Source organism: Rhizobium leucaenae USDA 9039, from assembly GCF_000426285.1.
Classification (GTDB): domain Bacteria; phylum Pseudomonadota; class Alphaproteobacteria; order Rhizobiales; family Rhizobiaceae; genus Rhizobium; species Rhizobium leucaenae.
The window spans coordinates 115,343-173,013 of sequence record NZ_AUFB01000011.1; the positions used below are offsets into that span (position 1 = coordinate 115,343).

At 59.4% G+C, this 57,671-nt stretch carries 52 protein-coding genes, 1 tRNA gene and 1 pseudogene (2 of these 54 running past the window's edge); 23 read left to right on the forward strand and 31 right to left on the reverse strand.

Annotated features, from left to right (window positions below; translation table 11 throughout):
- From K290_RS0117960 to K290_RS38385, 5 genes are all read right to left on the reverse strand, one after another.
- Positions 1-268: the beginning of a septal ring lytic transglycosylase RlpA family protein gene (locus tag K290_RS0117960; RefSeq protein WP_028753222.1), read on the reverse strand. It extends 908 nt beyond the left edge of the window; 268 of the gene's 1,176 nt are visible here — the first part of the coding sequence; its start codon is at positions 266-268; the stop codon falls past the left edge of the window.
- A 317-nt stretch (positions 269-585) separates the two neighbouring features.
- The gene (locus K290_RS0117965) at positions 586-1,458 is read right to left on the reverse strand and encodes a sigma-70 family RNA polymerase sigma factor (protein WP_028753223.1); all 873 of its coding nucleotides are present in this window, start codon (positions 1,456-1,458) and stop codon (positions 586-588) included.
- Positions 1,451-2,074: a flavodoxin family protein gene (locus K290_RS0117970; protein ID WP_028753224.1), complete on the reverse strand. Its 624-nt coding sequence runs from the start codon at positions 2,072-2,074 to the stop codon at positions 1,451-1,453. The genes K290_RS0117965 and K290_RS0117970 overlap by 8 nt, the downstream gene beginning before the upstream one ends.
- 193 nt (positions 2,075-2,267) lie before the next feature.
- Positions 2,268-2,357 (reverse strand) — tRNA-Ser (locus K290_RS0117975).
- A 469-nt stretch (positions 2,358-2,826) separates the two neighbouring features.
- On the reverse strand, positions 2,827-3,081 hold the full coding sequence (locus tag K290_RS38385; RefSeq protein ID WP_028753225.1) for a hypothetical protein: 255 nt from the start codon (positions 3,079-3,081) through the stop codon (positions 2,827-2,829).
- Positions 3,082-3,225: 144 nt separating this feature from the next.
- Between K290_RS38385 and K290_RS0117985 the strand changes: the two genes are divergently transcribed.
- The gene (locus tag K290_RS0117985; protein WP_028753226.1) at positions 3,226-3,822 is read left to right on the forward strand and encodes a DNA-3-methyladenine glycosylase; all 597 of its coding nucleotides are present in this window, start codon (positions 3,226-3,228) and stop codon (positions 3,820-3,822) included.
- A 71-nt stretch (positions 3,823-3,893) separates the two neighbouring features.
- Here K290_RS0117985 and K290_RS0117990 read toward each other — a convergent pair whose 3' ends face one another.
- The 5 genes from K290_RS0117990 to K290_RS0118010 all read right to left on the reverse strand — a co-directional run bounded on the left by K290_RS0117990 (position 3,894) and on the right by K290_RS0118010 (position 10,299).
- A complete protein-coding gene (locus K290_RS0117990; protein ID WP_028753227.1) occupies positions 3,894-5,435 on the reverse strand; it encodes a DHA2 family efflux MFS transporter permease subunit in 1,542 nt (513 codons plus the stop codon).
- A complete protein-coding gene (locus tag K290_RS0117995) occupies positions 5,428-6,666 on the reverse strand; it encodes an HlyD family secretion protein (protein WP_028753228.1) in 1,239 nt (412 codons plus the stop codon). Before K290_RS0117995 ends, K290_RS0117990 begins: the two co-directional genes overlap by 8 nt.
- A complete protein-coding gene (locus K290_RS0118000) occupies positions 6,659-7,123 on the reverse strand; it encodes a MarR family winged helix-turn-helix transcriptional regulator (RefSeq protein ID WP_028753229.1) in 465 nt (154 codons plus the stop codon). Before K290_RS0118000 ends, K290_RS0117995 begins: the two co-directional genes overlap by 8 nt.
- A 161-nt stretch (positions 7,124-7,284) precedes the next feature.
- On the reverse strand, positions 7,285-8,910 hold the full coding sequence (locus tag K290_RS34475; protein ID WP_051264121.1) for a glycosyltransferase family protein: 1,626 nt from the start codon (positions 8,908-8,910) through the stop codon (positions 7,285-7,287).
- 594 nt (positions 8,911-9,504) lie between these two features.
- Positions 9,505-10,299 carry a helix-turn-helix transcriptional regulator gene (locus K290_RS0118010; protein WP_028753230.1) on the reverse strand — a complete coding sequence of 265 codons (795 nt, stop codon included), beginning with the start codon at positions 10,297-10,299 and terminating at the stop codon, positions 9,505-9,507.
- Positions 10,300-11,338: 1,039 nt separating this feature from the next.
- Between K290_RS0118010 and K290_RS0118015 the strand changes: the two genes are divergently transcribed.
- From K290_RS0118015 to K290_RS0118035, 5 genes are all read left to right on the forward strand, one after another.
- Positions 11,339-12,262, forward strand: a complete 924-nt coding sequence (locus K290_RS0118015; RefSeq protein WP_037135697.1) for a hypothetical protein — start codon at positions 11,339-11,341, stop codon at positions 12,260-12,262.
- Positions 12,263-12,418: 156 nt separating this feature from the next.
- Entirely contained in the window at positions 12,419-14,452 is a 2,034-nt protein-coding gene (locus K290_RS0118020) for a hypothetical protein (RefSeq protein WP_028753232.1), read from the forward strand.
- A 24-nt stretch (positions 14,453-14,476) separates the two neighbouring features.
- Positions 14,477-16,789 carry a type I secretion system permease/ATPase gene (locus tag K290_RS0118025; protein ID WP_028753233.1) on the forward strand — a complete coding sequence of 771 codons (2,313 nt, stop codon included), beginning with the start codon at positions 14,477-14,479 and terminating at the stop codon, positions 16,787-16,789.
- A gap of 5 nt (positions 16,790-16,794) precedes the next feature.
- On the forward strand, positions 16,795-18,156 hold the full coding sequence (locus tag K290_RS0118030) for an HlyD family type I secretion periplasmic adaptor subunit (RefSeq protein WP_028753234.1): 1,362 nt from the start codon (positions 16,795-16,797) through the stop codon (positions 18,154-18,156).
- Positions 18,157-18,192: 36 nt separating this feature from the next.
- Entirely contained in the window at positions 18,193-18,684 is a 492-nt protein-coding gene (locus K290_RS0118035) for a hypothetical protein (RefSeq protein WP_028753235.1), read from the forward strand.
- A gap of 29 nt (positions 18,685-18,713) precedes the next feature.
- Here the strand turns inward: K290_RS0118035 and K290_RS0118040 are convergent, their stop codons facing one another.
- A complete protein-coding gene (locus tag K290_RS0118040) occupies positions 18,714-18,995 on the reverse strand; it encodes a hypothetical protein (protein ID WP_028753236.1) in 282 nt (93 codons plus the stop codon).
- 180 nt (positions 18,996-19,175) lie between these two features.
- Between K290_RS0118040 and K290_RS0118045 the strand changes: the two genes are divergently transcribed.
- The 5 genes from K290_RS0118045 to K290_RS0118065 are packed head-to-tail and all read left to right on the forward strand — an operon-like array spanning position 19,176 to position 24,664.
- Positions 19,176-21,068: a peptidylprolyl isomerase gene (locus K290_RS0118045; protein ID WP_028753237.1), complete on the forward strand. Its 1,893-nt coding sequence runs from the start codon at positions 19,176-19,178 to the stop codon at positions 21,066-21,068.
- Positions 21,069-21,093: 25 nt separating this feature from the next.
- Positions 21,094-22,110 carry an anthranilate phosphoribosyltransferase gene (gene trpD / locus K290_RS0118050; RefSeq protein WP_028753238.1) on the forward strand — a complete coding sequence of 339 codons (1,017 nt, stop codon included), beginning with the start codon at positions 21,094-21,096 and terminating at the stop codon, positions 22,108-22,110.
- Positions 22,111-22,122: 12 nt separating this feature from the next.
- A complete protein-coding gene (trpC, locus tag K290_RS0118055; RefSeq protein ID WP_028753239.1) occupies positions 22,123-22,938 on the forward strand; it encodes an indole-3-glycerol phosphate synthase TrpC in 816 nt (271 codons plus the stop codon).
- A 1-nt stretch (position 22,939) separates the two neighbouring features.
- Positions 22,940-23,434, forward strand: coding sequence for a cyclic pyranopterin monophosphate synthase MoaC (gene moaC, locus K290_RS0118060; RefSeq protein WP_028753240.1), 495 nt, complete (start codon positions 22,940-22,942; stop codon positions 23,432-23,434).
- A gap of 3 nt (positions 23,435-23,437) precedes the next feature.
- Positions 23,438-24,664, forward strand: coding sequence for a molybdopterin molybdotransferase MoeA (locus K290_RS0118065; protein WP_028753241.1), 1,227 nt, complete (start codon positions 23,438-23,440; stop codon positions 24,662-24,664).
- Between the two features lie 65 nt (positions 24,665-24,729).
- Here K290_RS0118065 and gnd read toward each other — a convergent pair whose 3' ends face one another.
- Positions 24,730-25,755 carry a phosphogluconate dehydrogenase (NAD(+)-dependent, decarboxylating) gene (gene gnd / locus K290_RS0118070; protein ID WP_028753242.1) on the reverse strand — a complete coding sequence of 342 codons (1,026 nt, stop codon included), beginning with the start codon at positions 25,753-25,755 and terminating at the stop codon, positions 24,730-24,732.
- Between the two features lie 394 nt (positions 25,756-26,149).
- On the opposite strand from gnd, the gene tehA reads away from it, so the two are divergent.
- Entirely contained in the window at positions 26,150-27,151 is a 1,002-nt protein-coding gene (gene tehA / locus K290_RS34480) for a dicarboxylate transporter/tellurite-resistance protein TehA (RefSeq protein ID WP_037135680.1), read from the forward strand.
- 64 nt (positions 27,152-27,215) lie between these two features.
- Positions 27,216-27,364: pseudogene (locus K290_RS39075) on the forward strand (VOC family protein); the annotation flags it as partial.
- 53 nt (positions 27,365-27,417) lie between these two features.
- Here K290_RS39075 and K290_RS0118090 read toward each other — a convergent pair.
- Entirely contained in the window at positions 27,418-28,551 is a 1,134-nt protein-coding gene (locus K290_RS0118090; RefSeq protein ID WP_028753245.1) for a citrate synthase, read from the reverse strand.
- An 84-nt stretch (positions 28,552-28,635) separates the two neighbouring features.
- On the opposite strand from K290_RS0118090, the gene K290_RS0118095 reads away from it, so the two are divergent.
- Positions 28,636-29,724 (forward strand): citrate synthase/methylcitrate synthase, encoded by a 1,089-nt coding sequence (locus tag K290_RS0118095; protein WP_028753246.1) that lies wholly within the window; start codon positions 28,636-28,638, stop codon positions 29,722-29,724.
- A 29-nt stretch (positions 29,725-29,753) separates the two neighbouring features.
- Here K290_RS0118095 and K290_RS0118100 read toward each other — a convergent pair whose 3' ends face one another.
- On the reverse strand, positions 29,754-30,629 hold the full coding sequence (locus K290_RS0118100; protein ID WP_172831021.1) for a LysR family transcriptional regulator: 876 nt from the start codon (positions 30,627-30,629) through the stop codon (positions 29,754-29,756).
- A 100-nt stretch (positions 30,630-30,729) separates the two neighbouring features.
- Between K290_RS0118100 and K290_RS0118105 the strand changes: the two genes are divergently transcribed.
- Both K290_RS0118105 and K290_RS34485 read left to right on the forward strand, forming a co-directional pair.
- Entirely contained in the window at positions 30,730-31,329 is a 600-nt protein-coding gene (locus K290_RS0118105) for a LysE family translocator (RefSeq protein ID WP_028753248.1), read from the forward strand.
- A gap of 253 nt (positions 31,330-31,582) precedes the next feature.
- Complete coding sequence (locus tag K290_RS34485) at positions 31,583-33,481, forward strand: TPR end-of-group domain-containing protein (protein ID WP_081670350.1); 1,899 nt, start codon at positions 31,583-31,585, stop codon at positions 33,479-33,481.
- Between the two features lie 111 nt (positions 33,482-33,592).
- Here the strand turns inward: K290_RS34485 and K290_RS0118115 are convergent, their stop codons facing one another.
- From K290_RS0118115 to K290_RS0118150, 8 genes are all read right to left on the reverse strand, one after another.
- Positions 33,593-35,452 carry a CHASE2 domain-containing protein gene (locus K290_RS0118115; protein ID WP_028753249.1) on the reverse strand — a complete coding sequence of 620 codons (1,860 nt, stop codon included), beginning with the start codon at positions 35,450-35,452 and terminating at the stop codon, positions 33,593-33,595.
- 13 nt (positions 35,453-35,465) lie between these two features.
- Entirely contained in the window at positions 35,466-35,993 is a 528-nt protein-coding gene (locus K290_RS0118120; protein WP_028753250.1) for a FecR domain-containing protein, read from the reverse strand.
- Between the two features lie 88 nt (positions 35,994-36,081).
- Positions 36,082-37,131, reverse strand: a complete 1,050-nt coding sequence (locus K290_RS0118125) for a HoxN/HupN/NixA family nickel/cobalt transporter (RefSeq protein WP_028753251.1) — start codon at positions 37,129-37,131, stop codon at positions 36,082-36,084.
- Positions 37,132-37,587: 456 nt separating this feature from the next.
- Positions 37,588-37,875 carry a ribbon-helix-helix domain-containing protein gene (locus K290_RS0118130; protein ID WP_051264125.1) on the reverse strand — a complete coding sequence of 96 codons (288 nt, stop codon included), beginning with the start codon at positions 37,873-37,875 and terminating at the stop codon, positions 37,588-37,590.
- Between the two features lie 64 nt (positions 37,876-37,939).
- A complete protein-coding gene (locus K290_RS0118135) occupies positions 37,940-39,568 on the reverse strand; it encodes a CTP synthase (protein ID WP_028753253.1) in 1,629 nt (542 codons plus the stop codon).
- A 143-nt stretch (positions 39,569-39,711) separates the two neighbouring features.
- A complete protein-coding gene (gene secG, locus K290_RS0118140) occupies positions 39,712-40,239 on the reverse strand; it encodes a preprotein translocase subunit SecG (protein ID WP_028753254.1) in 528 nt (175 codons plus the stop codon).
- A 115-nt stretch (positions 40,240-40,354) separates the two neighbouring features.
- Positions 40,355-41,125, reverse strand: coding sequence for a triose-phosphate isomerase (tpiA, locus tag K290_RS0118145; protein WP_028753255.1), 771 nt, complete (start codon positions 41,123-41,125; stop codon positions 40,355-40,357).
- A gap of 138 nt (positions 41,126-41,263) precedes the next feature.
- A complete protein-coding gene (locus tag K290_RS0118150; RefSeq protein WP_028753256.1) occupies positions 41,264-42,160 on the reverse strand; it encodes a phospholipase in 897 nt (298 codons plus the stop codon).
- A 200-nt stretch (positions 42,161-42,360) separates the two neighbouring features.
- Here K290_RS0118150 and parE point away from each other — a divergent pair, with 200 nt between their 5' ends.
- The 3 genes from parE (at position 42,361) to K290_RS0118165 (ending at position 47,029) form a co-directional block, all read left to right on the forward strand.
- Positions 42,361-44,424: a DNA topoisomerase IV subunit B gene (gene parE, locus K290_RS0118155; protein WP_028753257.1), complete on the forward strand. Its 2,064-nt coding sequence runs from the start codon at positions 42,361-42,363 to the stop codon at positions 44,422-44,424.
- A gap of 149 nt (positions 44,425-44,573) precedes the next feature.
- Entirely contained in the window at positions 44,574-45,710 is a 1,137-nt protein-coding gene (locus tag K290_RS0118160; RefSeq protein ID WP_028753258.1) for an esterase-like activity of phytase family protein, read from the forward strand.
- 140 nt (positions 45,711-45,850) lie between these two features.
- Positions 45,851-47,029 carry an AI-2E family transporter gene (locus K290_RS0118165; protein ID WP_028753259.1) on the forward strand — a complete coding sequence of 393 codons (1,179 nt, stop codon included), beginning with the start codon at positions 45,851-45,853 and terminating at the stop codon, positions 47,027-47,029.
- A gap of 8 nt (positions 47,030-47,037) precedes the next feature.
- On the opposite strand, the gene K290_RS0118170 is transcribed toward K290_RS0118165, so the two are convergent.
- From K290_RS0118170 to K290_RS0118185, 4 genes are all read right to left on the reverse strand, one after another.
- Positions 47,038-47,442, reverse strand: a complete 405-nt coding sequence (locus K290_RS0118170; RefSeq protein WP_051264126.1) for a GNAT family N-acetyltransferase — start codon at positions 47,440-47,442, stop codon at positions 47,038-47,040.
- 110 nt (positions 47,443-47,552) lie between these two features.
- Entirely contained in the window at positions 47,553-48,707 is a 1,155-nt protein-coding gene (locus tag K290_RS0118175; protein ID WP_028753261.1) for a DUF2336 domain-containing protein, read from the reverse strand.
- Positions 48,708-48,820: 113 nt separating this feature from the next.
- Positions 48,821-49,426, reverse strand: coding sequence for a flavin reductase family protein (locus K290_RS0118180; RefSeq protein WP_028753262.1), 606 nt, complete (start codon positions 49,424-49,426; stop codon positions 48,821-48,823).
- Complete coding sequence (locus K290_RS0118185) at positions 49,426-50,013, reverse strand: nitroreductase family protein (RefSeq protein WP_028753263.1); 588 nt, start codon at positions 50,011-50,013, stop codon at positions 49,426-49,428. Before K290_RS0118185 ends, K290_RS0118180 begins: the two co-directional genes overlap by 1 nt.
- 109 nt (positions 50,014-50,122) lie before the next feature.
- On the opposite strand from K290_RS0118185, the gene K290_RS0118190 reads away from it, so the two are divergent.
- A complete protein-coding gene (locus tag K290_RS0118190; protein WP_028753264.1) occupies positions 50,123-51,250 on the forward strand; it encodes a hypothetical protein in 1,128 nt (375 codons plus the stop codon).
- A gap of 37 nt (positions 51,251-51,287) precedes the next feature.
- Here K290_RS0118190 and K290_RS0118195 read toward each other — a convergent pair whose 3' ends face one another.
- From K290_RS0118195 to K290_RS0118215, 5 genes are all read right to left on the reverse strand, one after another.
- Positions 51,288-52,127: a lysophospholipid acyltransferase family protein gene (locus K290_RS0118195; RefSeq protein WP_028753265.1), complete on the reverse strand. Its 840-nt coding sequence runs from the start codon at positions 52,125-52,127 to the stop codon at positions 51,288-51,290.
- Positions 52,128-52,273: 146 nt separating this feature from the next.
- Positions 52,274-54,262 (reverse strand): threonine--tRNA ligase, encoded by a 1,989-nt coding sequence (gene thrS, locus K290_RS0118200; protein WP_028753266.1) that lies wholly within the window; start codon positions 54,260-54,262, stop codon positions 52,274-52,276.
- A 125-nt stretch (positions 54,263-54,387) separates the two neighbouring features.
- The gene (locus K290_RS0118205) at positions 54,388-54,918 is read right to left on the reverse strand and encodes a DUF1697 domain-containing protein (RefSeq protein ID WP_028753267.1); all 531 of its coding nucleotides are present in this window, start codon (positions 54,916-54,918) and stop codon (positions 54,388-54,390) included.
- A 4-nt stretch (positions 54,919-54,922) separates the two neighbouring features.
- Positions 54,923-55,351, reverse strand: coding sequence for a membrane protein insertion efficiency factor YidD (yidD, locus tag K290_RS0118210; protein WP_028753268.1), 429 nt, complete (start codon positions 55,349-55,351; stop codon positions 54,923-54,925).
- A gap of 15 nt (positions 55,352-55,366) precedes the next feature.
- Positions 55,367-55,828: an iron-sulfur cluster assembly scaffold protein gene (locus K290_RS0118215; RefSeq protein ID WP_051264122.1), complete on the reverse strand. Its 462-nt coding sequence runs from the start codon at positions 55,826-55,828 to the stop codon at positions 55,367-55,369.
- A gap of 292 nt (positions 55,829-56,120) precedes the next feature.
- Between K290_RS0118215 and folE the strand changes: the two genes are divergently transcribed.
- The 3 genes from folE to K290_RS0118230 all read left to right on the forward strand — a co-directional run.
- A complete protein-coding gene (folE, locus tag K290_RS0118220) occupies positions 56,121-56,744 on the forward strand; it encodes a GTP cyclohydrolase I FolE (protein WP_028753270.1) in 624 nt (207 codons plus the stop codon).
- Between the two features lie 25 nt (positions 56,745-56,769).
- On the forward strand, positions 56,770-57,219 hold the full coding sequence (gene hisI, locus K290_RS0118225) for a phosphoribosyl-AMP cyclohydrolase (protein ID WP_028753271.1): 450 nt from the start codon (positions 56,770-56,772) through the stop codon (positions 57,217-57,219).
- A gap of 105 nt (positions 57,220-57,324) precedes the next feature.
- Positions 57,325-57,671, forward strand: partial view of a patatin-like phospholipase family protein gene (locus K290_RS0118230; protein WP_028753272.1) — the 5' portion only. It continues 613 nt past the right edge of the window; 347 of the gene's 960 nt are visible here — the first part of the coding sequence; the start codon lies at positions 57,325-57,327; its stop codon lies off the right edge, out of view.

Here is a 57,671-nt window from a genome sequence, read left to right on the forward strand (position 1 = left end):
CTTCCTTAGGGTAATACCACTTGCCCTTGACCTCGTAGGGATTGCCGACCATGAACCGGCCGCCGCCCTTCGGGATCGGTCCGTTGAAGGCAACGCGCGGGCTCGCCTTAACGCCGTATTCTTTTTCGGAGAAATATTCCTTGCCGTGCTGACGCTTCGTTGCAACCTGCTGAGAGGTTCCGCAGGCGGTAACGGTGGCGCACATCAGAGAGAGAGCAAACCAACGCATACCCGTGGCGTATGTCACCGCACGATTATCGAATTTCATCTGTCCCACGCCGTTAATCAAATCACTATGGCAAGGCATGCACCGGCATATCCCTCAACCGGTATCCTGCTACGCCTCAATCACCTAACGGTACTTTAATCATGATTGCATGTTGTCGAATTTGCGATCGGATTTGAGCGGAAACGGATATTTCTGAAGATTATGGTTAATGAATGGCTAAAATGCGCGAGCTTGAAGCAGTCGCGACAAGTGTATGCCAGATCACACGACGGCTTGCTTTGGTTCCGGATCAGTTCGAGCAGTTCTTTCCGGTTCCTGTATCAAGATGCACCAGTATTTCGCCGTCGTGGATATCGCTAACGAGGCATGGCGCTGATGATGTGCTGCAGCTTGTCCGGATTTCGCGTGCAATAGATGGCAATCGCCTTTTCCTGCTCGATGTGAAGCGCGGTCGTCTGCACGACGTTGTCGCCTTCTATCGTTACGAAACCTGGCAAGCCATCGATGACGGCATAGTGGATCAGTCGTGAGGGCTGAGCGCGGAAAACTCGCGCCAACTGCTCATGGAGAAGCATGACGGCCGCGAGTCCGATGTGTGGCCGCCGCGACGTCGGTACCTTGCCGCCGCCATCCGCATAGACAACGACATCTTCGGATAGCAAGGCGCAAAGTGCGGCCATGTCTCCCGTTCTCGACGCCGTGAAGAAGGCAGTGGCAAACTTGAGCCCTTGCTCTCTGCCGACGGCAAAACGCGGCCGGGCCTCGGCGACATGCGCCCTCGCCCGGCTTGCAAGCTTGCGGCAAGCAGTGGCTTCGCGACCGATCGCCGAGGAGATGTCGTCGAAATCCATGCCGAACACATCATGCAGGAGAAAGGCGGCGCGTTCGAGAGGCGAAAGACGCTCCAGCGCCAGCATCAGGGGCAACGTTATGTCATCGGCAGCATCGCCATCCTCCGGATCGAAGATCGGTTCGGGCAGCCAGGACCCCACATAGGACTCGCGGCGCCGGCGCGCCGATTTCAGCTCGTTCAGACAAAGCCTGGTGACGATGGTCCGAAGGAATGCCGCCGGTTCGCGAACGGAGGCATGATCGGTTCCAAGCCAGCGCAGCCAGGCATTCTGCACGATATCTTCCGCGTCCGCGACAGAGCCGAGCAGCCTATAGGCAAGCCGGACGAGGCGCGGGCGCAGTTCGGAAAAGATCGGATCGGAAGGCGCTTCAGTCATGGGCGGCAAGAGCGTATTGCAGCGGCGCGGCTTGGCGGCCACGAACGAACTGCAGCGTCGTCAACGCCACACGCCGCCCGAGGTGGCGCGCCGTGGCGAGATCCGATGCCGGCGGCGTGGTCTTCGGACCTTCATCCGTGTTCGCTTGTGCCGCCGCACCTAGCCAGAAGCCGAGACGATTCATGTCCTCTTCGGAGCCGGTTGAAGAGCAATTCGCCGGCGGTAGATCAAGACCAACCCAATGCATTCCGTGCTGTGCCGCAAAGATCATCATCTGAATCAACGTCGAAAGCTTGTCACCGGATCGTGATCCCGAGGTAGTGAACCCGGCCGCGATCTTGTCCTTCCACAGATAGCCCCTGGCGAGAACCGCATGTGATGTTGCCTCCTGGAACGCTTTGAACGGTGCGGAAACCGCGCCCATATAGGTCGGCGACCCAAAGATGATCGCCTGCGCCGCATTGAGATCATTCCAGTGGCGCTCCACCTTGTCCACACTCAGCAGAAGCGCCTCCACGCCCTCGACCTGCTCAACCCCCACCCTTACGGCTTCGGCCTGACGGCCCGTATGCCCGTAGCCGCTGTGATAGACGATTGCGATACGCTGCCGGATCATTGTTTTCTCCTTCGAAACTGGTGTTGCCGAGGAGATGACAAGGCAAGACGGCTGAGTGTGACATGCCTTGGCGTTTTTTGATGATAGTTGGCCTTTGCCATCTCTCAGAAGACGCAAGATCGGCACGAGGTTGTCACCCATGTCTTAGGTACAATCTGTTACCTATGTCTCCGGTATGGACACACTGAGCCTTTGGCGGAAGAGGTGGGATTCGAACCCACGGTACGGTTTCCCGCACGCCGGTTTTCAAGACCGGTTCCTTAAACCACTCGGACACTCTTCCATTTGTCTGATATCAAAGGATTTTTCTCTCTAATATCAAGTGCGATAGCCGTGGTTTCTACGCACTTTGCAACTGCTTCAGTTTCCGACTTGCGCTTATAGCGACTTGCAGCGCCGCGTCAACTTGTTCGGCGGCATCTGGCTGCATTGCCGGCATAATATGCAAATGGAGATTCCAGGAACATCGATGGCGCCAATCGGTTCGGATGAGTACAATGCTCTACCCGGGTGGATTTACCGGATGGGCATTACGCGCCAGAGCTAACTATATGTTCCTCGAAGACAAGCGACTGGGCCCACGCCCGGAGCCAGAACCAAACTCTCCTCGAAGGCGACGCCTTTCGTCGCGTGAACAAACCGTTCTCATCATCGCAGTTTGTTATAGCCTGGTCGCTCTGTTCCTTGCGCCTACAGGGGGAGCGACAATCTTGCAGTTTGCGGGTGCCCTCTTTGCCCATTGAAGACCGCCGCTATGCTCTCGGCTCGCCGCCGGGCGCATAGTGAGATTTCTGCCTGAAGGGAAAGACGCTGCCGCAGCGGCAGCGGATCATGTATTTCGCCGGATCGTTCGATTTGCGTTCGTCGGAAAAGCCCGCCGGCATTTCGTCCACGAGAAAGCCAGGGTGCTGACGGCGAGGATTGTCATCCTCCGAGACTTCGGCGAAGCCGCTATTGCCGCAACGAGAGCATTCGAGCTTTCTTGAATATCGATCCCGCGCCGCCATTTTCTTCCAGTCCGAGTCTCACACGTCCCTTCCCTATCAGAGAACATTTCGTTTCTGAACCCGCTTGGAGAAATGATACAGATCGATGCGGTGAAACTTCATCCGTTTTCGCCATCGAATAACCAATGGAAGCCGCCCTCGCCTATGACGCCCCACGACCAGCCCTTATCGATCGGCCCCAAGCCTCTGACGGGCTCTGCCCTCACGGCCTTCTTCTCCCGCGATGCGGTTATCGTTGCCTCCGAGCTGATCGGCACTCGCCTCACGGTCGCCGGCGTCGGCGGCCGCATCGTCGAGACCGAGGCCTATCGGCCCGATGACGAAGCATCCCATAGCTTTCGCGGGCCGACGGCGCGCACGGCGGCGATGTTCGGTCCGGCGGGGCGTGTCTACATCTACCGGTCCTATGGCATTCACTGGTGCCTGAATTTCGTCTGCGCAGGTGCCAGCGCCGTGCTCCTGCGGGCGCTGGAGCCGGAGAGCGGCATCGAGGATATGGTCCGGCGGCGCGGTATTGCCGACGTCGTCGATCTCTGCAATGGCCCGGGAAAGCTTACGCAGGCCCTGGACGTGGATATCAGCCTGAATGGGCTGGCGCTGGATGCGGCACCCTTCGAGTTCGCCCTCGCCGAACGGATACCGGTGGTCACCGGCAAGCGGATCGGGATTACGAAAAACGTCGAGCCGCTATGGCGCTTCGGCGCTGCCGGCTCGCGCTTCGTCAGCCGCCGCTTTCCCTAAAACAAAAAAGACCGCCGGGGTGGTGCCCGGCGGTCATGCTGCCGCGCAGTGAAACTGGAAAGACTGCGCGGTTACTCCATTGCGATGCTGTGGTCGACGGCCGGCGGCGCCTTGGGCTTGCGCAGCAGCACAAGCAGCGGCATGGCGAAGATCGACATCAGCATCAGCAGTTTAAAATCGTCCATGTAGGCGATGATCGTGGCCTGCGTGGTGATCATGCCGTCCAGCGCAGCGCGACCGGCCATCGTAACCGGGCTGACCGCCTGAGCCACGGTCGCGTCGAAAGCGTGGTTGAACGGCGTCACATAGGCGGCGATCGTCGAATGGTTGACCTGAGTATTCTCGGTGATCAGCGCCGAGACGACGGAGATGCCGACGCTCGAGCCGATGTTACGCGCAAGATTGTAGAGACCTGTTCCCTCGCCGCGCATCTGAGCCGGCAGCGTCGCAAAGGCGATGGTCGTCAGCGGCACGAAGAGGAAGCCGAGGCCCGCCCCTTGAACGAAGCCCACTGAAATCAGCGTCCACTGCGAGACATCAGGCGTCCAGCCGGTCATGTCGTACATTGCCCAGGCGGTCAAGGCGAGGCCGAAGAACAGCAGCCAGCGCGTATCGACTTTGCCGATCAGCCGCCCGACCACGAACATGCACACCATGGTGCCGAGACCGCGCGGACCCATGACGATGCCGGCGGTGACGACCGGGTAGCCCATCAACGTCTGCAAGTAGGGTGTCATCAGCGCCAGTGAGGCCAGATAGGTAACGCCGACCACGAAGATGAACAGCATGCTGACCGCGAAATTCTGGTCCAGGAACAATCGCGGGTTCACGAAGGACCGTTCCGCCGTGAACGTATGCACCAGGAAGAGATAGAAGGCGGCGGCGCAAACCAGGGCCTCGATGATGATTTCGCCTGAATAGAACCAGTCGAGCTGCTCGCCGCGATCCAGGAAAAGCTGCAGCGCGCCGATAGTGATCGACAGCATGCTGAAGCCGAAGAGATCGAGTTTGGCGAGCGCGTCGAACTTGGTTTCCGTCACATAGACGACGATGCCGGCAAAGGCGAGCGCGCCGATCGGCACGTTGATATAAAACACCCATCGCCAGCTCATATTGTCCGTCAGCCAGCCGCCGATGACCGGTCCCAGCACCGGGCCGACCATGACCGAAACGCCGAACAATGCCATGGCCTTGCCGCGCTCTTCGACATTGTAGATGTCAAGAAGAATGCCCTGCGACAACGGCACGAGCGATGCGCCGAACAGGCCCTGCAACAGGCGGAAGCCGACGATTTGGTTCAGCGACTGCGCCAGCCCGCAGAGAACGGAAGCGACGACGAAACCGGCGATCGCCACCAGCAGCACGCGCTTGCGGCCGAACTTTGCCGACAGGAAACCGGACGGCGGCGTCATGATTGCAGCGGCAACGATATAAGAGGTCAGAACCCAGTTGATCTGATCGGCGCTCGCCGAAACGTCACCTTGAATATGAGGCAGAGCGACATTGGCAATGGTGGTGTCCAGTGCCTGCATGATGACCGCCAGGATGACGCAGGCGGTGATCGCACCGCGATTGGCGATCGGGCCGGAATGGGAAGCCGCGGCGTTACTCATTGTCCTGACCGTGAGATCGACCCAGCAGGCTTGCGACGAAGTCCGGCAGGCCCCGGGCGTGGCCTGTGTCCACATCGGCGACGACGCTCATGCCGACGCGCAGCGGCGGCTTGCCCTGCATATCGTCGATGTTGATGATCATCGGGATTCGCTGCACGACCTTGACCCAATTGCCGGTGGTATTCTGCGCCGGCAGCAGCGAGAAGCTCGAGCCCGAGGCTGGTGAGATGCTGGCAACGGTGCCCTTCCAGGTAACGCCGGGATAGGCATCGACCGAGATGGAGACCTTCTGGCCGGGCCGGACGTGCGTGAGTTCGGTTTCTTTCGGGCTGGCATTGATCCACATGTGAGTGGTGGAGACCAGCGAGAAGCCCTGCTGCGCGGCCGTCAAATAGGCGCCGACCTGGAGCGACGGAACATTGGCGGTGATGCCGTCGAAGGGGGCGCGCACGACGGTGTCATCGAGCTCGCGCTGCGCATTGTCGACGGCGGCCTTGGCTTGCAGGTAGACCGGATTTTGCTCGACGGGCTGGTCGGCATTGCCGCCGAGCTGCGCGAGTGTGGTTGCTGCCTGCGCCTCTGCGACCGAGACCTTCTGCTGCGCCGCCTCGAGATTGTGTTTGGCCTGGTCATAGGCCGCCTTCGAGGCGACCGAGCTGTTGATCAGGTTCTGCTGGCGGTCAAACTCGGTCTGGAAATAGGGAATATCGGCCTGCGCCTGAGCGATCTCCGCCAGCGATTGCTTATAGCTCGCCTGCAGGTTCAGGATTTGGTTGCGGGCAGCGCCGAGCTGTGCCTCAGCGCCCTCCAGGGCAATACGGAAGGAATCGGGCTTCAGGCGAAAGAGCACCTGCCCCTTCTTCACCACCTCGTTTTCATGCACGTCCACCGAAATCACGGTACCGGAAACATCGGTGGAAACACCCACCATATCGGCCTGAATATAGGCATTGTCTGTGGACATGATCTGCCCGCCGGTAACGTAGTAATAGCCGCCGATGACAAGGGCGACCGGTAGCAGCGCAAAGAGAGTCGGCCGCGTCAGGCTGCGGCGCTTGCGCGGCTTTTCGGGCGGAGCAACTGGCGCGGTAGCGCCGGCCGCCGCAGGTGCCGGAGCCGGATTGGAAGACGGCGCTTCGGCAACCGCGGCCTGGTTCTGCCCGATTGCGCTTTGTTCGTTGGCGGAGTTTGCGTTTGCGGGTACGCGTAACGAAGGGGATGCGTCAGCCATAATTTGTCTCTTTGTCGTCCACCGTGGCGCGGCAGGCCTGGACCAGGTTCGATTTCATAAGGGTGAGCAACTGATAAAGATGCTCATGATCTTCGACCGAGGCCCCGTCCAGGGCCTCCTTGCGCGTTCTGTCACCTATGCTGCGCATGGTGTCGAGCAGCGGCCGAGCTTCTTCGCGCAGGTAAAGCAGCCAGCTTCGGCGATCGCTCGGATGCTGACGGCGCTCGACCAAGCCGCGTTCAGCCAGCTTGTCTAGTATCCGTACTAGCGTGATCGGCTCAATTTCCAGCATCTCGGCGAGACCCGCCTGGTGGATCCCTTCGTTGTTCGAGAGATAGGCGAGCGTTTGCCATTGCGAGCGCGTCAATCCCATATCTTTGGCGCGCTGCTCGAACCGCTTTCGAAGAAGCCGGGCAACGTCATGCAGGAGAAAGCCGAGAGTGGGTGTCGTATTCATGATATAAGAAGCCTGCTATTCATAAGCAACCTTATAATGCCTGTTACGTATAGTAAGTGACCACGCGATACAAGGGGCCAAGGCTCGATGTTGCGCAGATCGTCAAAAATGTCGCAGGGAGTGTCGCAAAGATGTCGCAGTGGTGCGGGCGTTAGGCACGACTAACGGGAAAGGGTGTTTTCCGTTGCATGTCGCGCGATGATCAGACCGATCAGCGCGGCGTAGATCAATGTGGTGATCGCAGCAAAGAAAAAGAGGCCTTCGGCAGCTTCTCGGTCCAAAGCAAAGGCCATCGCCACCGCGGAAGCGAGGTTAAGCACAATATAAGGTGCCAAGACACGGAGCGGTAGCGCATGCTCCGATCCCGTCCCCTTGGGAATGACGCCGACTTCGCCTGAATTTATGTGACGGTCGCGAATCGCGGCTGCGCAGCCGATGAGCGACCAGGGCCAGCGCAGGAGCAGAAATGCCGCGCTCTCCCAGCTTACGAACCTGCCATTGGCGGGTCGGAACGTGCCGGTGGCGCGCCAGATGAAGGCCAGTGCCATCCATGCGGCGACGATCGGCAGAAAATGCAGCAGGAAAGCGGGATAGTTGACGTCGACAAAGCTGTGACCCGTCAGAAGCGTCACGATAGGCAGCATGAAGACGGCAGCCAAACTCGAGGAAAACAGCGGATAGCAAAGCTCGGAGAATAGGAACTGGAATTTCAACCATCCGGGCAGGTTAGGCATGTAGCCCGGCGCATATCGCAGCAGGGTCGTCATCCGGCTGCGCGACCGGTCAAATTCCTGCATCACGAGACCGGTGAAAGTGGCCGGGCCATCGCCATGGGCGATTGCATCCAGCGCATGTACCCCGCGCCAGCCGCCGGCATTCATCGCCAGCGTCGTCGCAAGACCTTCCGCCGGTTCTCGTCTAGGCCCACCGATTTCTTTCAAAGCCGCCGTGCGTACAGCATAATGCGTATCGACGCAGAGCGGTGCCCAGCCATTATTATAGCCCGACTGCACCAACCCCTGAGCGCCGGCTTCGGCAAAAAGCCTACCCCTCACCACCCAGTTTGATGCAGCGTTGGCATCACAGATGCTAGGCGCCGACACGTAGCCGATGCCGGGATCGCGGAAGGGCCGAATTATTTCACGGAGATAGGTCTTTTCCGGCACATGGCCGGCATCGAGGTGCACGACGAAATCATATCTTTCGTAGCCGAAGTGCTCGTGGAAGGACGTGAGGCTGTCTTGCTTGCAACGCGGCATAGAATCGCGAGCGCCAGCCCCGGCACTCTCGCGCGTCATGGACGTGAAGACGCCGTGCTCCATGCACCATTTCATCATTTCCAGGCTGGGTTTCTCTTCCGCCAACCAGACATCGAAATCACAGCCTGTTTGATCGAGCATTGCCCGCAATGTCGTCTGCACGAGGAAAGGAGATTCGGATGACGCTCTCGTAACGACAACGGCAACCCGTCCTGCGGGCAATGGTCCGCCGGCGTGCGGCATCCGCCGCGCATCATGGATGATAATGATGAAATAGGCCGGCAGGCCAGTGATCATGGCAAGAACCAGCGTTACCAGCAGATAGGAAGGCCAGCCGATGACGTGGTCGCTGCGCAGCCACCACAGCCAGAAGAAGGTCATGGTTGCCGTCCAGATGGTGATGCCGATCAGGTTGGCAAAACGCATCCTGCCTTCGAATATACGCTCCGTTGCCGGACCGATATCGGCTGGACCGACGGAAGGCCGACGCGTCGCGTGGACACCGATTGCCGCGGGGATCTTTCCCATGACGTCACCTTCAGAGCGAAAGAGAGGATGGCGGTGATCCGCCGCCGACACGAGCCGTTTCAGCTTGACGCAGGGGGATGGATGGCAACCCTTTTGAGGAGAAAGGATCGCCATCCGTGGGAAAAAATCTACGCACTACACCTCCCCTCCCTTATCAACTAACGGCACCAGTAGGCCGCATGCTGTACTTAAAAGGCTTTGAATGAGATGAGTAACGAAAATTTATTTTCAGTAATAATATGTGTTAAACTCCGATTTTTACCAGTTTCGAATCGGATGTTAACTTGCTTATTAAGGTAATGATAAAACGACTTTACGCTACGTCAACGGAAATCTGATGGATGATTAGGTAAACTATACTAAATAGCTATTTGATTGGCGAGATTTGGTTGGGTCCTGCATGGAACCTAGTTTTCTTTCAGGAACGGCCTAAGGGGTGGGATCAACGCAACGAGAGGGAGATGGGCGAGACGTCGTCGGCCTTGTTCAGGCCGCGGCTCGGGCGATATGATATCCAGCCCGGAAGCAGCGAAGACGAAAACGGCCGCCCACGATGTCGCGAACGGCCGTCCCCTCTCAATTCCTATATGTGGATCAGTTTCGCCACCGACGCGACGGATCACGATCCAGCCCGTTGTCCGAATTGAAGAAGCGTGAGGCCGCTTCCGTGCGATTGCGGACATTCATTTTCTTGTAGATGTTACGGACGTGAACTTTGACCGTATTTTCGGACAGGCTGAGCTGGTCCGCTATGATCTTGTTCTGTGTCCCCTTGCAAATGAGATCCAAGATTTGGACCTCGCGCGTGGTCAGTGCCTGCAGACTGCCGCTGCGCATGGCAATAGCATCCTCGTAGGGTCTATGGCCATTCGTAAAACGCGTCTGTGCCTGATAGAGCGGCTGACTAAGATGCGGCCCGTCCCCGGAGAGCCGGCGCAAAAGCGCCGAGGGGAAGTGTTCGCCACCTTTCATCAACAGATCGATCGCTGCCATGAACACATCGAGGCGGAGATTGAGCGGCAGAACGCCGTGTATATTCCGTCCTTCGACAAGTCTGGCCACGTATGGATCATGCAGATCGATCGTTTCGACGACCAGCCCGATCGATATTCCGGGCGAATTCGCCCTTATTGCATGCAAAGTATCCTGCATTTCTTCGGATTGAAGATGGTACAGCAGGATCAGTTTGACGCCCTCAAGAAGCTTGCCTTGAAGCGCTTTCGGGTCCGTAATGCTAACAATGTCGTATGCTGAAAATCTGGTGCCTAACGTCTGCACCAGGCATTCAGAAAAGAGATCGGCATCCGCCAGTACGACGATAGTCTCTCTCAAGTTTATGATATTATGATTGTCCTCAGCATCCCCTGTTCTTACGCTTGCGATGTACATTTGTGCATCCCCCAAAGCTCGCAGCCATGTGTTGTTAACCCGCTTTTTGCCGGAATTTTTTTATGAGCACGGTGCCCTGATAGGACTGTTTATGCAGTCTTCTTAATTAATGTAAAACTATATTAATCCATGCGACCATAATTGGAAATTGCCCAAACGGGTTAGTTTTGCCGCGAAAGCGTTAAAAATTATCACAAATGTGGGAATTTGGCCAAATTGGGTGCCGTATTTGTGCTCAGTTTTGCACATTTCCGGACATTTCGGTCTAATCAACTAGCCTAAGGTGGAGGTCACCCTTCGACCGCCAACGGCCCAATCGACCGAAATGGGTAGGCCGACTCGATGTGCTGGAGCTTGGCTCAAAGGATAGTAAGCGTCGATATACTTTTTATTACAATTTGAAATTTCATAGGCATGAATCTTTTTTGCAACGGCTGGGAACTTAGTTTGATTTTTGAAATATATTACTTCGACACCCTATGGCAATTCGTGATCGCTTAAGTCAGACGGATTAAGACTGCACGCATGGCCGATCGCGCTCGGAAGCGCCGACATAGCGGATGGCGGCTCACGAGATTTCAAAAAGCCAAGTGACAACAGCACTTTAAACGTTGTGCGCTCATCGGGCGAAATCCAATTTGTGAAGCTGAAACAGGGCGGTAGCCCGAATTGGTATCTATGAGCTTGCGTTGTTTTCGGTCAAAGTCCAACCGTTCCGCACCAACCGCGGAGCTTGGGGAAAATGGCATTCCGGTCCTTTGTCTCGCGTCCCGGACAACCTCCTCCTCCCCTACTTCTAGAGACAACAGAAAGCAGAAGGCGTTGACGCTCTAACCCGAGCGCCAGGGCGGATTTGCGTACTTTGTTTTGCGTGACCGCAAATCCCAATGGGCCAGGTCTGAACCAACAGGCCGGTTTTGACGGTAGCATGTAGTGCGTACACTGCCGCAACGTTAACAGAGTTGGGGCCGCCCCGAGCAGATCCCGTTTAGATGAGAGGGATTCCCGAGACGGCCTCCTTATTTGGAGGAAATGTATGATGTCTCCTGATTTTGATATCGCCAACATCAGCGCCGATGACGACCTGAAAGTCGGCGCGTTGGCGGATGGTCTCGCGACCAGCGCCGTCAATTCGACGGAAGTGGATGACGGTTCGACTGGCCTTGTCGGCGTCGCCAATACCAACAACAGCAACAATACCAACACCACAGATACCGATCTCGACGTCAAAAACAACGGCGACAATCGCGACAACACCAACAATGGCGACAATCGCGATAACAGCTATGATGAGAACCACGACAACAAGGTAATCACCAAGACCGACACCGACGTCCACACCGAAGCTAACAACAACGGTGACAACCGCGACAACAGCTACGATTACAAGGCCATCACCAAGACCGATACCGACGTCCACACCGAAGCCAACAACAACGGTGACAATCGCGACAACTACTCCTACAGCGACTCCAGTACCCATTCCAACTATGATTTTGGAACGATCAGCGATGTCCACGATGTCGGCAATCTCGGCGTCGCCGGCCATGATCTTACCTTCAATCTCGGGGATGATTACTCCTTCAATCTCAATATCGATGGCGTGCTCAACAATGCGCTGGGCGGCGGCAATGATACCGGCTTTAGTCTGGTTCAAGCCAACAATCTCGCTGATCAGGATCAGGCCTATGATGTGCGGATGCAAAACCAAGGTGCGAGCATCGACCTGACCGCTGAAGGTGGCCATTCTCATGCCGATGGCCTCGATCTCGACCCGACCTTCAATTGGAACGGCGTGCCGAGCGTGGGCCACGACATGTCGGGTACGGCGACAGCGGATTCTACCGCTATCATCTCCAATTCCGGCTTCCATCAGGAAGTGGTCCAGGGCGCTAATCTGCTCACCAACACGGCCGATATCGCCGTTGGCGGCGATCATCACGTGACCACTGGCGACACCTGATTTCGAAGCGAGAGCCACGCCGTTTTGTGCGCCGGCCGGTCGTCCGGCCGGCGCACTTACGTGGCTTGAACCTGGATTTCCCTGAAATGACAGCCGGCGGTAAGCGACGGCATCGATTCGGACAGACCAGGCGTTTCCGAAAATGGGAGGCTCGTCATGCACGCGGAAAAAATCTCGGAGATCATCGCCCACTTTATCGGGCTCTTCGACACGCAGATCGAGGATCTGCGTCTGCGGCTGAGCTACACGGACGGAACATTCCCCGAGGAGAAACCGGCGGAGCAGATGGATCCCGCCCCGGTGAAGGACGACTTTGCTTCCGGGCTGACGATGGTCGACTACGCTCCGAACGTGAAATTCCTCGATTCGCCCTATTACTTCCGCGTTGGCTACGCACACCTTCATGACGATCCTTATCACGCGCGCCTAAGGGGTCCTGAAGGCCCCGCCCCGGTGGAAATCCCCGTCATTCACCGTCCCGCCGACATCGAATTCCAGCCTGCAGCTATGCCAACCAAACTCGAGGTCTACATGGGTCCAGGTTCGGAGACCGCCCATGTGGTGCAGGCCAATGTCTTGCGCGACGACGATGTGCTCGACATGACGAATTCTTCGCATCATCTCATTCGCGATGTCTCCGACGTTTACGACTGGCTGGGTCAAGCGACCGTGAAAGCCGAGGCATTGTCACCCCTTGACTCCCTCCAGCGCACGGAGAGCACCGAGGGCATGATCAAGCTCAATGACGATCTGCACGCTTTTGCCAAAAGCATCGAAGACAGCGGCGGCACCTACATTCAGGACCCCGACGGCAGCCATTACCTGGCGATTGCCGGCAATGAGCTCGACGGCATCTTCGTCAACGGTGTGCAGGTCACCAGCGCCCCATACCTGGAAGATTCCATGCCGGATCGCGGCCCTGCCGCGCAAAAATCGGAGATCGAAGGAACGGACGGAGCTGTTCATCAAACAGGACAGGGTCCGAACTCCCTCAATATCGAGGCCGGCAGCAATATTGTCGCAAACCTCGTCAACATCGTCGACACGAATGTCATCTCGCACGTCATGGCCGTCATGGGCGATTATCATTCCATCGACGCGATTTCACAGAGCTATATCTACAGCGACAACGATAAAGTTGATGGCATCTTAGGCAATGACGATCAGTCTTCGCAAAGCGCCTTGACGATCGGCAGGAACATCGCCGTTTTCCAGCACAGCGAGTTTCAGACGACCGCGTCACCCGAACACAGCGACGACGGCAATCCGGCTTTCCCGAGCTTCTGGCGTGTCAGCGTCATCGAAGGCGACGTCTCGTTCCTGCATTGGACGGAACAGTACAATTTCCTTTCCGACAACGACACGATGCGGGTGACGACCACCGGTGCCGAGACGACGCTGCTGACCGGCGGCAACACGCTGGTCGACCTCGCCTCCTATTTCGGGCTCGGCATGCAGTACGATCTGATGATCGTCGGTGGCCACGCCTTTGACATCAATTCGATCAGCCAGATCTCGGTGCTCTACGACAACGACGTCGTATCGACCACACAAGCCGGCGAACATGTTCAGACCGGCGGCAATCTGCTCTGGAATCTCGCCTCGATCAACAATGTCGGCCTATCGGATCGTTTCACGACGATGCCTGATTTCGTCAACGACACGGTGAAGAATATCCAGGATCACACGAGCGAGATACCGGACGGCCTTGCCCACGACCCGAACTTCGCCGGTCAGGAGGCGCTGAACGTTCTCTACATCACCGGCAACTTCTTCGACGTCAACGTTGTCAAGCAGATCAACGTCGTTGGCGATTCCGATATCGTACACCAGGTGGCGAACGACGTTGTGGCGAACAATCAGAACGCCACCGTGTCGATCGACACGGGCAGCAATGCCCTGGTCAACATCGCCAGCATTACCGATTACGATAGCGTCGGTCACACCACCTATCTCGCCGGCAATCTTTATTCCGATACCGTCCTCATCCAGGGCGGGCTGGTCGATCATGATCAGACCAATCAGACCAATGCAACCGCGACCCAGCAGAGCCAACCGCTGGCCAATGAAGCGATCGCTTTCCTTGGCGATCACGATCCACAGCCCACGCAGAATGAAACCATCGATCTCGGCCACGACATGTCCTGGCACAATGGCACTGTCGGCGACGTCATGCAGACCATGACGTAGCCGGAGAAGTAGGGAACGCCTCTGATGAACCAGATTTCAAAGCTCAGCATGACGGAAAGCCGGACATTGCGCCTGACGTCGCTGGCGTCCGGCGAGGATGAGCGGACGGCCGAGCGGGATACTGCCTCCTATATGGCGGCCATCGAGGACGCCGTGGATAGCCTGAAACGGTTGCGGCGCGAACCCAAAGCTGCCGTTGTTGCATCCCCTCCTCCACAGACGTCGATACCGGACGTGACAACCGAGGCTGTCACGGAAACCGAAGCCGTTGCCGCCCCTGCCGAGTTTTCCGTTGTACCGGAGGTTGATGAAGTATCCGCCACTCCCACGAGCGAGCTGGAGATGCGGCGGATACCGCCCGCTCCGGACGTCGATCCGGCGCCCGTCATCGAACCGGCACCCCGCGCGCCGGAGGCAGAAATGCCAAAGTCCGACATGAAGGTGAGCCAAGTTCAGCCATTGGCTCGGACGATCGACAACGACACGGGTCCGGTGCGTGAGAACGAGCGCCGCTCGGTTGCCGGCGGCGGCGGTCACGGTGGCAACGGCGAAACCGGCAAAGGCGGCGGCGGAGGAGGCAATGACGGTAGCATCTTCCACAAACGCAGCGCCCAGCCGATCAATTTCGCCGCCAGCCTGCGCAAAGGCATTTCAGTCGTTCAGCGCAATATGCTGATCGTCATGATCTTCACCTTGGCCATTAACATTCTGGTATTGGCAATCCCGATCTATCTGTTCCAGATTTCCGACCGCGTTCTGACGAGCCGCTCGATCGATACGCTGGTCATGCTGACCATTGCCGTCGTCGGCGCCATCCTCCTGCAGGTCATCATGGATTCCGTCCGCCGTTTCATCCTGATGCGCACGGCCGTCGAACTGGAAGTGCAGCTCGGCGCGCCGATCCTGAGTGCGGCGGCCCGTGCATCCCTGAACGGCAACGGCCGCGACTACCAGACGCTTGCCGATCTGCAGCTACTCCGGTCCTTTTTGACCTCGGGCACGCTGCTTGCCTTCCTCGACGCGCCATTGATGCCGCTCTTTGTCGTCGTCGTCTATCTCGTGCATCCGAATCTCGGCTTAATCGTCATGACGTGCTGCGCCGTTCTGTTTCTGATCGCCTACCTCAATCAGAAGATGACGGCGAAACAGTTTGCCGAAGCCAACGCTTTCGTCAGCCGCGCCAATTTCCATCTCGATTCGATGGCGCGTAATTCGCAGATCATCAATGCCCTGGCGATGATCCCCGAAGCTGTGAAGATGTGGGGCCGCGAGACTGCGGGATCGTTGAAATCGCAGGTGGCGGCCCAGGATCGCAATATCGTCTTTTCGGGCCTCACCAAGGCTTGCCGCCTGATCACCCAGGTGACCCTGCTCGGCTGGGGTGCGCATCTGTCGCTCTCGGGTCAGTTGACGGGCGGCATGGTCATCGCAGCCTCCATCATCTCCGGCCGCGCCCTTGCGCCCGTCGAAGGGGCAATCGAGGGCTGGAACCAGTTCAATCATTCCCGTGCTGCCTACGGCCGCATCAAGCAGCTACTGTTGAATTCGCCGCTGAATTTCCCGCGGCTGCGTCTGCCCAATCCGGAAGGACGGCTCGATGTGGAGCGCATTCTCTTCGTGCCGCCGCCGCAGAAGCGGGTCGTTTTGAACGGCATCTCCTTTTCGTTGAAAAAGGGAGAATCGCTTGCCGTCATCGGCAATTCCGGCTCCGGCAAGACGACGCTCGGAAAGATGCTCGTGGGCTCGATCCTGCCAACCTCGGGCAATGTGCGGCTCGATCTTATGGATCTGCGGAACTGGGACCAGCGGCAATTCGGCGAGAGCATCGGCTACCTGCCGCAGGACGTGCAGCTCTTTCCGGGCACGATCAAGGCCAATATCTGCCGCATGCGTGACGACGTCGAAGACCGGCTGATCTATGAGGCTGCCGTGCTTGCCGATGTGCATGAGTTGATCGCCAGCTTTCCGCAAGGCTATGAAACGGTCGTCGCTGCCGATGGCGCGCCGCTTTCCGGCGGGCAGAAGCAGCGCATTGCGCTCGCCCGCGCCTTCTTCGGCAATCCGAAATTTGTCGTTCTCGACGAGCCGAATTCCAATCTCGACACTGCCGGCGAGGCAGCGCTCGCCCGCGCGCTCATTCATGCCAAGAAACAGGGCATTACCACTGTAACGATCACCCAACGCCCTGCCCTGCTGCAATGCGTCGACAAAATTCTGGTTCTGAAGGATGGGTCGGTGGCGCTGTTCGGTGAGCGCACCGAGGTGCTGAGAACGCTGAGCAACAAGCCCAACAACAACGAGATCGGCAATCGGCCGGCGGCAAGGATCGAAGGATGAGCGCCATGTTCGGGAGAAACAAGGGCAAAAAGAATGAGGACAATGAAACAGGCCAAATCGAATGGTACAGCGAAGTGCCGCGGTCCATCAGGCTCTACAGCGTCTCGGGTCTGGCAATCCTCTTCGCCTCTTTCGGCGGTTTCGGCTATTGGGCAGCGACCGCGCCGATCGCCTCGGCCGTCATCGCTCAAGGCAGCTTCGTCGCCACCGGCAACAACAAGATCATTCAGCATCTCGAGGGCGGCATCATCAAGGAGCTGATGGTGAGCGAAGGCCAGGTCGTGCAGGAAGGAGACATCCTGCTCACTCTCGATCCGACGGCGGCCCTCGCCAATGATCGGGCGCTGAAACTGAGACGGCTGCGGCTGGAAACGGTGGTGGCCCGCCTGAGAGCAGAAGCCCAGGGCAATGAAGAGTTCAAAATCCCCGATATCGTCACGGCGGAGGCCGACGATCCCGATGTGACCGCGCTCATCCAAAGCCAGGTTGTGGTCTTTCACAGTAAACAATCCAAACTGCAGGAACAGCTCAATCTCATCGAAAAGAACATCCGCTCGCTCGAATATCGCACCCAGGGATATCAGGGCCAGCGGGAAGCCTTCGTGACGCAGCTCAAACTTTTGACCGATGAACAGGAGTCGAAAGAAAAGCTTGCGAATATCGGCGTCGTCAGACGTTCCGACCTCCTGGCTGTGCAGCGCGCGGTCGCCGACGCCATGGGCGACCTTGCCCGTATCGACGCAGAGCTGAATGAGAACGAAGCGCAGGTGGCCAAGTACCGCCAGGAGGCGATCATTGCCATCAATGCCAACAAGCAGGCGGCGCTCGACGCGTTGGAAACGGCCGAATCCGATCTGGACAGCGTGCGTGAGCAGGTGCGCGAGGCCGCGGGCGTGCTCGACCGCACCGTCATCCGCTCACCGGTCGCCGGCACGGTCATCCGCTCCTACTATCATACCGCCGGCGGTGTCATCACGACGGGCAAGCCGATCATGGAGATATTGCCGAACAACGTGCCGTTGATCATCGAGGCACAGGTGCTGCGCACCTCGATCGACCAGTTGCGTGAAGGCGAATCCGCCTCCATCCGCCTGTCGTCTCTCAACCGGCGTACGACGCCGGTCCTGAACGGCAAGGTATTCTACGTTTCGGCCGACTCGATCGAGGACAATTCCGGTTCGACGCAGCGCGATGTCTACGTTGTTCGCGTCCAGATCCCGAGTGACGAGATCAAACGCATTCCGGGCTTCAAGCCTGTACCAGGCATGCCTGCGGATGTTTTGATCAAGACGTCCGAACGCACTTTTTTCGAATATCTCTCCAAGCCGGTGGTCGACAGCATGTCGCGCGCCTTCAGGGAGCGATGAACAAGTTCGCATTTTGGCTGAGCATAGGACCGCGCCATGCCTGCAATGTCCGATATTCTGCTTCGCGTCGGCCGCTTGAACTATGTCTGGACGAATACGGAAAGTCTGCTGATCTATATCATTGCGCATCTGCTGAAGGTGGAGAAGGATGCGGCCATCATCGTCTTTCTGACGCTGAACACGACGCGCGCGCGCATCGATTTGGTCGAGCGTCTGGCGAAACTATCCTCAACGCCTGCCGAAGACAGCCGCGCGATCCTGGCGATGATGGGGCGCCTGAAGCGCGAATCAAAGATGCGCAACAAATACAATCACTGCATCTATTCCTTCGACGAAAACGGCGACATTTCCAGCACACAGCTCATGCGTCTGGTGGAGGACGACCGGCACGTCAAATATGGCAAGGTCGAGCAACTGGATTTGCGCGAAATTGAAAGGCTGGAGAGCTCGATCAAGGAGATTGTCGAGATAAGCAAGGCTCTCTGGGCTTTCATCCATGCCAGCCCGCTTTTTCATGACGAGCTCTAGGATGCGAAGCCGCGATCCCTCGTTATGATCTATCGACGGCTGAGAAGACCAACCAGATAACCGATGCCCGCTGCCGCCGCGACCATGAAGATAGGTTCCTGGCGGACTCTTTCGCGCAGTTGATCGGTTATTTCCTGAGCCTCCTCAGTGACGACTGACTTTGCGCCCTGCCCGACCGCGGCCATGCTGCGCGAGAGTTTCGTCAGATCCTCCCGAAGCGCGGCGATCTGCAAGTTAAGGTCTTCGACGGCGGTTTCAGCCTGTGCCTGTGCTGCAGCAGATTGGGCGGAAGCGGTTTTCGTCTCGGCCATCGTCGGCTCCTCTGTTTACCTCAGCCCCTCAACGTCAATCCCTGGCAAAGGTTCCGGGCCTGCAGATCAAGTCAGGCGATTTCCTTGGTGGCTCTTCAATTCCGGTTCGGATTGTTCTAAGGAACTCCGATTGCTTCGCCCGTGGGCGAAGACGGTATTCATGACGAGGTTTGCCTTCCGATGTTCGATGTGTTGAGAAAAATCGCCCAGACCTGGGTTGCCAAGGGCTTGATGCTTATTCTGGCGGCGGCCTTCGGCGTATGGGGGGTCGAGCGTTCGCTCATCACCGGCAGTGGCAGCAATACCGTTGTGACGGTCGGCGATCAGCAGATCGGCACCAATGAGTTCCGCCTCGCCTATCGTCGCCAGATCCAGGCGATCAGTCAGCAATTGCGCATGCAGATCACGCCGGAGCAGGCCCGGGCCTTTGGCATCGGACAGCAGACGGTCGCGCAGCTTGTTGCCGGCGCTTCGCTCGATCAGCTTGCCGCCGATATGAACCTCGGCCTGTCACAGGATCGCCTCGCCCAGCTTATCGGCGACGATCCGGCATTCAAGGCCCCGAATGGCGCCTTTGATCGGCAGAAATTCGAGAACCTGCTACGCAACAGCAGCATCAATCCCGACGACTACATCAAGGAGCGCAGCAAGGTAGCGATCCGCAGTCAGATCGTCGAAGCGGTCTCCAACGGCTTTACCGCGCCGAAGGTCCTGGTCGATGCGGTCAAGCAATATCATGATGAAAACCGCAGCATCGATTATCTGCTTTTGACCAACGCCAATATCGACCCCATCAAAGCTCCGGCGGAGGACGTGCTGTCGAAATGGTTCGAAGGCGTCAAGTCGAAGTACCGTGCGCCCGAATACCGCAAGTTTGCCTATGTGAAGCTGCAGGCCGATGATGTCGCCAATCCTTCGAGCGTGACCGACGATGCGGTTCGCGCCGAGTTCGAGAAGCGCAAGGACAGCTTCACGACGCCGGCAACGCGCACGATCGAGCAGCTCACCTTTCCCAATAAGGACCTCGCCAACGCCGCCGCGGACGCGCTGAAGACGGGCTCGACATTCGACCAGTTGGTGACCGATCAGGGGAAGAAGCCTTCCGACGTGCTGCTCGGCACCTTCACCAAGGAACAGGTTCCGGATCAAACGATCGCCCAAGCCGCCTTTGCGGTGACCAAGGAAGGCGGCACCACGCCCGTCATCGACGGTTCGTTCGGCCCGGTGATCTTGCGCGTGACCAATGTCAAGGCGGAGACCGCGAAGAGCTTCGATGAGGTCAAGGAAGACATCCGCAAGCAGATTGCACTCAACAATGCCGCCGATGAAATCACCAGCGCCCACGATAAGTTCGAAGATTTGCGCGGCTCCGGTGCGTCGCTGCAGGAGGCAGCGCAGCAACTCAATCTGAAGATGGTGACTGTCGATTCGGTCGACGCCACCGGCCTCGACCAAAGTGGCAACGAGGTCAAGGACCTCCCTGCCAAGCAGCAGTTGCTGGCTGAAGTCTTCAAGGCCGATCAGGGAAGCAATGCTGCACCTGTGACCATCGGCAACGATGGCTACGTCTGGTACGATGTCCTGAGTATCAAGCCTGATCGCGATCGTCCGCTTTCCGAGGTGCATGACAAGGCCGTTGCCGACTGGACTGCCGAGCAGCAGAAGGTGGCGCTCGCGGCCAAGGCGGCCGAACTGAAGCAGGAAGCGCAGAAGGGCAAGTCGCTTGCCGACATCGCCGCGCCGCTTGGCATCGCAGTCGAAAACAAGTCTAATGTGGCCCGCACAACGGACGATCCCGTTCTTGGTCGAGGTGGCGTCGCTGCCGCCTTCTCAGGCCCGGTCGACACTGTCGCCAATGCGGTCGGCGCCGACGATACGACGCAGATCCTCCTGAAGGTCACCGAGGTCAACGACAATCCGACGACGGATGCGCTGAGCAATGCCGATCAGCAGGCTGCTCAGATTGCCAACGCCGCCGGCGACGACATTCTCGACCAGATGGTCAGCGACCTGCAGTCCAAGTACAGCGTCACGGTCAACCAGAGCCTCGCCGAACAGGCGATGTCTCGCTAGGCCCGGTCGGGAGGATCGATAGCCGATGGCTGAATTGAAACCTTTCCTCGCCAAGGTCGCCAACCGCGAGGCGCTGACACGGGATGAAGCCCGTCAGGCATTCGATATTCTGATGTCGGGCGAAGCCACGCCTTCGCAGATTGGCGCTTTCCTGATGGCGCTGCGCGTGCGCGGCGAGACGGTCGATGAACTCGTCGGTGCCGTCACGACGATGCGCGCTAAGATGCTGCCGGTGGAAGCACCGGCGGATGCGATCGATATCGTCGGCACCGGCGGTGACGGTGTCGGCACCTACAATATCTCCACGCTCGCTGCCCTGATCGTGGCGGGTGCTGGCGTACCCGTCGCCAAGCACGGCAACCGCGCTCAAAGTTCCAAGGCTGGCACGGCCGATACGCAGTCGGTTCTCGGCATTAAACTCGATGTTGGCCCCGAAACGATTGCTCGCTGCATTCGCGAAGCCGGCATCGGCTTCATGTTCGCGCAATTGCATCATTCCTCGATGCGCCATGTCGGGCCTTCGCGCGTCGAGCTTGGCACGCGCACGATCTTCAACCTGTTGGGGCCACTTTCCAATCCGGCAGGCGCACGCCGCCAACTGCTCGGCGTCTTCGCGCCGCAATGGATCGTGCCCCTTGCCGAGGTGCTGAAGGATCTGAATGCCGAAAGCGTCTGGGTCGTGCACGGCAATGGTATCGACGAGATCACCACCACCGGCACGACGCAGGTGGCGGCGCTTGAAGACGGCAAGGTCCGCACCTTCGAACTGACGCCTGCCGACTTCGGCCTGCCGCATGCTTCGCTTGCAGACCTCAAGGGCGGCGACGGCGTCTTCAATGCGGCAGCGCTTCGCGAGGTGCTCAGCGGCGCGAAGAACGCCTATCGCGATATTTCGCTCGCCAATGCCGCGGCATCCCTGGTGATTGCGGGCAAGGCGGAAACGCTTCATGATGGCATGAAGCTCGCAGCTCAGTCGCTCGACAGCGGCGCGACCGCCGCTGCGCTGGAAAAGCTGATCGCCGTCTCCAATGCCGAAGAATAGGATTAGGACGTCATGACCGATATCCTCCGGAAGATCGAAGCCTATAAGCGCGAAGAGATCGCCGCCGCCAAGGCCAAGGTTTCGCTTGCCGACCTCAAGGCGATGCAGGCCGGCCAGTCCGCGCCACGCGGCTTCCATAAGGCATTGGTCGCCAAAAGCGAAGCCGGTGTTTTCGGTCTGATCGCCGAGATCAAGAAGGCGAGCCCGTCGAAGGGACTCATTCGCCCCGATTTCGATCCGCCCGCCTTGGCCAAGGCCTATGAGATGGGCGGTGCTGCCTGTCTCTCGGTGCTGACGGACAGCCCGAGTTTCCAAGGCGCACCGGAATTCCTGACCGCCGCCCGCGCCGCCTGCTCCCTGCCGGCATTGCGCAAGGATTTCATGTTCGAAACCTATCAGGTGCACGAAGCCCGCGCCTGGGGCGCCGACTGTATTCTCCTGATCATGGCCTCTCTTTCCGACAGCGACGCCGAGCGCCTCCAGGACGCAGCCTTCGGCCTCGGCATGGATGTGCTGGTCGAGGTGCATGACGCGGCGGAAATGGAGCGGGCATTGAAACTGTCTTCACCGCTCGTCGGCATCAACAACCGCAATCTGCGCACCTTCGAAGTCAGCCTGACGGTCAGCGAAACCCTCTCCGCCATGGTTCCTAAAGGCCGACTACTGGTCGGCGAAAGCGGTATTTTCAGCCATGCCGACTGCAAGCGTCTTGAGACTGTGGGTATCACTACTTTCCTGGTCGGCGAGAGCCTGATGCGCAAGGACGACGTGGCGGCCGCAACGCATGCGTTGCTCACCGGCGAAACCGACGTTCTGGCGGCCGAGTGAAATGAGCGCGGACAAAGCCGTTCTCACCCATATCGGCGCTTCCGGCGAAGCGCATATGGTCGATGTCGGCGGCAAAGCCGAAACGGTCCGCATCGCCACCGCCGAAGGCCATGTGAAAATGAAGCAGGAGACGCTGGCGCTGATCCGCGAAGGCAATGCCAAGAAAGGCGATGTCATCGGCACGGCGAGGCTGGCCGGCATCATGGCCGCCAAGCAGACCCCCAATCTGATACCGCTCTGCCATCCGCTGATGCTAACCAAGGTCACGGTCGATATTGCCGAAGACGCTGCCCTGCCCGGCTTGCGCGTGACCGCCACCACAAAGCTCACCGGCCGCACCGGCGTCGAGATGGAGGCGCTGACGGCAGTTTCCGTTGCTTGCCTGACGATCTACGACATGGCCAAGGCTGCTGACCGCACGATGGAAATCGGCGGTATCAAGCTATTGGAGAAGTCCGGGGGCAAATCCGGCGACTTCCGTCACCCGGAGGCCTGACGCATGAGCCTTTTACCCGTCGCCGACGCTCAAGAGCGCCTGTTGAATAGCGCAACCCCGCTCCATCGCATCGAAAGCGTAGCGCTCGACATGGCCGAAGGCCGGGTTCTCGCCAGGGATCTGACCGCACGCCTGACACAGCCGCCCTTCGATGCCTCGGCGATGGATGGCTATGCCCTGCGTTTCGAGGATGCCGCCGAACCGGGGGCCGAGTTGACGATGATCGGTGCTTCGGCCGCAGGTCACGCCTTCGAGGGTCTGGTCGGCAAGGGCGAAGCGGTGCGCATTTTCACCGGTGCGCCGGTTCCGCGCGGAGCCGATGCGGTGTTGCTGCAGGAAGACGCGGAACGGCTGGAAGACGATCGCATCCGCACGACCTATCCTCTGCGCAAGGGGCAGCATATCCGCCCGCGCGGCCAGGATTTTGTTGAAGGTGAAACGGTGCTTCCGGCGGGTACGGTGATGGATTTCTCACGGCTGACGGTTGCCGCCGCCATGAATTACCCTGCACTCGATGTTTATCGCCGCCCGCTGGTGGCGATCCTTGCGACGGGCGACGAGCTGGTGACGCCCGGCAGCGAGCCCGGTCCCTCGCAGATCATCGCATCCAACACATTCGGTATTGCCGCACTTGCCCGCAGCGCCGGCGCGCATGTGCTCGATCTCGGCATTGTCCCCGATGACAAGGCCGAAATCACCGCCGCGATCGGTCGCGCGCAAGTGGCGAAGGCTGATATCATCGTCACGCTCGGGGGCGCCTCGGTCGGCGATCATGATCTGGTGCAGGCCACCATGGTTGAGGCCGGCATGCAGCTCGATTTCTGGCGCATTGCCATGCGTCCCGGCAAGCCGCTGATGGTCGGCAGTCTTGGCGAAACCCATGTTCTTGGACTGCCCGGTAATCCGGTTTCCAGTCTCGTCTGCGGCCTTCTGTTCCTTGAGCCGCTGATCCGCAAGCTCGCCTCGTTGCCGCCGGTGAAGCGTGAAGCCATGGCGCGAACTGCCGTAACGCTAGCCGCCAACGATCAGCGCCAGGATTATATCCGCGCAACGCTGACAAAATCAGCAGATGGCGGCTGGCTCGCCGAGCCCTTTTCCAAGCAGGATTCCTCAATGATGAAGGTCTTTTCCCGCTCGGACTGCCTCATTGTCCGGCCGGCGCGCACCCCCGAGGTTGCTCCGGGCTCGCCCTGCCCGGTTCTGTTGTTGCGCCCTGAGTTGCTGAGCTAAGCGGATATGAAAATGCCGGGCAGTTGATCCGCCCGGCGTGAATTTCGTCAAATCTGAAGAGGGAATTACTTCGCCGGCTTTTCGTGGTGGCCGCCGAAGCCTGCGCGCATTGCCGACAGCACCTTGTTGGCATAGTCGTCATTGCCGCGCGAGGCGAACCGGCCATAGAGCGCGGCGCTAAGCACCGGTGTCGGAACGCCCTCGTCGATTGCAGCCGAAATCGTCCATCGGCCCTCGCCTGAATCCGATACGCGGCCGGCATATTGCGAGAGGGCCGCATCGCCATGCAGCGCGTCGGCCGTGAGATCGAGCAGCCAAGAGGTGATGACACTGCCGCGGCGCCAGACTTCGCTGATCTCGGCGATGTCGAGGTTGTATTGATAATATTGCGGATGCGACAGCGGCGCGGTTTCGGCGTCGGCTTCGGTGGTCTGCAGGCCGACATTGGCATGACGCAGCACGTTGAAGCCCTCGGCATAAGCAGCCATCAGGCCGTATTCGATGCCGTTATGGACCATCTTGACGAAATGGCCGGCGCCGGACGGGCCGCAATGCAGATAGCCCTGCTCGGCGGTGCTGACGCTTGCGGCCGCTTCGGAGCGCATCTTCGATGGAGCGACATCGCCCACGCCCGGTGCGAGCGTTGCGAAGATCGGCGATAGATGCTGCACCGTCGCCTTTTCGCCGCCGATCATCAGGCAATAACCGCGCTGCAGGCCGAAAACGCCGCCGCTCGTGCCGACGTCGACATAGTGGATGCCTTTCGGCTTCAGCTCTTCGGAGCGGCGGATGTCGTCATGATAATAGGAGTTGCCGCCATCGATGACGATATCGCCGTCCTCGAGCAGCGGAACGATCTTGGCGAGCTCCTTGTCGACGATCGCAGCCGGCAGCATGAGCCAGACGGCGCGGGGACGGGAGAGCTTCGATACGAAATCTTCGAGCGAGGTGCTGCCGGTGGCGCCGAGCTGTTCAAGCTCCGAGATGCTTTCCGGACGCGCATCGAAAACGACGGCGCTGTGGCCGTCCTTCATCAGGCGCTGCACCATGTTGCTGCCCATACGGCCGAGGCCAATCATTCCGATTTGCATGTGTCAGTCTCCTGGGAGGGGTTTAATCGGTTTGAAAACTCCATAAAGACATTTCGTAATATTTGCCAATGAACAAATGGCGGCGCAAGCTATGCAGGCGGATAGGAGCCGGCAGAAAATGCCCCGCTCACGCATCTGTGATATTGCCGCCGCTGCCCCTGCCTTCGTCGTTCTACGGCTGACCATAGGTCCGGATATCTGCACTTCCTTGATACCGCGATCTCGCTTCGCTGGCTTGAACAGAAACGTTTATTTCAACAAAACTATCACAATTCATGGTCCTAAGCCGCAGGCGAAATTCGCTGCGAAATGGGGTAAGTTCGTGATCGATCCGATGTTCCTCGCGCAGCTCGTCTACCAAGGCGTTTAACGTCTCGTCGTCAAAGGAGGCACCATGGCCACTCCCTTAAAACTGCCGCTTGTTCCGGCTGCATTCTTCGGTATGGTCCTCGGTCTCGCCGGCCTCGGCAACGCCTGGCGGGCGGCAACGCGTGTCTGGCACCTGCCGGGGCCAATCGGTGAGACGATCGTCTTCCTCTCGGTCGCTGTCTGGGCGGTGCTGATCGTGCTCTACGTGGTGAAATGGACGGTGGCGCGCGAAGAGGCGTTAAAGGAAGTGAGCCATCCCGTGCAATGCTGCTTTATCGGCCTCCTCGGGGTTGCCACCATGCTGGTAGCAGGTGGCTTGCTGCCCTATTCCCGCGTCGGCGCTGAAACCCTGTTTATTCTCGGCGCCTTCTACACGCTCGCCTTCTCGGTCTGGCGAACCGGCGGCCTCTGGCAGGGCGAACGCGATATCACCGCCACCACGGCCGTGCTTTATCTGCCAAGCGTGGCCGGAAGCTTCGTAACTGCCATCGTCGCAGCCGCCCTCGGCTTTCCCGAATGGGGTCAGCTCTTCTTTGGCGCCGGATTTTTCGCCTGGTTGGCGATCGAATCCGCGCTGCTGCACCGGCTTCTAACGGCGCCGGCATTATCGCCGCCGCTGCGCCCGACGCTCGGCGTCCAACTTGCGCCGCCGGCCGTCGGCGCGATCGCCTATATCAGCGTCACGCAGGGACCGCCCGACCTCTTCGTGCATGCCATGATTGGCTACGGCATCCTGCAGGCTTTAATCATGCTGCGTCTCCTGCCTTGGATCAATAAGGAGGCCTTTAGCCCCACCTACTGGGCCTTCACCTTCGGCGCGACCGCACTGGCGACTGCGCCCCTACGGCTGATCGAGCGCGGCGAAACGGGCCCGGTCGCGCAGCTTGCGCCGATCCTCTTCATCGCAGCCAATATCGCCGTGGGATTGATCGCACTCGCAACGATCTGGCTGATTGCCAATCGCAAATTGACCATCGGCTGGGTTGAGTTGTCGCGCCAGGATACCGGCGCCATTGGCCAGCGTTGATATGCTGCGGCACGCCACAGAATTCAGGAGTAGATATGCTGGATCACGTTACAATTGGCGTTAGCAATTTTATGAAGCAGCGTTGGCGGCAGGCGGGCGAGACAATGGACCGCCAGGCATCCGGTCCCATTATCATCCCGACTATTACGGCGCTTTTGTCTTTGATCCGATGGACACAATATCGAGGCCGTTTGTCGCCTGCCGGTGACCTGAATCTGTCCTAGGGCACTTGCCCGGATTGACTTTCCTCACGCGGTGCCCGCTCGTCACTCCACCGGCGGCCCGACATAGCGAGCGCGCGGCCGGATAAGATGACCGCTTGCGGATTGCTCCATGGCATGCGCCAACCACCCGACGATGCGGGCGAGTGCGAATATGATCAGTGGCGCGTCCTGCGGCAGATGAAAGGCCGACGTCATTGCCGTCAGCGCAAAGTCAACATTGACGCGTTCTCCAATCAGCTCTTCCGCCACGTTGCGAACTTCCGAGAACAAAGGCGGCAGAGTAAAGCAGGCAATCAGCGCCTGAGCGCGCGCATCGCCGTCGGGATAGAGCGGATGACCGACTGCCGATAGCGGCCGTCCTTCGGCGAGATAGCTTCGGACCGCCTCCTCCGCGCCGATGGCGGCGGCACGGTCCATTAGCAAGCGTACGCCTTGCCACGCGCCGCCATGTAGCGGCCCGGTCAGTGTCGACAGACCGGAAAGTGCGGCGGCCGATAGTGGCGCGCCCGCAGATGCGGTGATCCGCGCCGTGAAGGTCGAGGCATTGAGCTCATGGTCGGCCAAAAGAACCAGAGAACGGCGGATGGGTTCGCCAGCATCCGGTCGGTTCCACACTTCAGCGAGGCGCTGGTGCAGCGGCAAATGAGGTAGGCCGGGTGCCAGTGCATCGGCAACGGTGCCGAATACGCTTTCCGCTTCGGTCTGCAGTGCGGGCGGCGATCGTCCCAGCGAAGGCAGATCGGTTGTCGTGCGTTCGGCCAAAGCGGAAAAGGCGGCCGTTAGCGTCGGCAGCCTGTCATTGCGGCCCTGCCCTTTTAGCCGCAAAGGCCGCCTCATGTCCCATAGGAGCAGCGCGACCTCCTCAAGCGTCGCCTGTTCGGCAAGCTTCACCGCATCCTGCCCGCGGTAGAACAGCCGCCCCTGCAAGATTGTCGACAACGCCGAAGGTAGCACGGGATCGCCCCATTGGATGGCATCGGCGGCCACGGTCTCGCTTTTTCGACGACCCGCGTGGCGCGCCGCCAGCCGCTTCACGTCCTCGGTAAAATAAAGGCTTCGCCGCGTATCGGTCGGATCGGGTTTCGCGCGAATGCGCCCACGGCTGACATTGGCGTAAAGCGTCTGCGATTTGGTGCCCAGCAGGGTCAGCGCCTGCTCCGCGGTCAGCCAGCTCATGGTTCCTCACATTGATCAATAGCATCAAGATTGACGTCAATGGAAATAAGACTCAACTAAACGCATAGTCAAAGGAGAATAATGATGAAAAATGGTCTCGAAGATATCATTGCTGCCGAAACCAAGCTGTCCGATGTCGATGGCGCCGCCGGCCGGCTGATCATCCGCGGCGTGTCGCTGGACGACCTGGTCGCGACCAGCCGCTTTGAGGATGTCGCTGCGTTGTTGCTGGACGGTTTGTTCGAACAACATGCCGACGCCGCAAGCATCCGGACGCTATTGGGCGCCGCGCGCGCGGAACTCTTTGCGCATGTCAAAGCGGCAGATGCGGTATTGCTGGCTTTGCCGCCCGTGGACGCTATGAGGGCGCTTTTGGCGCGTATCGGAGACGGCGATGATTTTACCACCGCCATCCGCCTCATGGCGGCGCCGGCGGTCTTCCTATCCGCGGTGCTGCGCCTTCAGAATGGCGAAAAACCAATCAAGCCCGACGCCTCCCTGTCTCAATCCGCCGACATCCTGCGCATGCTGACGGGCAAGCATCCGACATCCGAACAGACAGCCGGGCTGGATGCCTATCTGGTGACGATCTCGGACCACGGACTGAATGCTTCCACCTTCGCCTCCCGCGTTATCGCCTCGACCCATGCCGGCCTGACGTCGTCGGTGTTGGCTGCGATCAGCGCGCTCAAGGGACCGCTGCACGGCGGCGCGCCCGGCCCGGTCCTCGACATGCTGGATGCCGTCGGCGAGCCGGAGAATGCCCGCGCGTGGCTGTCGCAGGCGCTTGACCATGGTGAACGGCTGATGGGCTTTGGCCATCGCATTTATCGCGTCCGCGATCCCCGTGCCGATGCTTTGAAGACGGCGCTGCGGCCGATCTTTGCGAGCGGTCAGGCCGATGCCGGCCGCATCGCGCTTGCCGAAGCGATCGAAGCCGCGGCTCTGGCGCTGTTGAAGGAGCGCAAGCCCGACCGCCCGCTGGAAACCAATGTCGAATATTATACCGCGCTGCTGCTCGATGCCCTGGGCTTTCCGCGCAACGCCTTCACCGGCGTCTTTGCGATCGGTCGCACGGTGGGCTGGATTGCTCATGCGCGCGAACAGATGCTCGATGGCCGCCTGATCCGTCCACAGTCACGTTATGTGGGGCCGTTGCCGAAGGCGGCCTAATAGAAGCGGCTGGCCGGTCGGATAGATCCTCAAGCGGCTGCGACCTGTCGCGGCCGCATCAGCCCTTCGCGGATATGGCGGGCGAGTTCGGTTACGGGTGGCGCCGTCTCGCTTTTGGGTAAGTAAAGGCTGACGGAAAAGATCGGCAGGTCCGGCAGGCCATCGCCTGCGCCGAGAATATCGAGATCGGCAGGGACGGTCGAGCAAAGCCAGGCGGTGATTGCAAGGTCGGTGCGCACAGTCGCCGTCGTCGCCTCGATATTGCCGTTCTCGAACACGGTGCGCCAGCGGCGCCCGTGATCTCGCAACGCCGCGAAAACCGAGGGCCGGAAGGCGCAGGTATCGGCCACCATTGAAATCGGCAGCGGGTCCTTTCGGTAAGCGCTGCCCGCTCTAGCACCGACCCAAACGAGCCGGTCGATTGTCAGGCATTCGCCCTTGGAGGTGCCGAGCGGCTCCTCGATGACACCAAGATCGATTACACCGTTGTCTAGCGCCTGCATCAACTCGGGCGACGAGCCGCAGACCAGCGAAATCTCCACCTGCGGATGACGTTCGGCATAGGATCTGAGCACCGGCGCCAGAACCGTCCCAACGAGATCATGGGGCATGCCGAGCCGCACGCTGCCCTCGACCGTAGTTTCCGTCATGTCGGCCCAGATATCGTCGTTGAGGATCAACAGCCGCCGGGCATTGCCGAGCAGTCGTTCGCCCGCATCCGTCAGCCGCAATCCGCGCTTTTCCCGCTCGAACAGGGCGCAGCCGAACATCTCCTCCAGCCGCTTGATCTGCTGACTCACGGCGCTCTGCGTCATGTGCAGCATATTGGCCGCAACGGTCATGCTGCCGTGATCGGCAACCGCAGTAAAAGTTCTGATGAGAGCGATATCGAAGTTTCGAGCCATTGGTGCATTATAAACGCTAATGCATCGCTCCTTCAACATTCGTTTTTCTGATGATGGCTGCTCGGATATGTCTTCACGGAAAAATGAAGAGCGACCCTGCATGACCATCGAAGCCCTGTTGCCCCTGATCCTTTTTGCGCTCGTCTCGACTATTACGCCGGGCGCCGCGACGACGATTGCCACGGCTTCCGGCGCGCATTTCGGCTTTCGTCGCTCCATACCGATCATTGCCGGTTGCGCCGTCGGTCTCGGTTCCGTCGCTTGCGCCGCAGCGGCCGGATTAGGCGGACTGCTGATGGCCTTGCCCGCGCTGCAAATCGTGATGAAGACGCTCGGTTCGCTCTATCTGATCTGGCTTGCTCTGCGCATCAGCCGAAGCGGTCCGCCGCGTCTCGGCGGTGACATGGCGAAACCGGCAGGTTTTATCGCCGGCATCTGGATGCTCTGGTACAATCCGAAGGGCTGGGCAATGACGATCGCTGCCGCCGCCTCCTTCGCTACCTTGGCAAGCGACTCAGCCACTCTCGCCATTGTGTTTGGCTTGACCTTTTGCCTTGTCGCCGCATTTTCGCTGTCTATTTGGTGCGCCGCTGGGCAATTGCTCGGCCGTCTGCTGAAAACACCTTTGCAATGGCGCGCGCTCAATTTTTTCCTCGCCTGCCTGCTTGTGATTTCCATCATTCCCATGTGGCGCGGATAAAACAAAAATAGCGAATATGCCGCCAATCGTGTGGGATTTTGCGTATTTCGGGCTAGCAAAAATGATGGAACCATAGCCCTTACCACAAAGGGCTAACCACAAAGACCGCTCGCTTCTTGCCCTGGATTGGTGCTATCTGCGCGCCCTAAATGTTTTCCAACTGCCATGGTGCAATATGGAACGCTACGCACGACATTGTGACAATATCGGCGTAAACTGCAGCCTTAGACCACAAGATGAATTCGGGGGCCACTTGGAGCGCCGACTGACTGCCATTCTTGCTGTCGACATCGTGGGCTACAGCCGCTTGATGGGAATGGACGAGGCCGGCACGCTGGCAGCGGTCAGGCAGCATCGCGCCGAAGTTTTGGACCCCAGGATTACCGAACATAAGGGGCGCATCGTCAAACACACCGGCGATGGCATGCTGGTCGAATTTTCGAGCGTAGTGAACGCAGTCGCCTGCGCGGCCGAAATCCAGCGCGATATGCTGAGGCGCAACGAAGACGCACAGCAGGACCGCCGCATCGAGTTGCGCATCGGCATCAATCTCGGCGACGTCATAGTCCAGGATGGCGACATTTTTGGTGAAGGCGTCAATCTGGCGGCGAGACTAGAAGCCATTGCCGAGCCGGGCGGCATCGCCGTCTCCGCCTCTGTGCGCGATCATGTCGGTTCTCGCCTTGGCGTTTCCTTCGAGGATCGCGGCGAACATTCCCTGAAGAACATCGCCCACAGCGTCCGCGTCTATACCGTTTCTCTCAGCGCGCCAACGACCTCATCGGTCGTCGCTCTGCCGGTGCGGGATGGCCGCAAACGGCTGCTTGCCGTGCTGCCTTTCGTCAACATGAGCGACGACCTCGAGCAGGAATATTTCTCCGACGGGATTACCGAGGACCTGATCACCGATCTTTCGCAAATTTCCGGCCTCAACGTCGTCGCCCGCAACACTGTCTTCACCTACAAGGGAAAGTCCGTGAAGGTGAAGCACATAGCACAGGAACTCGGCGCAGACTTCGTTCTACAGGGCAGCGTCCGTAAGGCTGCACAGCGCGTGCGCATTACCGGTCAGCTCATAGACGCCCGCAACGGCACGCATCTCTGGGCCGGCCGTTTCGATCGCGATCTGACCGATATTTTCACCATCCAGGACGAGATCACCCATGCGATCGTCGACCAACTAAAGATCAAGTTGCAGCCGGAGGAGAAGAAGGCGATCGAGAGTGAGCCGACCGCCAATATCGAAGCCTATACCTATTACCTTCGCGGCCGACAATTTTCGCATGCCTGGACGCGGTCCTACCTGCTCTTGGCGCGGCGGATGTTCCTGAAGGCCGTTCAGCTGGATCCGGATTACGCCCGCGCCTATGCCGGCATAGCCGATTGCGACTCGGCGTTGAGAGACTGGAGCCCGCGCGAGTTTCCGCTGGAAAACATCATGGCGATGAGTGCCAAGGCATTGGAACTCGATCCGAATTTGGCGGAAGCCTACGCTTCGCATGGTCTGGCACTGCATCAAAGCGGACTGAACGAGGAGGCGACGGCCGCCTTCGCGCGCGCCATGGCGCTGCAACCGAACCTCTATGAAGCGAATTTCCACTATGGCCGCTTCCTGTTCATGCATGGCCGGTTTGAGGAGGCCGTGTACTATTTCGAGCGTGCGGCGGCGATCCGCACCGACGACTATCTGTCACCGGTGCATCTCATCAGTGCCTTCCGCTCACTCGGTAGGACAATGGAACTGGAGCACTGGGCAAGGATCGGCATCGAGCGTGCGGAACGAGCGCTCGATCTCAACCCGGAAAATTCAGGGCCCGCCCACCGCGGCGCCATCGCCCTCGCCCACCTCGGCGAGGCGGGGCGAGCCAGGGAATGGGCGACGCGTGCCCTCACGATCGATCCGGACGACATCTGCGCCCAATATAATGTCGCCTGCGCCTATGCCGTGCTCGGCGATCGCGATGCTGCCCTGGACCTGCTCGAGAGATTGCTGCCGCTAAGCTCTGCCTATCAGGTGCTCTGGTTCAGCAATGATTCCGATCTGGATTCGCTGCGTGACTTGCCGCGTTTCCAGAAAATGTTCGAGAGGTTCAACGTGGGGCATACCCCGGAGGAGCAGAGGGTATCCAGCGAAGACGAAGCTCTTTGCTAAAGCAATTCCAGAAAAGTGCGCAGCGTTTTCCGTCCGGAATTGCGTGAAAACAGAGCGGGTCAGAGATTCCCTGAAAAGCTGAACCGCTTTAGAACACCGCACCTTTCGGGATTACGCTCGGCTGCGCCATAGCCAGACGGCCAGAGAACCGGCGCGGCCGCGCAGGCTCGCTTCTATCGGGCCATCGAGCTTGCCTTCAGTATAGGGTTCGCTGTCGCGACCGGCCGACTGCAAGAGGTCGTTGCTGAACGCGATCTCGGCATTGCTGCGGGCGGCCACCTCCATTAGGCGGCTGGCGACATTGACGGTATCGCCGGTGGCCGTGATCTGCTGACGGCTGTGAACGCCGAGCCTGGAGGCGACGACGGTGCCGAAATGCGCGCCGATCTTGAAGCCGATGCGAGATGCGATGGTATCCGGCAGCGTTCCAAACCAGCCTCTCATTCGATCGGCGAGGTGAATGCAGCAGCACGCGGCATTGGCAGCATCGTCGTCCTTCGGCTGCGGCAGGCCGAACAAGATCATGGCGCCATCGCCCATGAAGCTGGTGATGGCACCGCCGCAGGCCGTTACTTCCTCGTCGACAAGATCGTAGAAGCCGTTCAGCAATTCGCGCACCGCCGTGGGGCCGATCGCTTCGCTGAGACCTGTGAAGCCATTGAGATCGATGAAAACCACAGCCGCTTCCTGGCGCACCGGTTCCGCTAGAAAACCGGGATCGCGGGCAAGATGTTCGGCAAGGCCCGGCGCCTGAATGCGCTGGAGGAGTTCGCTCTGCTGCGCGAAATGCCTGGCCTGTTTGCGGCCAAGCCAGAGCTGCGCGGCGCCGAACAGCAGCGCCGGCGGCATCGCGGCGGCGATGGGCACGGCGGCACTCAGCCAGATACCGTGCTTGAAGGCGTTGATGTTGATCGACAGCCAGGCAAGGACGACGCAGAGCGCCACGATCAGGCCGATAGTGTTGCGCCGCCAGGCCAGCAGCCCGACGAGGACGACCGGCAGGCCTGTGGCGAAGCCGAGGTCAATAAGGCGCGCATTCCGGTCGCGCACCAACCCGTCCCCGGCGATCAGATGCGTGATCGATGTGGAAATGACCTCGACGCCTGGCAGGACTGGATCGAACGGCGTCGGAAAAACATCGCCGCCCCCGGTAACCGTCGCGCCGATGACGACGATGTGGTCCCTGATCGCCTCCTCCGGCAATTGCCCGGTCAGTGCCGCGCTGGCGCCGATGGTGCGGATCGTGCCGCGCGGACCGTAGAAGGAGAGCGGCATGAGATAGCCGGTATCGGTATGCACCACCCGGTCACCGAGCTTGATGTGGTCGGAAATGACGGTCGCAGCCTCGCCGGTCGCGGCGGAAGCGACCCGTAGCGAGAAGGACGGTTCGATCCGCTCGCCGCTGCGAAACAGCATGGGCACGAAGCGCGGCGTTCCCGTCTTGTCGGTCTGCACGTTAACAACACCATTGGCCGCCGCCTGCGCAAACCGCTGCTGCGGCTCCAGGAATTGCAGCGCGCTGGGTATGCGCGTAAGCGGCTCCTTATTATCATCGGCAACGCGCTGGCGGCTTTCGGGAAAAATGCCAGCGACGGCAAGCACGGCGTTGGTCTGTCTCAGCGATTGCGCCAGCGCCGCATCGTCGGCTTCTGCGCCGGGGTCGACTAAAAGCATGTCGAGCCCGATCGCTTTCGGCTTCAGTGCGGCGATTGCGTCGATGACTTTTGCGAGCGTGGCACGGGGCAGCGGGTAGTGGCCGGCTTGGCGCGACGCCTCATCATCAATGGCGACGATCGTAACGACGTCGGGCGGTTGCCGGCTGCCACCGAGCACATTCCTGAGATTGGTCAGCGTTGCCTCGGCGCCGTCAATAAAGGGAATGTCGCCCCGCAGATGGGCGATGCCAAGGCCCGCGCCCCAGACGGCGGTCAAGACGAGCGCAATCAACGTCTGCAGCGGTGGTCTGCGCATGGGAATCAGGATCTCACTGGCCGAGGCGGCCCATCAACGCGTTTATGCGTGGTTGTCCCCAGTTGGTAACACGCAGGGGACCACGGCTGTGATCGACATCGACCCCCTGCCCGCGTCCAAGCGTAACTCCTTGTCCGGTCGAAACCTTGTTGACGGCGACGCGGCCGCGCAGCACCAGCACGGATGTCTTGCCGCGGCCCGCATCGACTGCCCATCGTGTGCCGCGCACGGCGGCGATCGCCTGCGGCGTCACCACTTCGAACCCGCCCTTGATCCGGCCGTTGTCGACATCGACCAGCGCCGCCTTGCTGCTCAGCACCACAGCATCAACCTGGCCGTCGCGATTGCGGTCGGCAAGCCGATAGCTTGCCCCGCGTTCGACAGTGATGCTGAGGCCGGGCTCGCAATTCAGCGTCTGCCGCTCGGCACTGACCGTCGGGCGTAGCGAACAGCCGGTTGTTTGTGCGGAGGCCGAACCGGTTCCGATCACGCACAAAACGGCGCCTCCGGCAGCGCCGAGAAAACGGTTTGTCTGGCTCATGATTGTGCCCCCTCATGAAATATATGTGTGGCGGTAGGCCCCTAAATTCCAGCCGCAGCAATATAAATCCGTGAGAAGTGATGATGCGTCAGGAGCGGTTAATCTGCAAGTTGTCGTAGCCCTTGGCTTTGTAGAGGATGGTCGAAATCAGCCAACTCAGTAGGAAGATGCCGACGACCGCGAAGCCGAAATTGGCGAGATTGTCGTTGAGATCGCCGATGAAGCTCCAGACGCTGCCTTCGAGACCGAGTTTGTCGGAGATCAAGCCCAGCACCTCGATGCCGCCGATGAAGACGGCAACGACTACCGAAGCAGCGGTGATTGTCAGATTGTACCAGAGCTTGCGAACCGGCTTGACGAAAGCCCAGCCATAGGCGCCGGTCATCAATATGCTGTCGCTGGTGTCCATCAGCGACATGCCGGCGGTGAAAAGCGCCGGAAAAACGAGAATTGTCCAGAAGGACATTCCCTGTGCCGCCTGCGCTGCGGAAATGCCGAGCAGGCCGATCTCGGTCGCGGTATCGAAACCGAGGCCGAAGAGAAAGCCGATGGGATACATGTGCCAGGACCGTCTCACCACCTTGAACATCGGGCGGAATACGCGCGCCAGCAAACCGCCCCCGACCAGCAATGTGTCGAGATCCTCCTCGACGATCCTCTCGCCCCTTCGCGCGCGGTTGAAGGCCGACCACACGCCCTTGAGCACGAACAGATTGGCGACGCCGATGAGAAGCAGGAATGCGGCCGACACCGCCGTGCCGATGACGCTTCCGACATCGTGGAATGAATCGAGCTTGCTCTGCATCGCGGCGGCCGTTGCGGCAATGACAACAGACGCAAGCACGACGATCGTTGAATGTCCGAGTGAAAAGAAGAAGCCGACAGCATAAGGCTGTTTCCGCTCCTGCATCAGCTTGCGCACCACATTGTCGATGGCGGCAATGTGGTCTGCATCAAAAGCGTGCCTTAAGCCGAACATATAGGCTAAAAATGCGGTGCCCAGCAGCGACGGCCTGTCGGCAAAGGCGGTCCATGCCCAAATCCAGGCAGCAATGTTGAATGCAATCAGAACAACATAGGTGATGGCAATTTTGGTTTTCGACCGTCCCGCCCGATCGTCAAATGGATTGAGTATCATACTTTTGTCCCACTACGCTTGCCGGCAAAGTGCCACGGAAATTGGGAAGACGCGACAGTCAAATGACGTAACGGCGGGACTTCTTGCAGTGGGGAAAACCAATTGGCTAACGAAGTCTGTCGAGAATGCTGGTCAGATCTTCCCTTAGCCTGACCGGCAAATCCATTCTTCCGTGCAAGGTGCCCATCACGCCGATCTGCCGCTCGGCAGCTCTCGAAAAAATATGAAGTGCCGCTCGTAACGGCTTAAAAATATCGAAGACGCGGCATCGGCAGGCGCAACCAAATTTTTTGGCAATCTACGCCAAAGAGCTTTGGCTTTCGAAAGCTGCTCCAAGTGGGCGTGATGCCCTTCATATACTTATTGGCTTGAGCCTCGCCCTATCGCTCAGCGGTATCGATCCAGATGCGGTTCTGAGCCGCATCCGCACGAAAATAGAACAAACATCCGTTCATGCTAACGCGATTGGTTGCGACGGATCACATCTTCGGCGGAGACGGCGACAAATTCACTTTCGTCGGCCAGCAGCGCAGGCTGCAGCTCTTCCCGTAGCCATTCCCAGGCCTCGGCGCGTGTCTCCAGATCGCGGCGGATAAGTGCCCGAATATATTCGCTGGCATTTTCATAGAGACCATTCTCGCCGATCTGCCGTTGAATGTGGGCCTGCAACTGGACGCTTACCCGGACGTGAATGCTATTGTCCGATGCCTCCGCAGTCTTCAACTGAGCGGAGTTGTAGCACATAATGTCAACAATCAGATTTGGGAAGGCCAATCCGCAAGAGACGCGGTCCGGCCTTCCATCGCCCTTAAACCAATCGGCTCTGTTCGGTCGCCGCTTCGATGAAGCTCGAGAACAGCGGGTGAGGCTCCAGCGGCCGCGACTTCAGTTCCGGGTGGTACTGGACGCCGATGAACCAGGGGTGGTCGGGATATTCGATCGTTTCCGGCAGGACACCATCCGGTGACATGCCTGAGAAGGTCAGGCCGCAGTCTTCCAGTCTGTCCTTGTAATCGATATTGACTTCATAGCGATGGCGATGGCGCTCCGAAATATCTGTGGAGCCGTAGATTTCCGAAATCTTCGTGCCCTTCTTCAGTGCGGCCTTATAGGCACCGAGGCGCATCGTGCCGCCGAGATCGCCGGATGCCGTGCGCTTCTGCAATTCGTTGCCCTTCAGCCATTCGGTCATCAGGCCGACAACCGGTTCCGGCGTGGGTCCGAACTCGGTCGACGAGGCATGCTCAACGCCGGCGAGATTGCGGGCAGCTTCGATGACGGCCATCTGCATGCCGAAACAGATGCCGAAATACGGCACCTTGCGCTCGCGCGCGAAACGGGCAGCCAGGATTTTGCCTTCAGAGCCGCGCTCGCCAAAGCCGCCGGGCACGAGAATGCCGTGGACCTTTTCGAGATACGGCGCCGGATCTTCCTTTTCGAAGACTTCCGACTCGATCCATTCAAGCTTGACCTTGACCCGATTGGCGATGCCGCCGTGATGCAGCGCTTCGATGAGCGACTTATAGGCATCCTTGAGGCCGGTATATTTGCCGACGATGGCAATGGTCACCTCGCCTTCCGGTGTGCGAATGCGATTGCAGACCTCTTCCCACTGTTCAAGGCGCGGCTTCGGAGCCGGCTCGATGCCGAAAGCGGCGAGCACCTCGTTGTCGAGGCCTTCCTTATGATAGGCCATCGGCACGTCGTAGATGTTGGCGACGTCGAGCGCCTGGATGACGGCCGAAGGGCGGACATTGCAGAACAGCGAAAGCTTGCGGCGCTCGGCCTCGGGGATTTCCCGGTCGGCGCGCACCAGCAGAATGTCGGGATGAATGCCGAGCGCCTGCAGTTCCTTGACGGAATGCTGCGTCGGCTTGGTCTTTAGTTCGCCGGCAGCAGGAATGTAGGGCATCAGCGTCAGGTGGACGTAAATGGCTGTACCGCGCGGCAGGTCGTTGCCGAGCTGACGGATCGCTTCCATGAAGGGCATGGCCTCGATGTCGCCGACGGTGCCGCCGATCTCGCAGATGACGAAATCATACTCGTCATTGCCTTCGGTCACGAAATCCTTGATCTCGTTGGTGACGTGCGGAATGACCTGAACGGTGGCGCCCAGATAGTCGCCGCGACGTTCCTTGTCGATGATGTTCTTGTAGATGCGACCGGTGGTGATGTTGTCGGTCTTGGTGGCCGAACGACCGGTAAAGCGTTCGTAATGGCCGAGATCGAGGTCTGTCTCCGCACCGTCGTCGGTCACGAAGACTTCGCCGTGCTGGGTCGGGCTCATCGTGCCCGGGTCCACGTTCAGATAGGGGTCGAGCTTGCGCAGGCGGACCCGATAGCCACGGGCCTGCAACAACGCTCCGAGAGCCGCGGCCGCAATTCCTTTTCCGAGGGAAGAAACCACGCCGCCAGTGATGAATACATATCGCGCCATGGGAGTCACCGGATACCTTTTAACAAATGATTCCGCCAGCCCTAAAATTCGTTTCCGGAATTTTGGACGCAGAACGCGGAATGTTGACAAAACAAAACCGGCAGATCGAAGATCTGCCGGAGGATGATAGTCGATGACCGGGCTTACTGGCCGGTCGGAACGCCGTTGCCACCCTGGGCCGGCGTGGTAGTCGTCGCGGGCGCCGTCTGCTGACCGGTGGCCGGAGCAGGCTGCGTCGTCGTGGTTGCCGGCTGGGTCGCCGTCGGAGCGGGCTGGGTCGTCGTCTGAGACTGCGGAGCAACCGCGCCGCTGTTTGGAACGCCGTTATTGTTGGCCGGCTGCGACTGGCCGCCTGCTGGTGCCGCGCCCTTCTGGCCGCCGAGCGAATCGAGAATGCCGTTGCCCTGACCGGCGGTGCTCGGAATACGGTTGAGAATGTCGGTCGGGCGTCCTTCGAAGCGCGAGTAAACATTCATGCCCAGCGCCAGTGCAAAGAACAGCGCTGCAAGGATTGCCGTGGTCCGCGTCAGCGCGTTGGCCGTGCCACGCGCGGACATGAAGCCCGATCCGCCGCCAATGCCCAGGCCACCGCCCTCCGAGCGCTGAATCAGCACCACGCCGATAAGGGCGATGACAACCATGAGATAGATGACAAGCAGTACGGTTTGCATAGGTCCAGTCCTGCCCGCGGGCGCGGGCATCAAAAAGAAAAGCTCGCGGCTCTTTACATGAGGCTTTCGCCTATTCCAAGTCCTTTTAAGACTGGAATTCCGGCAAGTGACACCTTCAGGCGAACTGCCGTTCGAATGCGCTGTAGATGGCGAGGAAGTCTGCCGCTTTCAAGCTCTGGCCGCCAACGAGGAGGCCATTGACATTAGCGACCGCCAGCAGGTCAGCCGCATTGGCGCCGCTGACCGAGCCGCCGTAGAGAAGACGGAATTTCTCGCCGTCGCCGCCGAAGCGCGCTACCAGCTCCCTACGAATGAAAGCATGCGCTTCCTCGACATCGGCGGAAGTGGGAACCTTGCCCGTGCCGATCGCCCAGACAGGCTCATAGGCAATGACGGTCGTTTCCGACGCAGCCCCGTCGGGTGTGGAAGCGGCAAGCTGGCGCTTGAGCACATCCAGCGTCTGGCCTTGGTCCCGCTCGTCGGCCGTCTCGCCGATGCAGATGATGGTGGTAAGTTCAGCCGTAAGTGCCGCTTCCGCCTTGGCGCGCACCAATGCATCGCTTTCGGCATGATTTCTGCGGCGCTCGGAATGGCCGACGATCACATGCGTGCCGAAGCAATCGGCGATCATCGCGGCGGAAATGTCGCCGGTATGCGCGCCGCTGACCAGCGAATGGCAGTCCTGCGCACCGATCGCCAGCGGGCTGTCGTCACAGAGCGCTGTTGCCACGTAGAGCAAGGTTGCCGGCGGGCAGAGCAGCGTATCGATCTTCTCCGATAACGGCGCCTTCACGCCCTCGGCGATAGCCTTGATTTGGTCCAGGCTGGCCCGGGTGCCATTCATCTTCCAGTTTCCCGCCAGAAGCGGTCGTATTCTATCTGTCATTCCGCGTTTCCTCTCACCTCTCTGCCGCACTAACAAAACTGGGACGGAAAGAAAAGTTATTGAAAGCGGTCGGAACGAATTCAAACCATTTAAAAAGATCGTTCTTTCGAAAATAAGCCGAAATTTTTTCGAAAAGAATTATGACGGCTGTGGATCAAGGATCCAATTCAGCACCTTCCGCCAGTCGGTCATCCGTACCGGTGTGCCGTGGTTGCCGGTGGCAAACAGCGTAAATCGCGTGGGGTAATGCGCCTTGTAAAGCTTTTCGAACAGAGCCTCCTGATCGGCGGCGGCATAGACCGGATCCTTGCTGCCATGGGTGAACCAGATCGGCAATTTCGCCTTGTAGAGAGCGCTTTTTACGAAATCCGGATCGGTGACCCCGCTCAAAATCGCCATTCCCTTTAGACGCTTGACGCTCTCGGCGTCACGGGTGATGCCCCAGCAGATGAAGCTGCCCATCGACGCGCAGGTGAGAATGACGGGCCTGCCGCCGGATTGCTCGTAGGAATAGCGGATCAGAGCCGCGATGTCGGCGACGCCATCGCTGTTGAAGCTCTTCACACTCGGCGCGTAGTAGGTGCCGCCATTGTTATAGGCGAGATTCTTCAGCCGGTTGAAATTGCCGCCGAACGTAAAGTCGTTCGACCCCAGCCTGCGGTCGCCGCCGCGGCCGTGGATGAAGATCACGGTGAAGGACTGCTTGGATGCGGGGCCGATGCGCGTCACGTCGAGCTTGCGGTCTCCGAGCGGCAAGGTCTCGTCCTGCTGCGCTTTCCAGCGCACGCCGGTTGCGACATAGGCCGGCTTGACGCGCCGTTCCGGTACCTCGTCGCGGCCGTTGATGTCGCGCATTTCCTGATAGTCGATCGTTTCGAAAGCACCATTGTCATGGCTTTCGAGGACCGTCTGATTGGAAAACAGGTCATCCTTGAAAGGCTTCAGCGCGTCCGCGGCGGCGCCCGAAGCGGCTGCCAACGGCAAAAACGCCGCAATTGCTGCTAAAATCGACAAATGAGCTGTGGACATTCGCATGCGGATACTTCCCTCGATAGGCCCACGGGCTTGCCATTCGCCGCCCGGCAACGCAAATCTTTTTTCCGAATTTGCCCCATTACAGGGGTGCCATCGCGCTCGCGCGCCGTTTCTGGCAGAATCACGGTGATTCGCGAAACTGACGGCAACTGCGGTGATTTTGGGGTATGACCCCTTCAAGGACAAATCTGAACAGCTCCATGGATAACAGCAACGATCTCTTCTCCGCACTGCCCCTTCCGCCGAAGCCGGAAGCGGCGGACAAGCCGGTCGTCAAGGCTGAAAAGCCTGTGGCCGCCCCTGCTCCACGCGCAGCCCCGACAACTTCGAATGCTGAAGAGTATGGGGCGAATTCGATCCGCGTTCTCGAAGGCCTGGAGCCGGTGCGCATGCGCCCCGGCATGTATATTGGTGGCACCGACGAAAAGGCGCTGCATCATCTCTTCGCCGAGGTCATCGACAATTCCATGGACGAGGCCGTCGCCGGCCATGCCGATTTCATCGAAGTATATCTCGACCAGCGGGGCTATCTGACCGTCACCGATAATGGTCGCGGTATTCCGGTCGAAAACCATCCGCAGGTGCCGGGCAAGTCGACGCTCGAAGTCATCATGACCAAGCTCCATGCCGGCGGTAAATTCGACGGCAAGGCCTATGAGACCTCGGGCGGCCTGCACGGCGTCGGCGTATCCGTCGTCAACGCCCTGTCCGACGATCTCGAAGTCGAGGTGGCGCGCAATCGCAAGCTCTATCGCCAGCGCTTTTCGCGCGGCCTGCCGCAAGGCGGCCTGGAAGAACTCGGCGATGTCCATAACCGTCGCGGCACCCGGGTTCGTTTCCATCCCGATCCGCAGATCTTCGGCGAGCATGCCAAGTTCGATCCTGCCCGTGTCTTCCGCATGGCGCGCTCCAAGGCCTATCTCTTCGGCGGCGTCGAAATTCGCTGGAGCTGCGATCCGGAGTTGGTGCACGGAGCCTCCGATATTCCGGAAAAGGCGGTCTTCCATTTCCCCGGCGGCCTGAAGGATTACCTCAAGGCGACGATGGGCAACGAGTTCACCGTCACCCGCGAGATTTTCGCCGGCAAGTCGGAGAAGGCAAGCGGCCATGGTTCGCTGGAATGGGCGATCACCTGGTATGGCGGCGACCCGCAGATCCATTCCTATTGCAATACCATCCCCACCCCCGAAGGCGGCACGCACGAGGCTGGCCTGCGCATCGCGCTGACCAAGGGGCTGAAGAATTATGCGGAGATGACGCAGAACAAGCGCGCGGCCGGCATTACCACCGACGATGTGATGATTTCCGGCGTCGGCATGCTTTCCATCTTCATCCGCGAACCGGAATTCGTCGGCCAGACTAAGGACAGGCTCGCAACCGTCGAGGCGCAGCGCATCGTCGAAAACGCCTTGCGCGATCCCTTCGATCACTATCTGACCGACAATCCGGCCGAGGCTGAAAAGCTGCTTGAATGGGTGATCGAGCGTTCCGAAGAGCGCTTGCGCCGCCGCAAGGAGAAGGAAGTCAATCGCAAGACGGCGGTGCGCAAGCTGCGCCTGCCGGGCAAGCTCGCCGATTGTTCGCAGAATACCGCCGAAGGCGCCGAACTCTTCCTCGTCGAAGGTGATTCAGCCGGTGGCTCCGCCAAGCAGGCGCGCAATCGCACCAACCAGGCGATCCTGCCCCTGCGTGGTAAGATCCTCAACGTCGCCAGCGCCGGACGCGAAAAGCTGTCCGCCAACCAGCAGATCGCCGATCTCGTCCAGGCGCTCGGCTGTGGCACGCGTTCGAAATATCGTGAGGAAGATCTCCGCTATCAGCGTATCGTCGTCATGACCGATGCCGACGTCGACGGCGCCCATATCGCCTCGCTGCTGATCACGTTCTTCTATCAGGAAATGCCGGAACTGATCCGTGGCGGGCATCTTTTCCTGGCCGTGCCGCCGCTCTACAAGATCACGCAGGGGTCGAAATCCATCTATGCCCGCGATGACGCCCATCGGCTGGAGCTGATGGAGAGCGAGTTCAAGGGCAAAGGCAAGATCGAGATCAGCCGCTTCAAAGGTCTCGGCGAAATGCTCCCCGCCCAGCTCAAGGAAACGACTATGGACCCGACGAAGCGCACCCTGTTGCGCGTCGAGATCGACGAGGTGGATTTCGAGGGCACGCGCGAGGCTGTCGACAACCTCATGGGCACCAAGGCGGACGCCCGGTTCCGCTTTATCCAGGAACGCGCAGCATTTGCGGAGAATTTGGATATCTAGCGACGGCGTCCCCCGCCGCGGCAAAAACGACCTCGCGATATTTTTATCGAACTGACCGACATCCGTAACGAAAGCGTCACGGGCGGATGCATAGATGCTGCATCTTTGCGAACCCACCAACTCGTAAATCCGGATGTAACGATATCGCCATGTTGAAGCCCTTTTTGACGACTGCCGCCGCTGCCCTTCTTCTCGGTTCCGCTGCTGCCCGTGCTGCCGATGTCGGCATGGCGATCGACGTGCCCTGTCCCTTCGGTGACTGCAAGGCAGATACCAGCCTCTCTTATCTCGGCGAATACGACATTCCGACCGGTTTTATGGAAAACGGCGTCGAAGTCGGTGGTCTCTCCGGCATCGATTTCGATCCTTCAACCGGACACTATGTTTCCATCAGCGATGACCGCTCCGAAAAGGCGCCGGCGCGCTTTTACGATCTCGACATTGATGTCAGCGCCGCCGGTCTCAAGGGCGTGACAGTTCTCGATCACGTAACCTTGAAGGATAAGAACGGCCAGCCTTTTGCTTTTCGAACGGTTGATTCGGAGTCGGTCCGCATCGGCAAAGAGGGCATCTATTGGAGCAGCGAAGGTGACGGCAAGGCGCTGCTGCCGCCTTTCGTGCGGGTGGCCAATCGCGATGGCAGCTTCGTGCGCGAACTGCCGCTGCCCGCAGGTTTCGCACCGACGGCCGACAAGAGCACCGGCATCCGCGACAACCTTGCTTTCGAGGGTCTGACTTTCCTCGCCGGTGGCGATCTTCTTGTCGGCATGGAATCAGCGCTCTATCAGGACGGGCGGATGACGACGCTGACCAATGGCGCGCTTGCCCGCCTGATCCGCTACGACGCGGCCACCGGCGAACAGAAGGCGCAGTATGTCTATCCGGTCTCGCCGATCCCGCAGGCTGCCGCTAAACCCGGCGGTTGGAATGATTTTGGCATGTCGGAAATTCTGGCATTGGACGACCGGCACGCGCTGTCGATCGAGCGCGGTTATGCGCAGGATCTCGGCAATTCGGTCGTCATTAACATGTTCGATCTCGAAGGCGCGACCGATGTTTCGAATATCCCGTCCCTGGCCAAGACCGATCAGCGCATCGTGCCGGTTGGCAAGACGCAGGTCATGGATTTGCGCGCGCTCGGCCTTGCGCCCGACAACATCGAGGGTGTCACCTTCGGCAAGGCGAAAGACGGCACAGATGTGCTGATCTTTGTTGCCGACAACAATTTCAATCCGACACAGAAGACGCAGTTCTTTGCCTTCAAGGTCATCCGGCGGCCGCAATAGTCAGGGTGTTCACTCTCGCATCGGTAGTCGTCCGACTGTCACGGCAACGGATTATATAGGCTTTCGGGTTGCGGCCCTTGAAACAGCCTAGATCATACCCCATAACCGGTTGATCTAATAAAAAGAGTGAAGCAAGTCCGGTGGGTGTATTCGAACGTCATAAGCCGAGGGAGCCGCGCTGGCTAGGCCCAAGCGCCCCCGCGCGCATGGCCCTTATTCCGTCGATTTCAGCGGCGCGTTGGCTGCTGATCCTGATTGCGGCCGCCGGCATCTATTTCTTCTACGGTTTTCTCGTTCCGGTGCTGGCCGCGGCGGTAATCGGTTTCGCCACCTGGCCGCTTTATAGCGACCTCGTGCGCCGGACCAATGGCAACACGACACTCGCGGCAACCATCGCTATCGCCTTTACCGTCACCTTCCTGGTGCTGCCGATCGTCCTTTCGGCTATCTACATGGTCGGCGAAGTCCGCGAATGGTTTACCTGGGCGGTACATGTCAACCGCGATGGCGCCCCACCGCCACAATGGATATTAGCGCTGCCGATCGTCGGTTCCTGGCTTGGGGATCAATGGACGCAATATGTCGGCAGCCCCGGTTCGATCGGCGAATTGGCGCAGCTCGTCAGCGGCGCACATATCGGCAATATCTACCGCGCGGTGCTTGCCGCCGGCGGCGGCGCCTTCCATGTCGTGCTGACGTTGCTATTCATGCTGATCGCCCTGTTCTTCATCTATCGCGACGGAGCCAGTTTCGTTCGTCAGGTCGATCTTTTGGGCGAACGTATTCTGCCGAATCGCTGGGAGCGCATCTCCCGCGTGGTGCCGGCGACGATCAGCTCCACGGTCATGGGCATGACACTGATCGCCATCGGCGAAGGTGTCGTACTTGGCGTCGCTTATTGGATCGCAGGCGCGCCATCGGCAGTCACCCTCGGCGTTCTGACCGGTGTTATGGCTCTCGTGCCTGGCGGCGCGCCGCTCTCCATGTCGCTGGTGTCCATCTATCTGCTCGCGAGCGGCTCCCCTTGGGCCGGCGCGGGGCTGTTCATTTGGGGCACGGTCGAACTCTTCGTCGTCGACAAGACGTTGCGGCCGAAGCTCGTCGGCGGCCCGATCAAGTTGCCTTTCCTGCCGACCTTTTTCGGCCTTGTCGGCGGCGTCAAGACCATGGGCTTCCTCGGCCTGTTCATCGGTCCGGTACTCATGGCGATTATCGTCGCCATCTGGCGCGAATGGATCCGCGAGGCGGAATTGACCGAGGAACAGCACGCGCAGGAGCCGGAATTGCAATTGCGTATTCGGGACGGGTCGGACGGCTGACCAGCTTCTCACCCCTGCGGAAGCATCTTTTCCATGAATAGGCTGAGCGGATCAGGCTCGTAGCTGCCGAATGGTCCGATCTCGGTGTAGCCGAACTTGCGATAGAGACCGATTGCCTCCGGCTGGTATATGCCGGTTTCGAGCCGGAGCGCGGTCAGCTTTCTTTTTGTCGCCTTCTCTTCCAGCGCTCCCATCAGCATCTGTGCGACCCTGTGCCCTCTGGCAAGCGGATCGACAAACATGCGCTTGATCTCCGCCGTACCATCCCCCGCCTCAACCAACGCGCAGCAGCCGACCACATCGCCCTCGATCCGCGCGACCCAAAATGTCACTTCGGGCCTCTCCAGTGATTCCAGATCGAGCAGGTGATTGCTCTCCGGCGGATAAAGCGACTGTGCGTAGGCACTGGACATGTCGAGGAGACGGATGACGCCATCCTGGCGCGGTGATTCAACGGTAATCGTCAGTGGCAAGGTAAACACCCAAAGCTGCAATAGCCCAAAGCTGCAATAGCCGATGCGTATCACGCAGCCGCAAGAGCCGCCAGCGCCGCGAATGTCCGCGCCGTCTGCCGCCGCTCGGCGTTGGCAAGTTTCTCAACCATGTCAAGCAATTGCATCGCTGCGACAGGCGACTGTTCTGTAAGCCGGAATTTACGCATCAGCCGCGTCGAAACATTTTCGAGCATGGTGGCGCCATTCGCGCGCGATGCTTCGCGCCAGATCAATGTCGCCTCGACAAAGACGATGCTGATGTCGCGCGGCAGGCTTGCGGATTCGTAAAGCGCGCGGACGGCATAGACGCGGCCGGTAGAAAGAATGGAGCGCACCCGCCGCTCGTCGCAACCGGAAAGATTGGTGATCGCGCCGGCGAAGAAATCCACTTTTCCGGAGCAAAGCGCATGCATCAGGAAAGCCGGTGTCAACCAGCCGGACTGTCTGAGGTGCTCGATCAGGTCGGGAATGTCCTCATGCTGTACCGTGCCGGCTATGGAAACCGTCGCGGCTTCGCTGGCCTCGCGGGTAATATGCTGAAGTCGGCCCGCGCCGATCGTCGCCTGGATAAGGCTTGAGCCTATTAGTGCTTCGCTGACATGGCGCATCAGCAGGTGACGGACGTCTGATGGTAGCGTGTCACGATCAAGAAGCAGACCGCGTATGTCGGCATGATCGCCGAGGCGCTCCGCGATCCGCTTCAGCGAAGCGGGCGACAGCGACGCGCCATCGTTTTCCAGCAGGCAGAGGATTTCGGTCTCGCCGCCGATTTCGGCGAGTGCTGCGGAAACGGACCGCGACACCCGTCCGCGCGAGGCAATCAGGACGCGCGTCACATCGCTGCCCCGGAGTACAAGATCGACGAGATCCGCGTCGGTAAACACCGGTGAGAAAAGAATGACCTGCCCCGCGATCTCGGGCTGATCTTCCGCGAGCGACAGGATGACGTTGCGCGGCGCATTCGGGGAGCGCGCCACGGCCTCGGCAAGCGACAGGCGCACGCGCGGCGATGAATCGTCGAGCATGTAGGTCATGGCCATCTCGGCGGCAGCACGCTCTTCTCGTGGCATTGCCGATTGCAGATAGGCGCGCCCCAGTGCATTGGCCGCCCTAGCCCTGCTCTCTGCTTTGGCCGTCTCTGCCCAGCGAAGAAATGCTTCTATGATCACGCAACGCCCCGATATCGGCGGGACGAATCCCGGCCCGCAAACTCACATCGGTTACGTTAACGATGAAAGGTTTACGGGCCGTTTACCTTATTTATTAACCACTAATGCGAGACCGAAAGGCGCTGATCTCACGGCGCTTTCGGGCGCAGCAGTTCGAAGACGTCGCTGCCTTCGCTGTAGTCCATATAGCCCATGCGCGCGATAGGCCGCGCCAGCGTCATATCGAGCCGACCGTCGCGAATGATAGCCTCATCGACATGGATGCCGATAACCTGGCCGAAGACCATGATATTTTCCGATGGCTCGCCATCAAGGCCTTTGGGCTGCATGATCTCGGTCACGCGGCATTCGAGCACGGCAAAGGCTTCGGCCACATAGGGCGCATCTATTAGCCGGCCGGATTCGGCAGTCAGTCCGGCCAGTGAAAATTCGTTGATGCCGTAGGGCACCGCGATCGAGGAATGATTCATCTTTTCGATAAGATTGCGGCTGACGAGATTGGCGGTAAAGACACCGGTTTCTTCGACATTGCGCACGCTGTCCTTACGGCCCGCCGACGAGAACGTCACCAGCTTAGGCCGGTCGCTGACCGCATTGAAAAAGGAATAGGGAGAGAGGTTCAGGGAACTGTCCCGGCCCTTGCTGCCGATCCAGCCGATCGGCCGTGGTGCCACGATGGCCTTGAATGGGTCGTGGGCCAAACCATGCTGATTGGTGTCCGTCCTATAGAACATTACGTCCCCTCGCCGCCGACCCAGGTTACGGTTTCCGCCAGTTCCGGGCGTGGACGTTCGGTGGATGGGAAAGTGGATGAACCGATATGGATAAACCCGGCTACCTTTTCGCCTGGCTGGACGCCGAGCAGCGGATAGGCGCGCTCATCATAGGCAAACCATTCGGTCAGCCAGTTCGAGACCCAGCCATGGGCATTCGCCGCGATCAGAAGATTGAGGCAAAGGGCGCCCGCAGACATCAACTGTTCCCATTCCGGGATTTTGAAATGCGGTCCCGCCTTGCTGACGACGGCGATGACGACCGGTGCGCGGGTGAAACGCGTGCGCTCGACCTGGATCATCTCTTCAGATAAGTCCGGCTTGGCTTCCAGCGCCAGCTTCAAGAGCTCCTCACCGATCCGCACGCGCTCCTCGCCGCGATAGACGATGAAGCGCCAGGGTGCGAGTTTGCCGTGATCCGGCACGCGCGAGGCGAGCCGGAGAATATCTTCGATTTCGGCTTTGTCCGGGCCGGGTTCCATCATTTGAAAAGCGGGAATGGATCGGCGCACCGCCAGATAATCGACCAGCTTGATATCGGTTTTCATCGAATGATTGCTTTCATTTTCATGCGCGGGAAGAAGTGGGTCTTGAATTTGCCACTCCGTTGGTCTTGAAGTGGCCTGTGTTTTACCGGAAGTCAACGGTTGGGAATTGATGTCAGGCATTTCATCTGCTCGCCGATTGGGCACGGCATTCGCAATGCTCGCGAGCCTGAACACCGTTGCTTCGGCGGAAGATGCCTTCCACGAATTCAAGCAGCTCGACGGCAGCGTGAAGATGCCGAAGCTCAATGCCTTCATCGCGCCAGGCGGAGAAAATTCATCCGGTCAATCGCTGCGCGATGTCTCGCTAGAGGCCAAATTGGCGTCTGACACTGGCCCGCAACTGCAGGGCCTTTCCTGGTATGTCTTCAGCCCCTTTGCCGGCGCCGACGGCAAGCTGCCTCTGGTCGCAAGTTCGAAAGGCGGCTCGGCGTCCTTCCATCTCCTTCCCGGCGATTATTTCGTCAACGTCTCCTTCGGCCGTGCTGGCGTCACCAAGAAGTTGACGGTGCCTGAAAGCGGCGTGCTGCAGAAGCAGATCATGGTGCTTGACGCCGGCGGCATGGTGCTCAACGCCGTCTCAGGCTCCGACATGCGCATTCCGCCGGACGAACTGAGTTTTTCGATCTATTCCAGCGATGCGAAGGAAGACGGCGAGCGCGGTCTTGTCATGTCCGACGTCAAGCCGAACACGCTGGTCGGCCTTAGCGCCGGCACCTATCACGTCGTCTCCGAATATGGTGCCGTCAATGCCGTCATCCGTGCCGACATTCAGGTGGAAGCCGGCAAAGTGACCGAAGCGACGATCCAGCACAAAGCGGCGAAGATCACTTTTAAGCTGGTATCGGACGCCGGAGGCGAGGCAATCGCCGACACGGCCTGGTCGATCCTCACCTCCTCCGGCGACATCGTCGGCGAAAGCCTCAGCGCTTTCCCCGCCATGGTGCTTGCGGAAGGCCAATATACGGCCATTGCCCGCAACAAGGACAAGATCTATCAGCGCGACTTCACCGTCGCGGCCGGCAAGAACACCGATATCGAAGTGCTGATGAAGGAACAGCAGCCGCAGGACGCCAACGATCAGCAGCGGCCGGCGCAACAGATCCCGGTTCCGTCACCGCAGGTGCAGCAAAATCAAACTCCGCGGACGCAGCCAGCGGCCTCAGGCCAGCAACGCGCACTACCGACCTACGAGCAACTGGCGCCGGCTGGCGGCGACGATGGCGAAAGCATGGACTGACGGGAGATAGGCTTCGAATTTGCGCCGGCTGCCTCCGCTATACGGCTCTCTTTCGCAGCGCCCGCCTCGGAGGCGCCATGGAAAATACGGCACTATAGAGCTTCGACAACAGATCCTTACGGTCGTTGCCTTCGCTGAGCGCCTCCCAGGTCATCAGCCGGCCGATATGCGCCGTGATGGTGCTGCCGGAAAGGCGGCGGAACTCACGGATCAGCAGGGATAGACGCAGCGTCAGCGAAACACGGCTGGCAAGATGAAACAGCCGGCCGTTCTGCCCTTCGAAATAGACCGGAATGACGCTGGCGCGCGCGGACTGAATGAGCTTTGCCGGGAAAATTTTCCACGGCAGATCCTCGGCGCGGCCGAAACCCTTCTTGGCCGTCGCGACACCGCCCGCCGGAAAAACGATGATCGTCGTGCCTTCCTTGAGCAGGCGAACCGCCTCGTGACGCGTCCTCATATTGATTGCCATCGCCTCTTTGGTTTCCTCGAAGGAAACCGGCAGCGAATAATCGGCCATCTCAGGCACTTTCAGCAATTCGTTGTGGATCAGCACCTTGAAGGGTCTGCCAAGTTGCTCGGCAAGCGCCAGAATTGCGATGCCGTCGCCGATACCGAAGGGATGATTGGCGACGATGACGATCGGCGCATCCGGAATCTCCTGCGGCGGCCATTCGCCCTTGGCAACCAGGCTCACATCGATGAGATCGAGCATCTTGCCGAAGACGCGTTCGCTCTTGCCGACGATATCGCTGCGCCAGATGTCGTAAAGCCGGGCATAACGATCGCGGCCCGACAGGCCTTCGATGGAGCGGATGAACCACCGCTTGATGCGCGTATCCCGTTCGTTGGCGTAGGATAATTCTTTGAAATCCAAATCCGCGACGGGCTGCCCCGCTCCTTAAATTTCATAAGGGCCGTATGTCAGGCAAGGCCCGCAACATTCTGAATCATTGTCTATATTAAAGTTTCATGACAGTTGTCTGACGGCTCTTTGACGATGCCGCCAGACAACGTTAGATCTCAGGCGGCTTTGGTCCGCTTGGCTTCGCGCTTGCGCAGGATATCCGGTGGCGTCGCTTCGAGCGAAAGCGAGGCAATGGCTTCGTCGAGCGACATTGCCGTTTGCGCCTGGCTGCCGAGGCGGCGGATGTTGACCGAGCGCTCCTCGGCTTCCTTCTTGCCGCAGACGATGATGACGGGGACCTTGGTCACCGAATGCTCGCGAATCTTGTAGTTGATCTTCTCGTTGCGGAAATCGGTCTCGACGTCGAGCCCGGCTTCGCGCAGCGCTTCAGCAACCTCGTTGCCATATTCGTCGGCTTCCGAAGTGATGGTTGCCACCACCACCTGCAGCGGCGACACCCAGAGCGGCATATGGCCGGCGAAATTCTCGATCAGAATGCCGAGGAAGCGTTCCATCGAGCCGCAGATGGCGCGATGGATCATCACCGGCTGCGTCTTTTCGGAATGCTGGTCGATGTAGAAAGCGCCGAAACGCTCCGGCAGGTTGAAGTCGACCTGCGTGGTGCCGCACTGCCATTCACGACCGATGGCGTCCTTCAGCGTATATTCGAACTTCGGACCGTAGAACGCGCCCTCGCCCGGCAGAATCCCGGTCTTGATGCGTCCTTCAGACTGCGCCTCGATGGTCTTCAGAACGTCCATCATCACGCTTTCGGCACGATCCCAGAGGTCGTCGGAACCAACACGCTTATCTGGGCGAGTCGAGAGCTTGACGACAATCTCCTTGAAGCCGAAATCCTCGTAGACCGACAGGATGAGATCATTGATCTTGAGGCATTCGGCCGCCATCTGCTCGTCCGTGCAGAAGATATGCGCGTCGTCCTGCGTGAAGCCGCGCACGCGCATTAGTCCGTGCAGCGCGCCCGAGGGCTCGTAGCGATGCACTGCGCCGAATTCCGCGAGGCGGATCGGCAGTTCGCGGTAGGACTTCAAGCCATGCTTGAAGATCTGGATGTGGCCCGGGCAGTTCATCGGCTTCAGCGCGAAGACGCGATCGTCATCGGTCTCGTCACCGGCGACGGTGACCTTGAACATGTTGTCGCGGTACCAGCCCCAGTGACCCGAAGTCTCCCAAAGCGACTTGTCGAGCACCTGCGGCGCGTTGACTTCCTGATAGTCGCTCTGCAGCCGCCGGCGCATATAGGACACCAGCGTCTGGAACATGCGCCAGCCCTTGCCGTGCCAGAAGACGACACCCGGACCTTCTTCCTGGAAATGGAACAGATCCATTTCGCGGCCGAGACGGCGATGGTCACGCTTTTCCGCTTCGGCAAGGATGTGCAGATAGTTGTCGAGATCCGCCTGCTCGGCGAATGCCGTGCCATAGATGCGGGTCAGCATCGGATTGTTGCTGTCGCCGCGCCAATAGGCGCCGGCCACCTTCATCAGTTTGAAAGCCGAGCCGATCTGACCTGTGGAGGCCATATGCGGCCCACGGCAAAGGTCGAACCAATCGCCCTGGTAATAGATCTTCAGGTCCTGCCCTTCGGGAATGGCATCGACAAGCTCGACCTTGTAGCGCTCGCCCTTGGAGGCGAAGACTTCCTTTGCCTTCTCGCGCGACCAGATCTGCTTGGTGAACGGCGCATTGCGCTGGATGATCTCGCGCATCTTCTTCTCGATGACCGGCAGGTCGTCGGGCGTGAAGGGTTCGTTCTTGGCAAAATCGTAGTAGAAGCCGTTTTCGATGACCGGGCCGATCGTCACCTGCGTGCCGGGCCACAGTTCCTGCACCGCTTCCGCCATGACGTGCGCCGCATCATGCCGGATGAGTTCCAGCGCGCGGCCGTCGTTGCGGGTGATGATCTCGATCTTGCCTTCGGTCACCGGATCGGAAAGGTCGCGCACGGTGCCATCGATCGCAACGGCGACGGCCTTTTTGGCAAGCGACTTGGAAATGGATTCGGCAACATCCCGCCCGGTTGCGCCAGCATCGTAGCTGCGCATAGAGCCATCGGGAAATGTCAGGGAAACGGATTGGGACATCGAAATTCTCCTTGTCCAGTCCCGCCAACGAATGCGGGTGGTTTTGAAAGATGCGGTCAATCGATATTTACTGAACGCGGTCGCCTGATAGCGATATTTGCCGATTGAGTAAAGAAAAAGCAGCCTTAACAGCCGATCATCTCAGCCAATCCGCGTGCCGTGTTCCAGTTGCGCAACGTGCCGATGCCGAGGCGTCTGGTGGTCAGAGCCGAGAGCAGACGGGTCTCGCTCGCCTTGCCGCCGAAATCGATCCACAGGTCGCCATCGACTACCGCCAGGCGTTCCCGCCCATTTCTGTGTTTCTCGAGTGTTTCTATCACAGGCCGGTCCAACGGTTTTCGCATGACGCGGACAACGACTTCGCCACCATCGCCGTCGCCGAACGGATTGCCGGCGACAAGCTTGCGCCAAGTCTCGGCATCACGGGCAATGATATCGACTGGCTTGCCAAAGACCTTTGCGAAGCCTCCTTCGAGCTGCGCCTCGATCTTCCCAATTGGTTGCTCATCGGCCTCGAAAACGAGATTGCCGGACGCGACCAGCGTTTTGACGTTGGAAAATCCGAGACTCTCCGCCATTGCCCGCAAGTCGCTCATGACTACGCGCCGACCGCCGCCGAGAACGATGCTGTGCAGAAGCGCGACGTAGACCGCCATGCCGTCAGGCGGCCTTTTGTCCAAGGCGGAAATAGCGCCAGGGCATCCACCAATGGTAGCGGCCCTCTAGCATTTCCGGCACGGGATCGAGCCCGCTCGTGCCTCCGGGACCGCAGCGCGCCACGCGAAACAGCGTCATCCAGCCGCCGGCCCACAGGCCATGCCGGGCGACCGATTCATAGCCGTATTCCGAGCAAGTCGGGATATGGCGGCAGGAATTGCCAATGAAACTGGAAAGCGTCAGTTGATAGAAGCGGATGAGCCCCATCCCGAGGAGCCGGTCGGGCGTTTTCCGGAAGGGGCCCGAATAGTTGCGGGAATAGGCGGGCTTGCTGCTGCCGCGGAGCGGTATTTTGTCGCGCTTTACCCTTTTGGAGCCCGCGGCCACGCCTCCTTCATCTTCCTCATCTTGCATGGAGCAGAGATGGCACATCGCTCGCGGCCTCGACTAAACAGCTTCGGCCGCCACGGCTTGGTGGGATCCGCGCGCAGCTTCGATCTGTCCGACCGCATCCACCACAGCATCGAACGTCAGCATCGTCGACGCATGCCGCGCCTTGTAATCTCTGACCGGCTTCAAATAGCGCATGTCTTCGAAACGCCCTATGGGCCCCTCGCCGTCCGCCTTCAGCATCGCAAGCATGTCCTCGCGGGCGCTACGCAATTCCGCCGCAGTGGCGCCGACGACATGGCGCGCCATGATGGAAGAAGAGGCCTGTCCGAGCGCGCAGGCCTTGACGTCGTGGGCAAAATCGGTCACGACGTCGCCGTCCATTTTCAGCCAGATCTTGACGCGGGAACCGCATAGCCGGGAATGGGCCTGAGCGCTTGCATCGGCGTCGGAAAGACTGCCGATGCGTTCGATATTGCCGGCAAATTCCAAAATCTTGCTGTTGTAGATGTCGTCCATTATCGCTTTGCTCCGACGCGCTCGTTCCTTGTTTCATAACAAAAAACACAGCGTGTCTCGTTAGGACACTTTCACAGGGACAATGCCATACTATATGTATGTCGTTCGAAGACCACCAAATTGCAATGGTCTTCTGTAAGTTTGATGGGAAACCGTGCAGGACGGCAGGCTTGTCCGCCAGCCAGAACGCCCCGGAGCCCGCCAAAGGTGCATAATTCTCCACGTTCCGGAGGATACCAGTGGCGAGTCCGACAAAATGAGATCCGCGATGCGGATCAGGAGACCACAGGTAATGGACGCCATTGTGAAGAACTTTCCGCAAGCAATTGAATCCAATCCGATATTGGACCGTCCCTCTCAGAAGGAAGCCGAGGACGCAGTGCGCGTTCTGCTTCGCTGGGCAGGTGACGATCCGCAGCGTGAAGGGCTGCTCGATACGCCGACCCGTGTCGCCAAGGCTTACCGCGAACTCTTCTCCGGCTACGATTTGAACCCCGAGGACGTGCTCGGCCGCACCTTCGAGGAGGTCTCCGGCTATGATGACATGGTCCTCGTGCGCGACATCCCGTTTTTCTCGCATTGCGAACACCACATGGTGCCGATCATCGGCAAGGCACATGTGGCCTATCTGCCGAGTGGCCGCGTCCTCGGCCTGTCGAAGATCGCGCGTGTCGTTGAAATTTTCGGCCGTCGCCTGCAGACGCAGGAGGCCATGACCGCCCAGATCGCCAATGCCATCGACGACTCGCTGCGCCCGCGCGGTGTCGCCGTCATGCTCGATGCGGAGCATATGTGCATGGCAATGCGCGGTGTGCAGAAGCAGGGCTCGTCGACGTTGACGACGACCTTCACCGGCGCCTTCAAGGCCGATCCGGCCGAGCAGGTCCGCTTCATGACGATGGTCCGGAGCCGCTGATTGGGCTTTGCACGAAAGAGCCGAGATGAACCTGGTATTCAACGAGCCTTCCGAAGATAAATCCGAGCTTGAAGATGCGGGCGATTTCACCCCCCGTTTCGATGATCGCGGCCTGATCACCGCGATCGTCACAGACGCTCATGACGGTGAACTGCTGATGGTCGCGCATATGAATGCCGAAGCCTTGGTACTGACCATCAAGACAAAAACGGCGCACTACTTCAGCCGTTCGCGCGGAAAAATCTGGAGAAAGGGTGAAACCTCCGGAAATCTGCAGACGGTGAAGGAGATGCGTACCGATTGTGATCAGGATGCTATCTGGCTGAAAGTTGAGGTCGCCGGTCACGATGCAACGTGCCATACTGGACGGCGTTCCTGCTTCTATCGCACTGTCGAGCTGGTGGATGGAAAGCCGGTGCTGAACATCGTCGACGATCACCTGCATTTCGATCCCGGCGACGTTTATGGGCGCTAAGCACCGCCTGCCGGCTTAAGAGCAACAGCGAAATATACGATTTGGAAACAAAAAAGGGACAGTATTTTAGCAAGAGGCAGGCATACGCCTCGGAGGAAGCACACCATGTTAAATTGGGGGTTGATTCGTCAGAGCGGTGGTCAGGCTCCTGCCGGTTCAGGTCCGACCACCTCACAGAACATACCTGCTCTGCCGTCTGACCCTACTCCCCCAAAGAAAGTAAAGATCGCGCTGGCACTTGGCGGTGGCGCCGCCCGCGGTTGGGCGCATATCGGCGTACTGCGCGCCTTGAGTGAGGCAGACATCGAGGTCGGCATGATCGCCGGCACCTCCATCGGAGCCCTGGTCGGCGGCTGTTATCTTGCCGGCAAGCTCGATGAGCTGGAGGGCTTTGCCCGCTCGCTGACCATGCGCCGCATCGCCAGTCTTCTCGATCTCACCATCGGCGGCAG

Excerpts from the sequence above, each read along its gene's own strand:
- K290_RS0117965 (WP_028753223.1), bottom strand. The coding sequence starts at position 1,458 with ATGACTGAAGCGCCTTCCGATCCGATCTTTTCCGAACTGCGCCCGCGC.
- K290_RS0117970 (WP_028753224.1), bottom strand. The coding sequence starts at position 2,074 with ATGATCCGGCAGCGTATCGCAATCGTCTATCACAGCGGCTACGGGCAT.
- K290_RS38385 (WP_028753225.1), bottom strand. The coding sequence starts at position 3,081 with ATGGCGGCGCGGGATCGATATTCAAGAAAGCTCGAATGCTCTCGTTGC.
- K290_RS0117985 (WP_028753226.1), top strand. The coding sequence starts at position 3,226 with ATGACGCCCCACGACCAGCCCTTATCGATCGGCCCCAAGCCTCTGACG.
- K290_RS0117990 (WP_028753227.1), bottom strand. The coding sequence starts at position 5,435 with ATGAGTAACGCCGCGGCTTCCCATTCCGGCCCGATCGCCAATCGCGGT.
- K290_RS0117995 (WP_028753228.1), bottom strand. The coding sequence starts at position 6,666 with ATGGCTGACGCATCCCCTTCGTTACGCGTACCCGCAAACGCAAACTCC.
- K290_RS0118000 (WP_028753229.1), bottom strand. The coding sequence starts at position 7,123 with ATGAATACGACACCCACTCTCGGCTTTCTCCTGCATGACGTTGCCCGG.
- K290_RS34475 (WP_051264121.1), bottom strand. The coding sequence starts at position 8,910 with ATGGGAAAGATCCCCGCGGCAATCGGTGTCCACGCGACGCGTCGGCCT.
- K290_RS0118010 (WP_028753230.1), bottom strand. The coding sequence starts at position 10,299 with ATGTACATCGCAAGCGTAAGAACAGGGGATGCTGAGGACAATCATAAT.
- K290_RS0118015 (WP_037135697.1), top strand. The coding sequence starts at position 11,339 with ATGTCTCCTGATTTTGATATCGCCAACATCAGCGCCGATGACGACCTG.
- K290_RS0118020 (WP_028753232.1), top strand. The coding sequence starts at position 12,419 with ATGCACGCGGAAAAAATCTCGGAGATCATCGCCCACTTTATCGGGCTC.
- K290_RS0118025 (WP_028753233.1), top strand. The coding sequence starts at position 14,477 with ATGAACCAGATTTCAAAGCTCAGCATGACGGAAAGCCGGACATTGCGC.
- K290_RS0118030 (WP_028753234.1), top strand. The coding sequence starts at position 16,795 with ATGTTCGGGAGAAACAAGGGCAAAAAGAATGAGGACAATGAAACAGGC.
- K290_RS0118035 (WP_028753235.1), top strand. The coding sequence starts at position 18,193 with ATGCCTGCAATGTCCGATATTCTGCTTCGCGTCGGCCGCTTGAACTAT.
- K290_RS0118040 (WP_028753236.1), bottom strand. The coding sequence starts at position 18,995 with ATGGCCGAGACGAAAACCGCTTCCGCCCAATCTGCTGCAGCACAGGCA.
- K290_RS0118045 (WP_028753237.1), top strand. The coding sequence starts at position 19,176 with ATGTTCGATGTGTTGAGAAAAATCGCCCAGACCTGGGTTGCCAAGGGC.
- trpD (WP_028753238.1), top strand. The coding sequence starts at position 21,094 with ATGGCTGAATTGAAACCTTTCCTCGCCAAGGTCGCCAACCGCGAGGCG.
- trpC (WP_028753239.1), top strand. The coding sequence starts at position 22,123 with ATGACCGATATCCTCCGGAAGATCGAAGCCTATAAGCGCGAAGAGATC.
- moaC (WP_028753240.1), top strand. The coding sequence starts at position 22,940 with ATGAGCGCGGACAAAGCCGTTCTCACCCATATCGGCGCTTCCGGCGAA.
- K290_RS0118065 (WP_028753241.1), top strand. The coding sequence starts at position 23,438 with ATGAGCCTTTTACCCGTCGCCGACGCTCAAGAGCGCCTGTTGAATAGC.
- gnd (WP_028753242.1), bottom strand. The coding sequence starts at position 25,755 with ATGCAAATCGGAATGATTGGCCTCGGCCGTATGGGCAGCAACATGGTG.
- tehA (WP_037135680.1), top strand. The coding sequence starts at position 26,150 with ATGGCCACTCCCTTAAAACTGCCGCTTGTTCCGGCTGCATTCTTCGGT.
- K290_RS0118090 (WP_028753245.1), bottom strand. The coding sequence starts at position 28,551 with ATGAGCTGGCTGACCGCGGAGCAGGCGCTGACCCTGCTGGGCACCAAA.
- K290_RS0118095 (WP_028753246.1), top strand. The coding sequence starts at position 28,636 with ATGAAAAATGGTCTCGAAGATATCATTGCTGCCGAAACCAAGCTGTCC.
- K290_RS0118100 (WP_172831021.1), bottom strand. The coding sequence starts at position 30,629 with ATGGCTCGAAACTTCGATATCGCTCTCATCAGAACTTTTACTGCGGTT.
- K290_RS0118105 (WP_028753248.1), top strand. The coding sequence starts at position 30,730 with ATGACCATCGAAGCCCTGTTGCCCCTGATCCTTTTTGCGCTCGTCTCG.
- K290_RS0118115 (WP_028753249.1), bottom strand. The coding sequence starts at position 35,452 with ATGCGCAGACCACCGCTGCAGACGTTGATTGCGCTCGTCTTGACCGCC.
- K290_RS0118120 (WP_028753250.1), bottom strand. The coding sequence starts at position 35,993 with ATGAGCCAGACAAACCGTTTTCTCGGCGCTGCCGGAGGCGCCGTTTTG.
- K290_RS0118125 (WP_028753251.1), bottom strand. The coding sequence starts at position 37,131 with ATGATACTCAATCCATTTGACGATCGGGCGGGACGGTCGAAAACCAAA.
- K290_RS0118130 (WP_051264125.1), bottom strand. The coding sequence starts at position 37,875 with ATGTGCTACAACTCCGCTCAGTTGAAGACTGCGGAGGCATCGGACAAT.
- K290_RS0118135 (WP_028753253.1), bottom strand. The coding sequence starts at position 39,568 with ATGGCGCGATATGTATTCATCACTGGCGGCGTGGTTTCTTCCCTCGGA.
- secG (WP_028753254.1), bottom strand. The coding sequence starts at position 40,239 with ATGCAAACCGTACTGCTTGTCATCTATCTCATGGTTGTCATCGCCCTT.
- tpiA (WP_028753255.1), bottom strand. The coding sequence starts at position 41,125 with ATGACAGATAGAATACGACCGCTTCTGGCGGGAAACTGGAAGATGAAT.
- K290_RS0118150 (WP_028753256.1), bottom strand. The coding sequence starts at position 42,160 with ATGCGAATGTCCACAGCTCATTTGTCGATTTTAGCAGCAATTGCGGCG.
- parE (WP_028753257.1), top strand. The coding sequence starts at position 42,361 with ATGGATAACAGCAACGATCTCTTCTCCGCACTGCCCCTTCCGCCGAAG.
- K290_RS0118160 (WP_028753258.1), top strand. The coding sequence starts at position 44,574 with ATGTTGAAGCCCTTTTTGACGACTGCCGCCGCTGCCCTTCTTCTCGGT.
- K290_RS0118170 (WP_051264126.1), bottom strand. The coding sequence starts at position 47,442 with ATGTCCAGTGCCTACGCACAGTCGCTTTATCCGCCGGAGAGCAATCAC.
- K290_RS0118180 (WP_028753262.1), bottom strand. The coding sequence starts at position 49,426 with ATGTTCTATAGGACGGACACCAATCAGCATGGTTTGGCCCACGACCCA.
- K290_RS0118185 (WP_028753263.1), bottom strand. The coding sequence starts at position 50,013 with ATGAAAACCGATATCAAGCTGGTCGATTATCTGGCGGTGCGCCGATCC.
- K290_RS0118190 (WP_028753264.1), top strand. The coding sequence starts at position 50,123 with ATGTCAGGCATTTCATCTGCTCGCCGATTGGGCACGGCATTCGCAATG.
- thrS (WP_028753266.1), bottom strand. The coding sequence starts at position 54,262 with ATGTCCCAATCCGTTTCCCTGACATTTCCCGATGGCTCTATGCGCAGC.
- K290_RS0118205 (WP_028753267.1), bottom strand. The coding sequence starts at position 54,918 with ATGGCGGTCTACGTCGCGCTTCTGCACAGCATCGTTCTCGGCGGCGGT.
- yidD (WP_028753268.1), bottom strand. The coding sequence starts at position 55,351 with ATGTGCCATCTCTGCTCCATGCAAGATGAGGAAGATGAAGGAGGCGTG.
- K290_RS0118215 (WP_051264122.1), bottom strand. The coding sequence starts at position 55,828 with ATGGACGACATCTACAACAGCAAGATTTTGGAATTTGCCGGCAATATC.
- folE (WP_028753270.1), top strand. The coding sequence starts at position 56,121 with ATGGACGCCATTGTGAAGAACTTTCCGCAAGCAATTGAATCCAATCCG.
- hisI (WP_028753271.1), top strand. The coding sequence starts at position 56,770 with ATGAACCTGGTATTCAACGAGCCTTCCGAAGATAAATCCGAGCTTGAA.